Annotated in this window: 38 protein-coding genes and 2 pseudogenes; 22 read left to right on the top strand and 18 right to left on the bottom strand. The window is 69.3% G+C overall.

Going from position 1 to position 56895, the window contains the following annotated elements; translation table 11 throughout:
• Window positions 1-241: 241 nt before the first annotated feature.
• The gene (locus tag ACZ7GX_RS28770) at window positions 242-847 is read left to right on the top strand and encodes an Rv1733c family protein (RefSeq protein WP_498781115.1); all 606 of its coding nucleotides are present in this window, start codon (window positions 242-244) and stop codon (window positions 845-847) included.
• 517 nt (window positions 848-1364) lie between these two features.
• Window positions 1365-1598, top strand: coding sequence for a DUF1918 domain-containing protein (locus ACZ7GX_RS28765; RefSeq protein WP_498781113.1), 234 nt, complete (start codon window positions 1365-1367; stop codon window positions 1596-1598).
• A 248-nt stretch (window positions 1599-1846) separates the two neighbouring features.
• Here ACZ7GX_RS28765 and ACZ7GX_RS28760 read toward each other — a convergent pair whose 3' ends face one another.
• On the bottom strand, window positions 1847-2218 hold the full coding sequence (locus tag ACZ7GX_RS28760) for a hypothetical protein (protein ID WP_498781111.1): 372 nt from the start codon (window positions 2216-2218) through the stop codon (window positions 1847-1849).
• 779 nt (window positions 2219-2997) lie between these two features.
• Here ACZ7GX_RS28760 and ACZ7GX_RS28755 point away from each other — a divergent pair.
• Window positions 2998-3582: a CBS domain-containing protein gene (locus tag ACZ7GX_RS28755; protein WP_498781110.1), complete on the top strand. Its 585-nt coding sequence runs from the start codon at window positions 2998-3000 to the stop codon at window positions 3580-3582.
• 30 nt (window positions 3583-3612) lie between these two features.
• Here the strand turns inward: ACZ7GX_RS28755 and ACZ7GX_RS28750 are convergent, their stop codons facing one another.
• Complete coding sequence (locus ACZ7GX_RS28750; protein ID WP_498781109.1) at window positions 3613-4032, bottom strand: universal stress protein; 420 nt, start codon at window positions 4030-4032, stop codon at window positions 3613-3615.
• A gap of 266 nt (window positions 4033-4298) precedes the next feature.
• Between ACZ7GX_RS28750 and ACZ7GX_RS28745 the strand changes: the two genes are divergently transcribed.
• From ACZ7GX_RS28745 to ACZ7GX_RS28695, 11 genes are all read left to right on the top strand, one after another.
• Entirely contained in the window at window positions 4299-4748 is a 450-nt protein-coding gene (locus ACZ7GX_RS28745; RefSeq protein ID WP_498781107.1) for a hypothetical protein, read from the top strand.
• Entirely contained in the window at window positions 4745-6121 is a 1377-nt protein-coding gene (locus ACZ7GX_RS28740; protein WP_498781105.1) for a DUF4389 domain-containing protein, read from the top strand. Before ACZ7GX_RS28745 ends, ACZ7GX_RS28740 begins: the two co-directional genes overlap by 4 nt.
• A complete protein-coding gene (locus tag ACZ7GX_RS28735) occupies window positions 6114-6794 on the top strand; it encodes a CBS domain-containing protein (RefSeq protein WP_498781104.1) in 681 nt (226 codons plus the stop codon). The genes ACZ7GX_RS28740 and ACZ7GX_RS28735 overlap by 8 nt, the downstream gene beginning before the upstream one ends.
• The gene (locus tag ACZ7GX_RS28730) at window positions 6791-9331 is read left to right on the top strand and encodes a cation-translocating P-type ATPase (protein ID WP_498781102.1); all 2541 of its coding nucleotides are present in this window, start codon (window positions 6791-6793) and stop codon (window positions 9329-9331) included. Before ACZ7GX_RS28735 ends, ACZ7GX_RS28730 begins: the two co-directional genes overlap by 4 nt.
• Window positions 9328-10179: a universal stress protein gene (locus tag ACZ7GX_RS28725; RefSeq protein WP_498781101.1), complete on the top strand. Its 852-nt coding sequence runs from the start codon at window positions 9328-9330 to the stop codon at window positions 10177-10179. The genes ACZ7GX_RS28730 and ACZ7GX_RS28725 overlap by 4 nt, the downstream gene beginning before the upstream one ends.
• A gap of 109 nt (window positions 10180-10288) precedes the next feature.
• Window positions 10289-11092, top strand: coding sequence for a polyphosphate kinase 2 (gene ppk2 / locus ACZ7GX_RS28720; RefSeq protein ID WP_498781100.1), 804 nt, complete (start codon window positions 10289-10291; stop codon window positions 11090-11092).
• 112 nt (window positions 11093-11204) lie between these two features.
• Window positions 11205-11423, top strand: coding sequence for a hypothetical protein (locus tag ACZ7GX_RS28715; protein ID WP_498781098.1), 219 nt, complete (start codon window positions 11205-11207; stop codon window positions 11421-11423).
• Between the two features lie 97 nt (window positions 11424-11520).
• A complete protein-coding gene (locus ACZ7GX_RS28710; RefSeq protein WP_498781096.1) occupies window positions 11521-12918 on the top strand; it encodes an MBL fold metallo-hydrolase RNA specificity domain-containing protein in 1398 nt (465 codons plus the stop codon).
• A 571-nt stretch (window positions 12919-13489) separates the two neighbouring features.
• Window positions 13490-13954, top strand: a complete 465-nt coding sequence (locus tag ACZ7GX_RS28705) for a universal stress protein (RefSeq protein WP_498781094.1) — start codon at window positions 13490-13492, stop codon at window positions 13952-13954.
• Window positions 13951-14184: a DUF1918 domain-containing protein gene (locus ACZ7GX_RS28700; protein ID WP_498781093.1), complete on the top strand. Its 234-nt coding sequence runs from the start codon at window positions 13951-13953 to the stop codon at window positions 14182-14184. The genes ACZ7GX_RS28705 and ACZ7GX_RS28700 overlap by 4 nt, the downstream gene beginning before the upstream one ends.
• Window positions 14185-15427: 1243 nt before the next feature.
• Window positions 15428-15643 (top strand): hypothetical protein, encoded by a 216-nt coding sequence (locus ACZ7GX_RS28695; RefSeq protein WP_498781092.1) that lies wholly within the window; start codon window positions 15428-15430, stop codon window positions 15641-15643.
• 657 nt (window positions 15644-16300) lie between these two features.
• On the opposite strand, the gene ACZ7GX_RS28690 is transcribed toward ACZ7GX_RS28695, so the two are convergent.
• The 5 genes from ACZ7GX_RS28690 to ACZ7GX_RS28670 form a co-directional block, all read right to left on the bottom strand.
• Window positions 16301-16606, bottom strand: coding sequence for a hypothetical protein (locus tag ACZ7GX_RS28690; protein ID WP_498781091.1), 306 nt, complete (start codon window positions 16604-16606; stop codon window positions 16301-16303).
• A gap of 809 nt (window positions 16607-17415) precedes the next feature.
• Window positions 17416-17697: an AfsR/SARP family transcriptional regulator gene (locus tag ACZ7GX_RS28685; protein WP_498781090.1), complete on the bottom strand. Its 282-nt coding sequence runs from the start codon at window positions 17695-17697 to the stop codon at window positions 17416-17418.
• A gap of 121 nt (window positions 17698-17818) precedes the next feature.
• On the bottom strand, window positions 17819-20161 hold the full coding sequence (locus ACZ7GX_RS28680; protein WP_498781088.1) for a hypothetical protein: 2343 nt from the start codon (window positions 20159-20161) through the stop codon (window positions 17819-17821).
• A gap of 2 nt (window positions 20162-20163) precedes the next feature.
• Window positions 20164-23064 carry an AfsR/SARP family transcriptional regulator gene (locus ACZ7GX_RS28675; protein ID WP_498781086.1) on the bottom strand — a complete coding sequence of 967 codons (2901 nt, stop codon included), beginning with the start codon at window positions 23062-23064 and terminating at the stop codon, window positions 20164-20166.
• 350 nt (window positions 23065-23414) lie between these two features.
• The gene (locus ACZ7GX_RS28670; RefSeq protein WP_498781085.1) at window positions 23415-24236 is read right to left on the bottom strand and encodes a DUF4231 domain-containing protein; all 822 of its coding nucleotides are present in this window, start codon (window positions 24234-24236) and stop codon (window positions 23415-23417) included.
• A gap of 649 nt (window positions 24237-24885) precedes the next feature.
• On the opposite strand from ACZ7GX_RS28670, the gene ACZ7GX_RS28665 reads away from it, so the two are divergent.
• On the top strand, window positions 24886-25329 hold the full coding sequence (locus ACZ7GX_RS28665) for a DUF488 domain-containing protein (RefSeq protein WP_498781084.1): 444 nt from the start codon (window positions 24886-24888) through the stop codon (window positions 25327-25329).
• Here ACZ7GX_RS28665 and ACZ7GX_RS28660 read toward each other — a convergent pair.
• Window positions 25326-26084: a DUF8757 domain-containing protein gene (locus ACZ7GX_RS28660; RefSeq protein WP_498781083.1), complete on the bottom strand. Its 759-nt coding sequence runs from the start codon at window positions 26082-26084 to the stop codon at window positions 25326-25328. The two genes, ACZ7GX_RS28665 and ACZ7GX_RS28660, sit on opposite strands and share 4 nt — an antisense overlap.
• 492 nt (window positions 26085-26576) lie before the next feature.
• Entirely contained in the window at window positions 26577-28517 is a 1941-nt protein-coding gene (locus ACZ7GX_RS28655) for an ATP-binding protein (protein WP_498781082.1), read from the bottom strand.
• A gap of 9 nt (window positions 28518-28526) precedes the next feature.
• Here ACZ7GX_RS28655 and ACZ7GX_RS28650 point away from each other — a divergent pair, with 9 nt between their 5' ends.
• Window positions 28527-30734 (top strand): ATP-dependent nuclease, encoded by a 2208-nt coding sequence (locus ACZ7GX_RS28650; RefSeq protein WP_498781081.1) that lies wholly within the window; start codon window positions 28527-28529, stop codon window positions 30732-30734.
• Window positions 30735-30795: 61 nt separating this feature from the next.
• Here the strand turns inward: ACZ7GX_RS28650 and ACZ7GX_RS28645 are convergent, their stop codons facing one another.
• Entirely contained in the window at window positions 30796-31098 is a 303-nt protein-coding gene (locus ACZ7GX_RS28645; RefSeq protein WP_498781200.1) for a helix-turn-helix domain-containing protein, read from the bottom strand.
• Between the two features lie 253 nt (window positions 31099-31351).
• Between ACZ7GX_RS28645 and ACZ7GX_RS28640 the strand changes: the two genes are divergently transcribed.
• Together ACZ7GX_RS28640 and ACZ7GX_RS28635 are read left to right on the top strand one after the other, a co-directional pair.
• Window positions 31352-31645 carry an ATP dependent DNA ligase gene (locus tag ACZ7GX_RS28640; RefSeq protein ID WP_498781199.1) on the top strand — a complete coding sequence of 98 codons (294 nt, stop codon included), beginning with the start codon at window positions 31352-31354 and terminating at the stop codon, window positions 31643-31645.
• A 631-nt stretch (window positions 31646-32276) separates the two neighbouring features.
• A complete protein-coding gene (locus ACZ7GX_RS28635; protein WP_498781079.1) occupies window positions 32277-33383 on the top strand; it encodes a HesA/MoeB/ThiF family protein in 1107 nt (368 codons plus the stop codon).
• Here ACZ7GX_RS28635 and ACZ7GX_RS28630 read toward each other — a convergent pair.
• The 8 genes from ACZ7GX_RS28630 to ACZ7GX_RS28595 all read right to left on the bottom strand — a co-directional run bounded on the left by ACZ7GX_RS28630 (window position 33326) and on the right by ACZ7GX_RS28595 (window position 49794).
• Window positions 33326-35296 carry an ATP-binding protein gene (locus tag ACZ7GX_RS28630; protein WP_498781078.1) on the bottom strand — a complete coding sequence of 657 codons (1971 nt, stop codon included), beginning with the start codon at window positions 35294-35296 and terminating at the stop codon, window positions 33326-33328. The two genes, ACZ7GX_RS28635 and ACZ7GX_RS28630, sit on opposite strands and share 58 nt — an antisense overlap.
• 450 nt (window positions 35297-35746) lie before the next feature.
• A complete protein-coding gene (locus ACZ7GX_RS28625) occupies window positions 35747-37297 on the bottom strand; it encodes a TRAFAC clade GTPase domain-containing protein (protein WP_498781077.1) in 1551 nt (516 codons plus the stop codon).
• Window positions 37234-38241 carry a hypothetical protein gene (locus ACZ7GX_RS28620; protein WP_498781075.1) on the bottom strand — a complete coding sequence of 336 codons (1008 nt, stop codon included), beginning with the start codon at window positions 38239-38241 and terminating at the stop codon, window positions 37234-37236. The genes ACZ7GX_RS28625 and ACZ7GX_RS28620 overlap by 64 nt, the downstream gene beginning before the upstream one ends.
• 17 nt (window positions 38242-38258) lie before the next feature.
• Complete coding sequence (locus ACZ7GX_RS28615; protein ID WP_498781073.1) at window positions 38259-40808, bottom strand: hypothetical protein; 2550 nt, start codon at window positions 40806-40808, stop codon at window positions 38259-38261.
• 1 nt (window position 40809) lies between these two features.
• Window positions 40810-42336: an Hsp70 family protein gene (locus ACZ7GX_RS28610; protein WP_498781071.1), complete on the bottom strand. Its 1527-nt coding sequence runs from the start codon at window positions 42334-42336 to the stop codon at window positions 40810-40812.
• Window positions 42320-44137, bottom strand: a complete 1818-nt coding sequence (locus tag ACZ7GX_RS28605) for an SPFH domain-containing protein (RefSeq protein WP_498781069.1) — start codon at window positions 44135-44137, stop codon at window positions 42320-42322. Before ACZ7GX_RS28605 ends, ACZ7GX_RS28610 begins: the two co-directional genes overlap by 17 nt.
• Entirely contained in the window at window positions 44130-45761 is a 1632-nt protein-coding gene (locus tag ACZ7GX_RS28600; RefSeq protein ID WP_498781067.1) for a protein kinase domain-containing protein, read from the bottom strand. The genes ACZ7GX_RS28605 and ACZ7GX_RS28600 overlap by 8 nt, the downstream gene beginning before the upstream one ends.
• Before the next feature lie 421 nt (window positions 45762-46182).
• Window positions 46183-49794: an AfsR/SARP family transcriptional regulator gene (locus ACZ7GX_RS28595; RefSeq protein WP_498781066.1), complete on the bottom strand. Its 3612-nt coding sequence runs from the start codon at window positions 49792-49794 to the stop codon at window positions 46183-46185.
• A 1195-nt stretch (window positions 49795-50989) separates the two neighbouring features.
• Here ACZ7GX_RS28595 and ACZ7GX_RS28590 point away from each other — a divergent pair.
• The 4 genes and pseudogenes from ACZ7GX_RS28590 to ACZ7GX_RS28575 all read left to right on the top strand — a co-directional run.
• Window positions 50990-54226: a hypothetical protein gene (locus ACZ7GX_RS28590; protein WP_498781064.1), complete on the top strand. Its 3237-nt coding sequence runs from the start codon at window positions 50990-50992 to the stop codon at window positions 54224-54226.
• 116 nt (window positions 54227-54342) lie between these two features.
• On the top strand, window positions 54343-55152 hold the full coding sequence (locus ACZ7GX_RS28585; RefSeq protein WP_498781062.1) for a serine peptidase: 810 nt from the start codon (window positions 54343-54345) through the stop codon (window positions 55150-55152).
• An 884-nt stretch (window positions 55153-56036) separates the two neighbouring features.
• A pseudogene (locus ACZ7GX_RS28580) lies at window positions 56037-56429 on the top strand (transposase); the annotation flags it as partial.
• A 25-nt stretch (window positions 56430-56454) separates the two neighbouring features.
• Window positions 56455-56781 (top strand): annotated as a pseudogene (locus ACZ7GX_RS28575) (transposase family protein); the annotation flags it as partial.
• Window positions 56782-56895 lie beyond the last annotated feature (114 nt).

The raw sequence follows: 56895 nt of genomic DNA, 5'->3' as shown, positions 1-56895 counted from the left end.
CCCGCTCCCCCCCCCCCCGCCCTCCCATCCCCCCCCGCTTCTTCCCCCCCCCCCCCCCCCGCCCCTCCCCCCCCCCCCCCCCCCCCCCCCCCCCCCCCCCCCCCGGTGCGTGCTCGGCGAGTCCGAGGCAGAGCCGGAAGTCCCGGCACATCAGGGACTGTCGTGACGACCAAGGACTCTGGGTGCCGCGCCTTGGCCGGACCAGCCTGGAGTGGCCGGATCAGGCCGAGGAGGTCGGGACATGGACATGCGTTCGGGCAGTGCCGTTCGGAGGTTCGCGCGTCAGCTCTTCGCCTGGCGCAACCCGCTCGCCCGTCCCGGGGACCGGTTGGAGAGCGCGGTGGCCGTCGTCTCGGTGACGATGGCGTTGCTGGGGCTGCCCGTCGCGGCGGCGATCGGCTCGGAGGTCCACGCGCGGCAGGCCGTGGTGTCCTCGGAGGAGTTGCGCACCCGCTATGAGGTCGACGCCGTGCTGCTGGCGGACACGCCCAGCTCCGCGGGCGGCAGCGCGCACACCGCGGCGGTGACGAAGTACGACGTTCCCGCGACGTGGACGCTGCCCGATGGCAGGACACGACAGGGCGAGGTCAAGACCACCAGCGACGTGCTCGCCGGGAGCAAGGTCCGGATCTGGGTCGACGACCGGGGTTCCGTGGTGGACGCGCCGCTGACGGCCGAGGGCGCGGTGTTCACCGCGATGGTGGTCGCGATCGGTTCGTGGGTCGCGCTGGGCTGCGCGATGGCGGTGCTCTACGTGGTGGTCCGGTCGACGCACACCCGGCTGCGTCGGCAGCAGTGGGAACTGGAGTGGGCGGCGGTCGAGCCCGGCTGGCGGAAGCTCGCGTGAGGACGCACCCGCCGGCGTCGCGCCACCGGTCCGACCAACGTCGAACAGGTGGGCGCGCTCGCGGGACACCGTTTCGACCGGTGAACAGGCCGTTCTCACCTCCGGCTGATCGCCACCGGCACGACGACGACGGTGATGTGGACCTCGAGGTCGGCGGTGCCGTCCGGTCCGTGCAGGTGAACCTCGCGCGGCGGGCGGGCGCGCCTGCCGGTGGCCGTGAGCGCGGCCCCGCCCTTTGCGCGCCTCGTGTGCCTGCCCCAAGCGGCCGGGGGATATGCGTGAAGCGTGCGGGCGGTTGGGTCCACCCGGCATCAGGATCGTGCCGACATCAGGTCCACCACGCGGGTGCGGCTGCGCCCACGGACGGCGGTGAAGGCGTGGTTTCGGCGAGTGCCACTTGGTACGTCGTGGTTCGAGGGTCACCTCGTCGGGTGAGCGCGGCGCAGCGCCCAACCTCGTCACCGGGTGGGATCTTCGACCTGCGCCCACGCGGGACGGGACGACTGGAGGTGCGGTCGTGAAGGCACAATCGGGGGACTGGGTGGTTGTCGAGGGTGTCACGCTCGGCGTGCCCACTCGGCGCGGCCAGGTGGTGGAGGTGAGCCACCCCGACGGCTCGCCGCCCTACCTCGTGCACTGGCTGGACACCGGCAAGCAGACGCTCGTGTTCCCCGGCCCGGACGCCCACGTGGTGACGGCCCAGGACGAAGCACGGCGCGTCGCGGCGGCGGTCGGTGAGGCGATGCGGTGAGCTGATGAACTGGATGGGCGTTCACTGCTCGGAGTGGCGCCCGTGCTCGGGATGACGGTGGGGCTTCGGCCACGTGGTGGCGCACAGCGGACGGCGGGGGCGCGACCGTACCGAGGACACGGACGCGGCGGTCGGTGTTCGCTGGTCGGACACATCCGTCCCCGGCGTACCCGCTGGGGCGAACGCGGGCGGCACGGAGCGGGTCGGACGATCGGTCCGGCCGATGTGAAACGGGTCGATCGGGTTGATCACCGTCGGCTGTCTTGGGCGGTGGCGATGCTGGCTCGGCAGCAGCGCACGATCTGGCGGGTGGCGGGGCTGTCGGGCGTTCGCAGGCAGCGTTGGCAGTGGACGGTGACCGTGCCGGTGAGTTCGTCGACGCTGACGGAGGCGGGGCACTCGCAGTCCCGGCACCAGCGGTGGCCGGTCACGGCGATGACGTGTGCCTGGGAGTGCACGCACTGGTGCAGCCAGCGGCGGTGGACGCGACAGGTGATGCGTTCGAGCGGGTCGAACCCGGTCTCCTCGGCGTCGTCCTCGGCGGCGAGCACGGCGGCGAGCTTCGGGTCCCGGACCCCGGCGTAGGTGTCGTGTCGGGCGGTCTGCAGCAGCGTGGACATGGTCGGCTCCGTGGGTTTTCCGTTCAGGAGTCCACTGTCCGTCGCGTCACCGGCTGCCGAACACGGCACGAGGGCATCACCTCGGAAGGTCTTCGGGGCAGCCGTTCGCGCAGGTCGACCCTGCCGCAGACGGGACCAAGGGCCCGTTGGCGCGTCCACTCCGTCCGGCGCGGTTCATTCCGCTCCGGTGTGCCGAACGGCTGCCGCGTCCAAGTCGAAGCGGTCACCGCGCCCGCAGAGCCAAGCGCTGGTGGCGGACCACGCGGCCGACTGCTCGTCGTTCAGCTCCGCGGTTCGACCGCCGTCCACCGCGGCGCTCGGAACACCCCGGACCAAAGTCCCCGTCCAACGGTTCCCGGTGACTCTGTGACCCCGAACGCCGTGGCGGTGGACTGGATCTCGGAGCAAATCCCGGTCAGGAGGGGAGTACCCATGACGACGGTCGAGAGGCGTCATGTCGGCGGACTGATCCCCGAGGTGCTCGGGCTGTTCCAGGGCATCCGTCCGGTGCCGTCGCGCGTCACCCCTGCGGCACGCGGATGACGTCGCACGCCTTCGGCTGCTGCACGTCGATCGGCATGGCCACACCTCTCGTCGTCGGTGTCGGCAGCGCGTGCCTGAGACCTGCGGATGTCCCTCGACCACCGGCAGGTCCCCCGTTCGGGGACATCGCACAGGCGGGGCCGTCCTTGGACCCTCGTCGCAGAGGACCATCGACCGCTGGCGCGGGCGCGACAGCCGCTTAACGTCGGAGTCACCTGCGACGAGGGAGGTGTGCCGTGCGGGCACGAGACATCATGACCAGCCCGGTCATCACCGTGACATCGAACGTGCCGATCCGCGTGGCGGCGGCGCTGATGGTTTCACACGGCTTCACCGCGCTGCCCGTGGTCGACGCCGACCGGCGACTCGTCGGCATCCTCACCGAGGCTGACCTGCTCCGCGGCCGCTACACCGACGGGGAGCCCGGAGACGCGCCGGTGGGTGACGTGCTGACCACACCGGTGTGCGGAGTGGACCCCACCGCACCGGCCGGCCTGCTCGCCAGGGTGATGGTCGACGACGGGATCCGTTGCGTGCCCGTCCTGGACGGCCTGCGGCTGGTCGGCGTGGTGACCAGGCGTGACCTGGTGCGGGCGTTGGCCCGCACCGACCCCTCCATCGAGTCCGACGTGCGGGAACGCCTTGATGCCTACGACCCGAACGGCCGCTGGACGGTGACCGTGCACAACGGGCATGTCGACATCGGGACGACGTTCCCCGACGAACGGTCCTGGAACGTCGCCGTCGCCTTGGCCGAAGCGGTGCCGGGAGTCCTGAGCGCGTACGCGCACCAGACGACAGGCGTGGACGCGCAGCGTTGAGCGGACGTCGGAACAGCCGGCTGCGGCGGCTCAGGAGTCCGCGGTGGGCACGATCACGACTGGGCACGCTGAGAACCGCACGCAGTACGTCGAGACGCTGCCGAGCGCCACGTCGGACAGGCGGCTGTGGCCGTGGCTGCCGATCACGAGCAGGTCGGCTCGTCTCGACTCGAGCGCCAGGGTGGTGCTCGCGTCGCCGACGACGGTGACCTCGGTGACCGGAGGGGCGTTGTCGAGCGTGGCGCGGACCTGCTTGACCGCGTGGTGCAGCCCGTGCCCGAGGTGGAAGTAGCCCGGCGTGTCGGCTTGGGGCTCCCCGCCCGTGGAACGCGCGGGAACCCACTTCACCTCGGAGGGCGTGGCCATGATCGCCCTGACGCTGTTACCGGTGCGCGCCGCGTGCGTCAACGCCCAGCGCAGCGCCTTGCAGCTCGCGGCCGATCCGTTCACACCCACCACCATCATGACGGCCTCCCGATCGCACCTCCGAGCGTCCACCCGTCGTGAGCGTGTCGACAGAGGCTGAAGCCCTGGAGTGAGAGGGCTTCGGCTTCCCTTCGCCTTCGGCTGCGCGTCGTCCACCGACGTTCGCGGCGGCGTTCGCAGGGTCGAAGGTCCCAACCCATCAGGGACCGGCGTGACGACCAACGACTCTGTGGACAGACCTCGGAGCGGACGAGCCTGGGAGGTGCCGGAGCGGACGAGGAGGGCGGGACATGGACACGCGGTCGAGCCCTGCCAGACGGGCGCACCGGGCCCACGCCGGGCGCAACCCGCTCGACGAGCGGCTCGGGGGTGCCGTCGCGGTCGCCTCGGTCGCGGTGACGCTGATCGAGCTGCCGATCGTCGTGGCGATCCGGTCGGAGGACCACGCGCCGCGAGCCGCGCGCTCCGAGGAGCCACTGCGCACCCGCTACTCGGGGGAGGCGGTCCTGCCGGTCGACGCGCCCGGCTCGCCGAGCAGCGGCACGGCGATCGTCGGCTCCGGGGTGGTCGAAGACGCGGTCGTCATGGCGGCGGCCGTCGCGGTGGGCTCCTGGATCGCGCTCGGCGGCGCGATGGCGCTCGGGTACGTGCTGGTCCGATCGGCGCACACCCGGCTCCGGAGCCGCCTGTGGAGGACCGAGTGGGCTGCTGTCGGGCCCGGCTGGAGGGCGTTGTCATGACCACCTACCCCGTTCGCGTGCACGGCCGGTTCGACCCGGCCCTCAACCGCTGGTTGTGGCTGGTCAAGTGGCTGCTGGTGATCCCGCACTACGTCGTCTTGGCCTTCCTGTGGATGGCGTTCGGCGTGGTGGGGTTGGTCGCGTTCGTCGCGATCCTGGTCACCGGTCGCTACCCGCGGCCCCTGTTCGACTTCGCGCTCGGCGTGCTGCGCTGGACGTGGCGCGTGGCGTACTACTCGTTCGGGGCGCTGGCGACCGACCGGTACCCGCCGTTCAGCCTCGGCGAGGAACCCGACTACCCGGCAACGCTGGACATCGCGTACCCCGAACGGCTCTCGCGCGGTCTGGTGCTGGTGAAGTGGCTGCTGGCCCTCCCGCACCTGGTCGTCGTCGGGATCTTCCTCGGCGGTGGCGGCTACCTGGCCTTCCGGGCCGGTGAGTGGGCCTACAGCCCGGCCGGCGGCCTGGTCGGCCTGCTCGTCCTGATCGCCGGTGTGGTCCTGCTGTTCACCGGCCGCTACCCGCGCGGTGTGTTCGACTTCGTGCTGGGCATGGACCGCTGGGCGCTGCGCGTCGCGGCGTACGTCGGCCTCATGACCGACGCCTACCCGCCGTTCCGGTTCGACACCGGCGGCGACGAACCCGGCGCCGCCACCCTGGACGTGCCACCCCCGCCCGCACCGTCGGGCGGTACCGCGGGCCGTGTCGCCCCGGCGGTGATCGGCGTCCTGCTGCTCCTGACGGGCGCTGGGCTGTCGGCGGCCGGCGCGCTCGGGCTGTGGGCCGACCAGACCCAGCGCGACGCGACCGGCGCGGTCACCGCACCCGCCCAGACCTTGCGCGGCACCGGCTACGCGGTGGAGCTCGGCACCGCCGAGATGAACTGGACCGAGGCGGGCTGGGCGGTCGGCGAGGACTGGCTCGGCGCGATCGGGCTGCGGGTCGACCCGGACGCGTTCGTCGGCATCGGCCCCAGCGCCGACGTCGCCCGCTACCTGGCCGGTGTCGACCGCGACCGCGTGACCGGCTTCGGCGACCAAGCCCTCTACCAGCACAGCACGGGCACCGCGCCCGCCACCCCACCCCACGCCCAGCCGTTCTGGGTGTCGTCGGGCTACGGCTCGCTCACCTGGACCGCGCAGCCCGGCACCTGGACCGCAGTGGTGATGAACGCCGACGGCTCGCGCACGGTCGACACGACCCTCGTGGCCACCGCGACCCTGCCCGCTCTCGCCCCGGCGGCGTGGACGGCGCTCGGCGCCGGCGTGCTGCTGCTGTTCCTCGGCGGCGGTCTGGTGCTCTTCGCCGCGACCCGGCCGACCCGACCCACCGCACCTGTCCAGAACACCGTGGAAGGAGAGACCCATGCGTGAACCCGAGGTTGCCTCGCTGATGACCCGCGAGGTGGTGAAGGTCGACGTCGGCACCCCGTTCAAGGACGTCGCCGCCATTTTGACCGACGGCGCGTTCAGCGCCGTGCCGGTGGTGGACACCGACGACCGGCCGATCGGCGTGGTGTCGGAGGCCGACCTGCTGCCCAAGGAGGAGTACCGGGGCGGCACCGAACCCGGCCCGTCCGTGTTCGCCCGCCGCGACACCAAGCAGCGCTGGCGCCAGGCGAGCGGTACCACCGCGGGTGACGTGATGACCACCCCGGTCGTCACCATCGGCCCGGACGCGCCCGCGAGCGCCGCCGCGCACGAGCTGGCGGTGGAAGGTGTGCGCCGGCTGTTCGTCGTGGACGTCGACGGCAGGCTGCTCGGTGTGCTGTCCCGTCGGGACCTGCTGAAGGTGTTCCTGCGCAGCGACGAGGACCTGCGCCGCACGGTCGTGCACGAGGTCCTGCAACGGACGCTGTGGGTGGAGCCCACCGCGGTCGAGGTCCAGGTGGTCGACGGTGTGGTCACGTTGCGCGGCTCCATCGAGCGTCGCAGTGAAGCCGACATCGCGTACCGCCTCACCCTGGCGACGCCCGGTGTGGTCGATGTCCACAACCACCTGTCCCACGGCTGGGACGACACCGACACCAGTCACCGGATCGGGTGACGACGGTGCTGGACGCGGCGGAGCGCACCACGGGTGGCCTGACCTCGGCCGAGGCCGCCCGGAGGCTGCGCGAGGACGGCCCTAACGTGCTTCCCACCGGCGGCGGGGCGCACCCGGTCGTGCTGCTGCTCAAGCAGTTCGCGCACTTCTTCGCGATCCTGCTGTGGGTGGCCGCCGCACTGGCCTACGTCGCGGGCATGCCCGCGCTGTCGGTCGCGATCGCGCTGGTCGTCGTGCTCAACGGGGTATTCGCGTTCGCCCAGGAGTACCGGGCCGACCGCGCGGCGCAACGGCTGCGCGACCTGCTGCCCACCCGCGCCACCGTCCGCCGCGACGGCAAGCCGAAGGTGGTGGACGCGGCCGAGCTGGTCGTCGGCGACGAGGTCCTGCTCCAGGGCGGCGACCGCGTCTGCGCCGACACCCGCGTGGCGCAGGTCGCCGCGCTGGCGGTGGACGAGTCGATGCTCAGTGGCGAGAGCGTGCCAGTGCACCCGGCCGCGGACGACGTCGTGCGGGCCGGCACCTACGTCACGGAGGGTGAGGCGACCGTCGTGGTGACGGCCACCGGCTCCCACACCCAGCTCGCCGGCATCGCCTCGCTCACGCGCCACGCGGTCCGGCCGAAGAGCCCTCTCGCCCTGCGGCTGCACCGCGTGGTGACCGTGGTCGGCCTCATCGCGGTCGCTGTGGGCGTGGCGTTCTACGGGGTCGCGATGCTGCTGGGTCTCGATCCGACGGAGGGCTTCCTGTTCGCGGTCGGCGTCACCGTCGCGCTGGTCCCGGAAGGCCTGCTGCCCACCGTGACGCTGTCGCTGGCGCGAGCCGCCCAGACGATGGCGCACCGCAACGCGCTCGTGCGGCGGTTGGACGCGGTGGAGACGCTGGGCGCGACCACCTTCATCTGCACGGACAAGACCGGGACGCTGACCCGCAACGAGATGTCTGCGGTGCGGGTGTGGACTCCGGCCGGCGAGGTCGCGGTGGACGGGCAGGGCTACGCCCCGACCGCCCGCGTGACCGGTGAATCCGACGCCCTCGCCGCCGTGAGGACCCTCGCGGTCAGCGCCCTTCGCTGCTCGCCCACCGCGCACGTCGAGCACCGGGAACACCGGTGGCTGCCGGTTGGCGACCCGATGGAGGTCGCCCTCCACGTCCTGGCGGCACGCGTCGGCGCGGACACCACGACCCCGGCGGCGACCCGCTTCCCGTTCGACCCGCGTCGCCGCCGCTCGTCCGCCGTCGACGGTGACGGCGTGCACGTGACCGGTGCTCCCGATGCGGTGCTGCCGCTGTGCGCGCCGGCGCCGGGCGCGCACGAGGCGATCGACGCCCTCGGCGCGCGGGGGCTGCGCGTGCTCGCGGTGGCGTGGCGACCCGGCGCGGCCACCGGCTGGGAGGACGCCGAACGCGACCTGGTCCTGCTCGGCCTGGTCGCGTTGCAGGACCCACCACGCGACGACGTCACCGACTCCATCGCCCTGTGCCGCAAGGCCGGCATCAAACTCGCCATGATCACCGGCGACCACCCGGCCACCGCCCGCGCGATCGCCGCCCAGGTCGGCCTTCTCGGACCCGACCGGCTGGTGGTCGAGGGCAAGGACCTGCCCGCCGACGACGCCGCCCTCGGCGAACTGCTGGACCGCGACGGCGTCGTCGTCGCCCGCGTCACCCCGGAGGACAAGCTCCGCATCGCCCACGCCCTGCAACACCGCGGTCACGTCGTCGCCATGACCGGTGACGGGGTCAACGACGGGCCGGCGCTGCGGGCGGCCGACATCGGCGTGGCCATGGGCGCCTCCGGCACCGACGTGGCCCGCGAAGCCGCCGACCTCGTGCTGCTCGACGACCACTTCGGCACCATCGTCGGCGCGGTGGAGCTGGGCCGGGCGACGTTCGCGAACATCCGCCGGTTCCTGACCTACCACCTGACCGACAACGTCGCCGAGTTGACGCCGTTCGTGTTCTGGGCGCTGTCCGGCGGCTCGTACCCGCTCGCCCTGAGCGTCCTGCAGGTCCTCGCGCTCGACATCGGCACCGACCTGCTGCCGGCCTTGGCGTTGGGCGCGGAGAAGCCGAACCCGCGCACCATGACCGGCCCCGCGCGGACCGGTTCCCTGATCGACCGCTCGGTGCTGGTCCGCGCCTTCGGCGTGCTGGGCCCGGCCGAGGCGTTGGCGGCGATGGCGGCGTTCACGCTCGTGCTGCTCGCGGGCGGCTGGAACCTGGGCGACCCGGTGCTGCTGGCCACCGCCTCGGGGACCGCGTTCACCGCGATCGTGCTCGGGCAGCTGGCGAACGCGTTCGCGTGCCGCAGCGCCACCAAGCCGGTGAGGAGCCTGCTGGGCAACCGGCTGCTGATCGGCGCGGTGCTCTTCGAGCTGGCCGTGCTGGCCGTGTTCCTGTTCGTGCCGCCGCTGCCGGACCTGCTGGGCGGCAGCGCGCCGACCCCGCTGGGCTGGGCGCTCGCGGCGATGACCATCCCGGTCGTCCTGCTGGTGGACGCCGGGCACAAGTGGATGAGGAGGCGTTTCACATGAGCAAGCCCGTGGTCGTCGGCGTCGATGGTTCTGGGCCCGCGTTCGACGCGGTGCGGTGGGCGGCGCGGGAGGCGAGGACGCGGGACGTGCCGCTGCGGCTGGTGCACGCCGAGCTGCGCCTGCCGGGTGACGTGCTCGACGCCGACGGGCGCACCCGCAAGGCGCTGCACGAGCAGGCGTGGCAGTGGCTGCACGAGGCCGCGGACATCGCCCGTGACGTCGATCCCGACGTGCGGCTGGATGTGCACATCGAGGTCGCCGACCCGGCCCCGCTGCTGGTGGCCGAGTCGGTCGACGCGGAACTGGTCGTGCTGGCCTCGCGAGGGTTGGGCGGGTTCACCTCGATGCTGCTGGGCTCCACGGCCATCGCCGTGACCAGCCGCGGCGCCTGCCCAGTGGTCGTCGTACGCGGTGAAACGCGGCCCGGTCCCGTCGTGTGCGGGGTGGAGGGCGACAGCCCGGCCGTGCTGGCCCAGGCGTTCGACCAGGCCTCGACACGCGGCGTGCCGCTGGTGCTGGTGCACACCTGGCACGCGCCGCCCGAGCCGCTGGCCGACATGGTGGGGATCGAGCTGGCCGAGTACGACGCCGCGCAGGGCGGGGACCTCTCCGCGCTGGTGGCGCCGTGGCGGGAGAAGTACCCCGACGTCCGGCTGGAACTGGTCGTCGCCCGCGGCAACCCGGCACGAGCGCTGATCGACCGCGCCCGGGACGCCGCACTTCTGGTCGTGGGCTGCCGGGGCCGCGGCGCGCTCACCGGGCTGCTGCTGGGCTCCACCAGCCACGCCCTGCTGCACCACGCGCCGTGCCCGGTGCTCGTGGTGCGCGCGACCGTGCAGGACCTGTGATGCCCTTCTCGTTGCGCACCGACGCAACCGACCTGCACGACGACGTCCTTCTCCACGTCGAACCACGGGACCAGGGCATCACTGGGATCGTGCGACCGACCAGGAGCCGATGATGGGTGCGAAGTCCAGGCTGCGTCGCGCGGCCTACGAGGCCGAGTTGCGGCAGTTGCAGGCCGAGTTGGTGAAGGTGCAGGAGTGGGTGCGCGTCGAACGGGCGCGGGTCGTGATCGTGTTCGAGGGGCGTGACGCGGCGGGCAAGGGCAGCACCATCAAGCGGATCACCGAGTACCTCAACCCGCGCATCGCCCGCATCGTGGCGCTGCCGGCGCCCACCGAACGCGAGCGCACGCAGTGGTACTTCCAGCGCTACACCTCCCACCTGCCCGCCGCCGGGGAGATCGTGCTGCTCGACCGCAGCTGGTACAACCGCGCCGGCGTCGAACGGGTCATGGGGTTCTGCACGCCCGAGGAGCACCGCAGGTTCCTGCAGCAGTGCCCGGTGTTCGAGCGGATGCTCGTCGACGACGGGATCCTGCTGCGCAAGTACTGGTTCTCGGTCAGCGACGCCGAGCAGGAGAAGCGGTTCCGACGCCGGTTGGACGACCCGATGCGGCGCTGGAAGCTCTCGCCGGTCGACGTCGACTCGATCGCCAGGTGGGAGGACTACTCCCGCGCCAAGGACGAGATGTTCGTCCACACCGACACCGCCGAGTGCCCCTGGTACGTGGTGGACAGCGACGACAAGCGGCGAGCCCGCGTCAACATGATCGCCCACCTGCTGTCCACCCTGCCGTACTACGAGGTGGAGCCGCCCGCCTTCCGGCTACCACCACGTCCCGCGTCCACCGGCTACCACCGCACCGACCGGCGCCTGCAGACCTACGTCCCCGACCACGCGGCATCGCTGCGCTGAGCCCCGGGTCCCGCGCCACCGCGTCCGAACGTCCCGTCCGGTCGACCTCCTTCGAACCTGCCAGTGCGCCCGCGGAACGCGGAACCTGGACAGCAGAGAGGAGCTGAGTGACGTGGATTACACATCGAGGCACAAGGCGATGCTGAGGGCGGTCGCGCAGGGCAGGGGGCAACTGGTCGGAATCGGGCGTCCGAGCCTGGCGGTCGACGGGCTGTGGTGCGACTTCACCGCCACCAACGACCTCGTGCTCGGCGGCCTCGTCCGGTCGGCGGGCTCGATGGCGGTGCTCACCACCACCGGCGCGGCCGTCCTTGACCGGCTGACGAGGTAGGGACCGAAGACCCCGCGGGACCGGGCCGACCGCCGCTGTGGGCCGTCACGAAGACGCGGGACCGTGGTATCCCGCGACAGACCAGCCAGGAGTTGTGATGGGCAAGCGCGCTGCCGAGCCGACCTCGCTGACCTTCCTCGGTGCCACCGGCACCGTGACCGGCAGCAAGTTCCTGTTCGACACCGGGTCGTCCGGAGTTCTGGTCGACTGTGGCCTGTTCCAGGGACTCGCCCCGTTGCGCCGGCGCAACTGGCAGCCGCCCCGACTCGACCTCGACCGCCTCGACGCGGTCGTCCTGACCCACGCCCACCTCGATCACTGCGGCTACCTGCCGGTCCTCGTGCGCAACGGCTGGCGCGGACCCGTCTACACCACGGAGGGCACCGCCGACCTCGCCGCGATCGTGCTCGCCGACAGCGCCCACCTCATGGTCGAGGACGCACGGCAGGCCAACGAGGGCGGCTGGACCAGGCACAACCCGGCGTTGCCGCTCTACGACACCGACGACGCCGCCGCGGCCGTCCGGCTGTTCCAGACCATGGACTTCGACGTGCCCTGGCGCATCGCCCGCGGCGTCGACCTGGAGTTCGGCCGCAGCGGGCACATCCTCGGCTCAGCGTGGGCCAACCTCGACCTCGGCGGCCGCACCGCGGTCGTCAGCGGCGACCTCGGCAGGCAGCACCACCGCATCCTGCTGCCGCCCCGGCCACGTCCCGAGTGCGACGCGTTGCTGGTCGAGTCCACCTACGGCGACCGCGCGCACGACGACGAGCGCGCCACCGCGTTGCTGGCCGACACGATCCGCAGCACCGCCGCGCGCGGCGGCAGCGTGCTCATCCCCGCCTTCGCCGTCGACCGCACCGAGGTCGTCCTCATCGAGCTGGCCAAGCTCACGCGCGCCGGCGCCATCCCCGACCTGCCCGTGTTCGTGGACAGCCCGATGGCGCTCGCCTCGCTGCGCGTCTACCGCCAAGCCGTCGCCAAGGCCTGGCCAGAGGTCCGACCCGAACTGCTGCACACCCACGAGGACCCGTTCGACCCCGGCAGGCTGGCCGAGCTGCACACCGCCACGCAATCCATGACCGTCAACAACCCCGCGCAGCCCTCGATCATCATCTCCGCGTCCGGCATGGCCACCGGTGGGCGCGTGCTGCACCACCTCAAGCAGATGCTGCCCGACCCCCGCCACACCGTCCTCGTCGTCGGCTATGCCGCCGCGGGCACCCGGTCCCGGCAACTGGCCACCGGCGCCCGCGAGATCAAGATCCACGGCCGTTACGTGCCGGTCAAGGCCGAGGTCCAGGTCCTCGACGCGTTCAGCGCCCACGCCGACGCCGACGAACTGCTCGCCTGGACGACCGACGGACCAGAACCCGGCACCACTTACCTCGTGCACGGCGAACCCGAGGCGTCGACGGCCCTGGCTGCCCGACTGTCCGCTGAACACGGCTGGAACGCGGTCGTGCCCCGTGACGGCGAGCGGGTCCTGATCTGATCACGCCATAGCGGGCACCACGCAGGGTGACGTTGGCGCGTGCACCATGGGGCGCGGACGAGCAGATAGCCGTCGCGTGCGTCGCGTCGAACTGGCTGAGCGCCCCCTCCGGCCGTCTCCGCCCCGACTTCGCGGCGACCGTGGTCGAGGGCGGTGGTCACTACCTCGACACCTCGCTCCGCCGCACGGCGAGTCGCGGCGGGGGCAAGTCCGTCCTCCGCGAATGCCCGGATGCCGAGCGCTCGTCGGGAAACGCCTCGACGGTGGGAGTGCGTCATCGTCCCGGTCACCGACAAGCCGTAGCGGCGCGCCGCCGTGGAGCTCGTGCCGTCGAACCCCAACGCCGGCCGATGTCCGTGCGACCGCTTCCGCAGCATCCAAGGCGGGCCGACTTCGACGCTGCCGCACTCGGCAGCCGAACAGCGTTCGTCGGAGGGCGGCACGGCATCCGACTCGGACTCCGACAGGGCCCCGGTCGGAGGACTCTTCCCTGGCGGTACCAACGGCCGCGTTGAGCGGTTCGGGGCCCGCCTAGCGTTGGGAAGGGGCATGAGGAGCTTGGAGGTGCAGTATGGACGGACCGGTGGTGGTCCGGCACACCGGAACCTCGGACGGGCCGGTCGTCGTGGGAATCGATGGTTCTCCGGTCGGTCACCGCGCCACCGCTTCCGCGTTCGAGGAGTCCGCACCACTGACCACCGTGATCCCTCGCGACGAATTCGTGCAGGACACTGCTGACGGCTCACTTCGACTCGTGGCGGGCTGGGGCGGGGGCCAGGCGGAGGGGCGTCCGGCGCCTGCGGAGCGGCCGGTCGGGTGGCGGGAGACGCACCCGGATGTCGCCGTCGAGCGTGAAGCGGGGCGGGGGCGTCCGACGCGGGCATTGCCAGACGTGGCGCGGCACCGGCTGCTCGTCCTGGGCAGTCGTGGGTACGGCGGCTCCGCCGGAATGCTGCCCGACTCCACCAGCCAGGCGCGGGTCCAGCACGCGCGCTGCCCGCTCGCCGTGGTGTGGCGGACGGAGGCGGAGCGGTGAAAGCCGAGGTCGGGGACTGGGTGGTGATCGAAGGCGTCACGCTGGGCGTGCCGACTCGGCGTGGACAGGTGGTGGAACTGCGCCATCCCGACGGGTCGCCGCCGTACCTCGTGCACTGGCTCGACACGGGCAAGCGGACACTGGTGTTCCCAGGGCCGGACGGCCGTGTCGTGACCGCCGAGGAGGAGGCGCGGCGTGTCGCCGCGGCGACGGAGGCGTTCGTGCCGTGAGAAGCCTGTCCGGGCTCGTCTTCCCTGTCGTGGTCTTGCCGCCGCCAGCGTGAGCGGGGTGCTGTGGTGGCCGGATCGGACTGCCGCCTCCCCGGTCCACCGCGCCGATCCGGTCGCGGGCCGGTCCGCCGGTACGGGTGTGCGTCGTTCACGTCGTGCGTGCTGTTCGTTGGTGCTGGCGGGGTGCGGACCGTCCGGTGGACCGCCTGCCGGCACCACCTCGTCCGCTCCGACGTCCGCTCCGGTGTCGCGTCCGCTCACGGTGGTGTCCGGCACGGTGAGGGCCAGGGCGAGGCGCGGTGTCTGCTGTTGGACGCGAACGGGAGTCAGTACCTGCTCCTGGCGGCGGCGATAGCCCCTGACGCTGCACGGACCCGGACCACCGGAATCGGCGACGCCCCGGATCGTGGCCCGGTCGAGGGTGGCCGTGCCCGGCGATCAGGCCTGCTCACCGGCTCCACCAGGTCGGCCACGAGGGGCGCGCCGGGAACCCGGCACGGCGTGGGAAGCCACCACCGATGACCTCCGGCCGGTGAAGCGCACCGGATGTCCGCCGTCGCCGGCCGCCCTGACCTAAGTCCCTCGCACCGGGCCCTTCCGGCCCTGAACTCCGTCGCGTCGCCCGCGTCCGCGGCGCCGGTCATCGATGCCGCTTCCGAGATCGGGTCCCAGGACCCGGTCGATTCGGCTTTCCTGGTCGTGCCGAAGTCGAAGGCCGTCCGCAGCGGGAGTTCGGCGTTCGGATGGTTCCCACACCTGGGAGCCGTGGTGGCGGGGCTGAGGTCGGGCGGAGTTTCGACGCTCGGCTCCGGATTCGCTCCATTGATCTTGCCTGGCATGCAAGAAGCCCGGCCTCAAGATCGAGGACCGGGCTTCTGAGCTGCGTTTATAGATGGTGGACGATACTGGGATTGAACCAGTGACCCCTACCGTGTCAAAGACGAGGGGATCTGGCTCTGACCTGCGCTTTTCCGGCTCGCGCAGGTCAGAGCCGGTCGTTCCTCACGGTCAAACCGAGTTCCGACGCATTCCACCGCGTTCACGTCGCCGCCAGATCGCCGTTTGATCTTTGTACTGTGTCTCTCTGCGGGCCGAAATCATCGGAGCGCATGACCGCCTGCTTCGCCTCGTCGGTAACGACTGGGCCGGAGACGTCTACAAGAGGTGGAGGCTCGATCGGCCGCCGCATCAGGACTCCAGTGATCTGCACCCGCTCCTGCGGGAAGACTGTTGTGGTCGCAGTGTGGTCGCGTCCCGCGGGTCAGGCGACGTCGGCCTCGTTCAGGGCGTGGGCGATGACGTCGATGGCGTCGTGGGCGACCTGTCGTATCAGGTGGCCTTCGACTCCGTGGTGGTGGACAGGGTCGAGTGGCGCATCGCGCGGAAGATCACGGCGGACGGCACGCGTGAGTTGAGCACGGTGGTGGCGGCGAAGTGCCGTAGGTCGCGGCGGAGTTGAGGGCGTTGCGCAGGGCGGCCGATGGTCCGTCGTACCGGGAGATGGCGCGGCGGGCGCACTACTCGTCGTCGGCGTTGGCCGACGCCGGATCCGGTGCTCGATAGCCGCGAGTACGTAGAGGCGGGTGCCGTTGAGGGTGCAGGTCTCGAAGAAGTCGCAGGCCAGGAGTGCGTTGGCGGCCTGGGAGCGGAGGAAGCTGACCAGGTAGTGGCGATGCGCTGGGGCGCCGGGTTGAATCCGGCATCCTTGAGGATCTGCCATACCGTGGAGGCTGTGACCTTGATGCCGAGGACGAGAAGTTCGCCGTAGATCCGGCGGTGGTCTTGCTCGTTGATCAAGCATCAAGGAAGGTTTGGCGCTGCACCGGCCTTGTTCAACCGCGCATCGGGTGCAGTTCGCACCCTCAAGGGTACATGGGAGTGGAATGTGGGAGTAAATGAGAGCCGTTGGGCACGTTAACGGCATTGAACCGCATTAAACGGTATCCCAAGGTCACGTTTTTCCTGCGGTGATTCTGTTTCGGCTGGCGGGGGTTCGTCCTGGCTCCATTTACATCGGAGTGCTTTCCAACCGCGCTCAATTGTGCTGAACGACGCGAAACTACAGGTCAACGGCGGGCCTCAGGCCCTGTGCTTGCCAAGATGTGGTCTCTGCGGCTTAGCGCTCAGGTGCAGTGTTCTGGGATCCTGCAGGTGTCCGTCGGTAGAGGCACACGATGGCGACACGCGCGCTGTTGCCTAGCGCGCCGACGACGTTGCTTTCGCAGGCGGACATCTTGTCCAGTTGCCAGCCGAGCGATTCGATGGCCTCCACCTGGTCGTTTATTCCGGTCATGGCGCCGGTTGCGGAACTGTTGGTGTGCGCCTCGATGAACTTGAACACCAGGATGTGTCTGCCCGCTTCGATCGCGTGCTTGGCCTGGTCGAGAGCACTCTGCTCCTTGGCCCTGTTCAGGAGTCCCATCACTGATCATCTTCTTACGTCTGGGTCCCGTCTTGCCTCGCTTGCACCATACGCGCAGGTGGGCCGGGCGGCCTGTGGGCGCCAACGTTGGCCACATGGTCTGACCTGTAGTTGAAGTGCTGCGAGTCGTACTCGTCGATGAACCCGCCAGGCCGTGGTCGAGCTGATCCGGTTGGTGGGTGCTGCGGGTGGTCGGATTGAGCCGGATCGGCGTGCGGTGTGGGGGGTGTGCAAGGTCGAAGTCCACCACCCGCTCCAGCGCGGTCTGCCGCACCGGTTCCGGCAGGTTGCCGTCGGCGGTGGCGTAGGCGCGGACCAAATCCTGCATGGCGTAGCGGCCGCCGGGTGTGCGGGTGATCAGGGATGCGTCGGCCAGGGCGCGCAGCGCGGCGCGTGTGTCGTGTGCGGGCAGCCCGGTGAGGCTGGTGGCGGCGGGCAGGCTGGCGTCGGGGTCGTCGGAGTGCAAGGCGCCCAGGCCGTGGTCTCGCAGTTCGACAGCCACGTCGTGCAGGAGTCCCGGGGGTGCGGACGCGGGAGGCGATCAGACCCAGCGCCAGCGGGAATCCGTCGCACAGTCCGATCAGTTCGGTGACCGCCCGCTGCGCGGTGGCGGTCTGGCGTGAGTGCCCCTGAGCGCGGCATGCAGCAGTCGGTGACGCCGCGGACAGCCCGGCCACCAGGTCCGTGCCGTGTCCCAGTCGCAGCCTGACGTCGGTGAGGTCGGACTCGACGTCCAGGCGTTCCTGGTGCAACCGGTCGCGTTCGGCCTCGGCTCACTCGCCGTCCAAGCCGGTCAACGCGTCCCCAGGTCACAGCCTCAGGGCTTCCTCCGACAGCGCCGCGGCGCGGCGACCGTCCTCGGCGAGGGCGCGGGAGCGCAGGTCGGAAAAGCGGTGCAGGTCGATCGTCGACGGCCGGACCGCCAAGGAGTGACCGCCCGAGCGCCGCACGATGGTCGCGGTGCCCGCGGCCGGCACTGGGTGCAGTCCGGACACGTAGTTCACCAACGTCTGCCGAGCCCGCAGCGGCGGACGTTCACCCCACACCCGCTGGATGAGCCGGTCGACCGAGACCACGTGGTTGGCGTCCACCGCCCCAGTGCCAGCTTGTTCTCCACAAGGTCACCCGCGCGGGTGGGGCGAGCCACAGGGCGTTCCGAGAGGATGAATCCAGCCGCTCGGGCTCCGACTGTTTGGCGGGAAGTCGCAGGTGTCAGTCGACGGAAGCGCGCCAGTAGTCGAGGGCGAGCTGGGTCATCTTCGTGATCTCGTGCGTCATGCCCAGCACGCGCGTGCAGTCGGTTGCCAAACCGGCGAGCGAGCGGATCGCCTTGGCCTTGTGGCCGGACGCGCCCAAGTGGACGCCGTGTTGGTAGCGAGCGGCCAACGTCTCCACGTGGTCCTTGCCGTAGATGGCCTGGTAGTCGGCTGTCAGCGCGGCGAAGAGCTTGGTCGCCTCGGCGCTGCCGCCGCTCTGGCCGAGGTAGGTCGCGTGCTGGTGGCGGCTCAGGAGGGTGTCGAGGTGTCCGGCGCCGAGGACACGGGCCCGGTCGCGGACGACGGCCGCGAACAGGTCCACCGCCTCGCGGTACCGACCGGCGCGGCCCAGGAACGTGGCGTGCTGGTGGCGGGCGAGCAGTACGTCGGGGTTGTCCGCGTCGTCCAAGACCTCGGTGCGGTGGCGGATCAGGTCTTCCAGCAGGACAGCGGCCCGGATGTACCGTCCCGCGGCGCCGAGGGAGTTCGCGTACTGGTATCGCACCTTCAAGGTGGTCGTGTCGTCGATGCCCAGCGCTCGGGTGCAGTCCCGGATCAGGCGGGCGAGTAGCTGGGTAGAGGTGGCGAGGTCGCCGCCGGTGCCGACCAGCACGGCGTGGTCGTACCGGGCTATGAGGGTTTCCGGGTGTTCCTCGCCCAACCAGCCCGTGGCGTCCCCGATCAATTCGGTGAGCAGGTCCACGGCGACGGCCGACCCGCTCTCCCGCCCGACGTAGACGGCGTGCTGGCGGCGTGCGCTCAACGTCGGCGTGGCGCCGGGGCCGAGCGTGTCGGCGCGGTGTCGCGCCAGCGACTCGAACCTCCGCGCCGCCTCGGCGGGACGGCCGGCATCGCCGATGCACCGCGCCAGCGCCTCCTCCGCCTCCGCGACCCCGCCGGCCGCCGCAAGGCCCAGCCCCGCCTCCGCGTGGTCGTAGAGCCGCTGCTGGTAGGCGGTCAGGCCGATGTCGTAGCTGTCCTGCGGGTCCGCGTCATCCAACAGGGTCGTCCAGGTTCGGGAGTGCACCGGGGCGTCCACCGTGTCGATCAGGTAGTCGAACGCGCGGTAGCCCCGGTCGTCCGGGATGAGCAGGCTGCTGGTGGTCTCCGGGACCGGTTCGACCGCCCACGCCAGCGCTCGGTCGAACGACTCCGGCCGCAGGCCGCTGCCGCCGTCGCGGTCGTCGAGGTAGTGCACGTGCAGCCGGCGCAGGGTCTCCTCGCCGACAGGGCCGTTGAGCCCGGCCCGTCGGCAGTCCACCGCCGCTGCGACGATCGCCGCACCACGTGGGTGCCGTCCCGGCGTCCAGGCGTTGCGCCAGTCCGCGAGCAGCTGAGGACCGGCGGCGAGCAACTCACCCACGCCGAACTCGTGGACGTGCTCCAGCGCCTTGCGGATGCGCGGGTCCTCCCGGAGCTCCCGCGCTCGCCGGATCTCCGCGTCGCTCCACCTGCGCGGCAGGTCGAACTGGTGTGCCATGCGCAGTACGTCGCGTCCCTGCCGGAGGAGCTCGCGCGAGCTGCCATCGGCTTTCGCCTCCTCCCTCGGGCTGTAGCGGTCGTACAGGGCGGTGCGGATCGTCGCCACGACGACGGTGTGCCTGCTGCCGTCGCCGAGGATGCGGTTGAGGGTGGTGACGGTGAGCCCGTCGGGGCCGAGGAACTGGTCGAGTTCGTCCAGCCACACGACGCTCTTGCGGTGCTCAAGGACCGTGGCGACGATCTGCTCGATTTCCTTGCGTCCTCTCGGTGCCACGAAAACGTGGTCAGCCAGGGTGCGCCGAACCGCTTCGTAGGCGGTGCGTGTTTTTCCGGCGGTCGATTCGCCGACCAGCAACACGAACCCGGTGCCCGTGAGCGCCTTCTCCAGCCGGATGTCGATGTCTCGGGGAACGTATGGCGGGACTCGGCTCAACCGTCCGTCGGGGTCTTCGACCGTGGCCGCGGGGTGGACGCGAAACGACACCGCGTCGGGGAGGTCACGGACCCGACGCAGCCCGCCGCTCTCCGAGCTGATCACGACCTGCGAGGCCAACGCGCGCCGCCGCGCGCCGCGCGCCTCGACGTAGGTCTTCCCGCGCGCGCCGACCTGGGCGACGACCACGCCCACCAGCGCCGCGCTGCCCGCCGTTGCCCAGCCCGCCAGCCAATCCTTCGCCACGAGTCCCACGGCGGCGCCGAGGAGAGCGGACGTGATCAGCAGCCACCACCCGCGCGAGCGGTGCCACCAGGTCAGCCGGCGACGCCACAGGGCACGGAGCCAGTGTCCCGGTGAACGGTTGTTCGGTCGCGGCGTCACGGTCACAGCTCACGGCGCCAGTACGACGGCCCGGTGAAGTCCCGGCCCTGTCCGGCCGATCCGGTCGAGGAGCCGGACACGATGTTGACCACCCCGGACTGCGACGCCTTGTGCGCGGCGGTGAGCCAGTCGTCGAGTGCGATGGCCAGGTCGTCGTCGTCCTCCGCCGCCTCCTGCAGTCGGTAGAGCAACTCGATCACCGTCTCCCGGCCACCGGAGCCGGGATCGCGCAGCCGCGCGGCGGGAAGCTCCAGGTGCACCGCCATCGCCGCGACCGCCTGCCAGCCGCGACGCCCCGACGGCGTGTCGAGATGAGCGATTGCTTGGTCCACCACCGCGGCGTCGAGGTCGCGGCGGACGTCCCGAAGGACGTCTCGATGCACCTCCAAGGCGACCCGGTAGGTCGAGAAGGCGTCCTCGTCGGCGGCCATCAGCCTCAAGGTCGCGCCCAGGTCATCCAGCGTCCCGGCCTCCGCAGCCGTGTCCCCGGCCTGCCGGTAGAGGCCCAAGGCCCGTCGATAGGCCGCGGCTGCCTCGTCCAGGCGACCGGTGTCGCGGTAGGCGGCGCCCAGGTTGGTCAACACCGCCGCCTCTCCCACCCGGTCACCGACCTCGCGTTGGACGGCGAGCGCTTGCCGGAGCAGTTCCACCGCCTCGGTGGACCGGTCGAGTGCGCGGTAGGTCGCGCCCAGGTTGGTCAACACCGCGGCCTCTCCCACCCGATCGCCGACCTCTCTGAAGAGAGACAGCGCCTGCTGGTGGCTCTTCACCGCCTGCCCGTACTCGCCGCTCTCGTGCCACGCGCGGCCGAGGTTGCCCAGCACGGTCCCTTCCCCGTGCCGGTCGCCGATCTCGCGTTGCAGGCGCAATGCCGCCTGGTAACCGCGCACCGCTTCGGGCAGTCGTGACTGTTCCAGGTTGGCGTTGGCCAGGTTGCCCAACACCATCGCCTCCGCGGTCCGGTCACCGACGCGTCGGGCCGAGCGCAGTGCCGACTGATAGATCGTCACCAGGTCGTCCCACCGGCCCAAGACGGCCAGCGGCCGGTAGACGGCGCGCGCCAGGTCCCGCGCCCGATCCGGCAGGCCGTGCTCGTCGGCGAGTGCGACCAGCACGGGCAGGTTCATCCGCTCGGTTTCGGCCCAGCGCAGGGGTTCCGCTCCGGACGGCAGGGGCACCTGCCCGGGACTCACCGCCAGGTCGGTGCGCCGGGCCTGCCGGAGGTAGTGGTCGAGCAGGTTTCGCACGGCGGCTGTGCGCGCGCCCTCGTCGTCCTGTTCGAGACACAGCTGTCGACCGTAGCCTCGGATCAGGTCGTGCATCGAGCAGCGGTCGGTTCCGTGGTCGAACTCCACGAGGTTGCGTCGTGCGAGGTCGATCAACGTGCGGCGCGCCTCCGGGATGGGCTGGTCGACGAGCGCCCCGACGGCCTCGACCGAGGTCGTCGGCGGCGACGCGAGGGCCAGAAGGCGGAGTAGCCGCGCCGATTCAGGGGCGAGGTCGTCATAAGCGAAGGCGAAGACCTTCGGGAGGGACGGATCACCGACGGGCCCGGGGATCGACAACCGCCGCGCCAGCTCCTGCGGCGAGACGCCGCTCCTGCGGAGGTGTGCGGCGACGACCGCCAACGCGAGCGGCAGCCGACCGGCGAGGTCGGCCAACAGCGCCATGTCCTCGTCGTTCGAGCCGGCGGGCAGGTGCGCGGCGAGCAACTCCACCGCCTCGGCCCGGTTCAGCGGCTCCACCACGAAGCGCTGGGCGAAGTCCAGCTCCGTCAACCTGTGCCGGCTGATCAGCAGCACGGTGCACGTCGGTGAGGAGGGCAGCAGCGGGCGTACCAGATCGACCGACTCGACGTCGTCCAACACGACCAGGACGGGCCTGCCATCGCTGCGGGCCAGCAGCGAGCGGTACAAGGCGGCCCGCGCGGTGTCGTCCTCCGGGACGGCTTCGTCCGGTACGCCGAGTGCGCGGATGAAGGAATGCAGCACCGCGCCGGTCGCGGACCCGGTGCCGAACGAGTGGTAGAGCGTGCCGCCGGTGAACCAACCGCGCCGCTGAGCCATGTGCGCCACGTGCAGGGCGAGCGCGGTCTTACCTACGCCGGCCGGGCCCGTCAGCACGGTGATCGGCGTCCCGCTCCCGGGCCACAACCGGTCCAGCAGCTCTCGGGATTCCTGCGCGCGCGCCACGAACGTGGCCGGTGCGTTGGGGAGTTGGGCCGGCGTGGACGGGGAGGGGTTCGCGATGATGTGGAGATCACCGGTGATCACTCCGGCCTGGACGACGGTGGAAACCGTGCCGCGGACGTTCACGACACGTGCCCGGGTTCGGGAATCGCTTTCGCCGGCTTCCCGCTCTTCGCCGACCTGGGTGCTGTGCTGTCCGGCCGTGTGGTCCTCGCGTCGACCCGATCGCCGCTCAGCCTCGGCCAGCAGCTCCTGCGCCCGGACCCGTTCCTCGTCCAACTGGGCGGCGGCGTCCATCGCCCAGGCACCGACCACGTCGGCGAGCGCCGGTCCACGCCACAGGGCGAGGGCCTCGGTCAACAGGCGTGTGGCCTCACCATCCGGTTCCGCCGCCGCCGCTTCGACCAGTCGGCGAAAACGCGTCAGGTCGACCTGTTCGGGGTCGTACCCGGTCAGCCGGAAGCCGGTCGGACTACTCTCGATCTGCAACGGCAGCACCGTTCGCCGCAGTCGGGACACCGTCGCGTACAGCACGTTCGAACTGGACGGGCCGCCGTCCCACACTTCTCCGGCGATCCGGTCCCTGGACACCGGCTGCCCAGCGGCCATGAGGAGCAACGCGAACAGCGCCCGCTGGCGGGGCGTACCCAACTCGACCTGCCGACCGTCCCGAACCAGCGTCACCGGCCCCAAGACGCCGAGTTCCACCGACACGCACCCCACCTCCTCGCACCAGCGCCGATCAACGGTAGCGGCTACTCCCGCAGGGTGGACCGCAGTCGTGGTGGTGGAAGCCTCCGGTGTCGTCGACCGCACGCCTGTCCAACGACACGGACGTATCTCACGTCCGGTGAGCTTCAGCGCCGATCCAGCCGCAGCGCGGAGTGCCTCCATCCGTTCGCCGATGACGTCCGCTGGAGCCTCCAGTCCTCCGCCAGCGATAACGGCCTCACGAACACGTTCAGACGACGAGCCACGACCACTTCCCGCACTCGACATGCTGGACCAGTCTCGCCGCCTAGTTCAAAGTCTCAATTACCTGGTAAACCATCTGAGGCGCGTCACTAGTTCGAGCTGTGATCCGTGGAGGCGGAACTTTGTTCGAGTTGGAGCTCGCGCTTGCGCTGCTCCTCCTTGAGATCTTCAACCTTCTTGGCGAACGCCTTGAGTGCCTTCGTTTCATCGGTGTCGTAGTCGCCGATCATCAGCTCGACAGCCCTGTACTCCTTTTCGATAGCGTCGGCAGTTTGCTGCTGATTGAAGCTGCGTTCACGGTACTTGAAGTAGCCGGTTAGGCCAGCTGACACGCTGACCAGAGCAGCGGTAACTACGCCGACCCAACTATACCACTTGTCTTCAATGCTGGCGCTGGTAATACTTGTAACCGTAATGGAACCAACGATGATGATCCACTGGAAGAAGTTGTGTACTCGCCGGTTGCGTGCAGCTAGCCTGCGGTATTCCTCGATGTCGGTTCGTGAGCCAGCTCGATAGACGCGCAGCGCACCCTGTGCATCGAGTTCGGCCTCTGCCACCAGGTGAAGGTATTTGGTCTCCTCGACCCCGAGCTGATGCTCCATCTGGCCGAGATCGGGTCGGCTTCTGAGGATCAACCACACTGCGGCGCTGGTAGAGGCAAGGCCTACGAAGAGTCCGATGTAGCTGAAGGGCATGGGGTATGAGCGCCAGAGACCGACCAACGTCGCCCATCCAAGTAGTGCAGCGACGGCGATGCTGGACGCAAGCCAGACATACCGAAGTCGTTGTGCAACCTTGAACTCGCGGATGGCGATCTGCTTCTCTACCACCAGCCTCGCTTGATCGCGACGCTGCTTTTCCTTCTCCATTCGTTCCTGATCATTCGTACTCTGCGCCGGATTCGTCACTAGTACCTCGCTAGCCGCGTCGCTGATTGGGTGTAAGGTCCCCCCACGTCGATGAGACGTTGAGACACAAGCAGATACACCAGAGGGGCATGATCACCCATATGGGGGATCGTGTGTCTGCTGCTGCGACTTGCTAGTCCGATGAGGCGAACACCCGAGTTTCGCGGGCGGGGTCAACGCCGATAGCTTGTCGTTCGAGTGAAATTCAACGGACATGCAGACTTCGGTGAGGCGAGGTTACGGCGGTGAAGTCTTTTTCGTAGGGTGCGGTCCGCGGGTGACGGACAGGAGTGCCAGTCAGAAGTCGAGCCCCGGATTCCGTCCACTGCTGAGCCAACAGGTACTCCGCCTGCTCCCGAGCCACGCGCAGAGCTCGGTAAACACCACCACCCCATGCTGGCGGTATGTCCGGGGCGGTTGGTCCGACCGCGGGTAGAACGGCTGCTGAATACCCAGGACGGCCGCGTCTGGCAAGTGATCGACCACACCGCCCGATACGTCTCGTCTTGGGAACCAGGTCGGCGGCTCACGCCCTACCGCCCACATCGACCTCGCCGCCATCCAGACTTCGTCTTGCGGAGCGTGTCCGGAGGCTGCGCAGGGACCAGTCGGTGTTTCGCGGTTACGGAGCGTGTGGCAGAGTCGGCCCGTGCACGAGGTTTCGGGTGTTGTGGGTGTCGGGTACGAGGGCCTGGATGTGGAAGCCTTCGTGTCCTGGCTGACGGACCTCGACGTGCGGGTCTTGGCCGATGTTCGGCTGACGCCGATCTCGCGCAAGCGGGGTTTCAGCAAGCGTGCGTTGGCAGCGTCGCTGTCCGGGGCCGGGGTGGAGTACCTGCACCTGCGCGAATTGGGCAACCCGAAGGACAACCGGCCAGGGTTCGCCGGTGATGAGGTGGCGTTGTCCCAGGCTCGCGGACGCTACGCGGAACTCCTTGACGTAGAGGCCGCTGACGGTGCCCTGGACCGGTTGGCAACGTTGGCGGGGCAGCACAGGGTAGCGGTGATGTGCTTCGAGGCCGACGAGGAGCGCTGTCACCGGCACGTGGTGCTGCAGGCTGTCCGCAGGCGCTTGGAGCCGGTTTCGGTCTAGCGCGTGGGCCAGTAGACGCCCAGGACGCCGAAGGTGCGTGGACTCTTGGCCTGGTTACCGACGTAGAAGACGGTGTCCCGGTCGGGCGCGCACATCTGGTTGAGGTACTTGGCTCGTAGTTCGTCGACGAGGTCGTCGTCGGTGTGGTGTTTCAGCCTGCGTTGCAGGGCGACGAACTCCCAGTCGAGAATGCCTTGGCGATGGCCGGTGCAGGGCGGGCTGCAGCGGTAGCGGTACCACCCTTGGAACCGCGGTGCTTCCAGCGCTGTGCGGTCACCACCAGTGAGGTCGAGTTGGCCGACGTAGCGATCGATCTTGCGCTGGTCCTCAACGGTCCATCCGGGGTGACGTTTGATGTCGACACCAAGGATCTGATGGGGGCGGATGGCGGCCAGGGACGGCGCGGCGGGATCAGCGTGAACCGCCTTGCGGACTTCGCACATGGATGCGTCGACATAGGGCTCGATCTCGACGCGCCGTCGTGTCCACGGTGTGAGGTGGTCCACAGTGCGCACGCTGGTGATGTCCGGGCGCCAACTCTCGGTTCGGAAGTCGCCTCGGGCAGGTTTGGCCCGCAGGGACACGATGTCGTACTTCTTGAAGGTGTGCGTGCTGTCGAGTTCGCGGAAGTTGATCGGGTAGAGGCGGATCCAGCCGGGCGCGTCGAGGTCGAGTCTTATACCGGCTACGCACACCGTCTCGCCGTAGGTCTCCGACGGGTTCGGTGCGGCCTTGACCGTGATGAGCACCCGCATCGGCTGCCATCTGTCGCCAACAGGCTTGGGGAGTGTGTCACTCGGTCCGAAGAGCAGCCCTTGACCCATAGCACCCCCGTGTTGTGACGATCAGCTACCACGATCGAGTGTGAACTGGCCAAAGGCTTGGCGTCATTCCTCCAGTCGTGTACACACAGTGAGAGGCGACTGGGATGATCTGGGCTTCGCGGTAGGCCGAGGCAGGTGCAGTACTCGATCGGGTGAACATGCTCGTGTGGCGTAGCGAAGATCGCCGCGGCGTCGATGTGATCCACAACATCGGTGACATGATCGGGATCGTCGGCGGGCGGTACTGTCGAGAGTTGGGTGCACCCACGATGAGAATCGGCAGAGTTCGGATCTGACAGACGACGTAGCGCGCCGAGGCGCTCATGCTGCTGGCACCCACACCCCGAGTGGATCGGTGGCCACGCCAGAGACGGCGGGTCTGACCTGAGTCCGCTGCCACTGCGGCCGAGAAGATCGATCGAGTCAGCCGGCCAGTGCGTCGCCGGGCGAACCGTCCTCATCTTCGGTCGGGATGAGGGCGGAGTGGCGGCGGCGAACCCGTTCGACCGCTTGCTCCTGACTCATGTCGTATTGGAGTTGATCCTTGTAGAAATCGAGGCGCATCTCGGCTTGATCGAGGAGTTCAGCCCAGGTGGCCACCCGGACCTCGTACTGGTCGTTCTGCACGGCGACACCCCGCTCGCGTTCCCCCTGGTAGATCGAGTCGCCGATCTCCTCTTCGTCGATTGCGCTGCCGACGAGGAGGAACAGCCACTTGCTCTCGCCCGAGTGCTTGCTCAAGGCTTTGGCGTACTTGCGGATCTGCGTGAGTTCCCGGTCACCGATGATCACGCTCGGTCGTTTGAGTTCGACCACGAGTCGCGCTCGCTGGCGCAGGTGGCGGATCGTCCGCACGAGCACGAGGTCGACGCGACCTGATCGGCCGTCGTTGAGCAGGACCCTGCCACCGGCCTCGGCGAGCTGTGATTCGAGTACGGCGTCGTCGGCGATCGTGTCGCGCAGGACGGTCGTGAGGCCGGCCTCGCTCCTGCTGAGGTTCCACTCCTCGCCGAAGATCCAGCAGTTGTCCTTGACCAACGGGTGCAGCTGGTCGACTTCTCGCATCCGGGCGGCCACTCCTCGGCCGTAGACGCAATGGCGTAGCGTCGACAGGAGGTCCAGCCTGCGGGTGACCTCGCTAGCGGCGCCGACGATGTGGCCAAGGGAGGAGTGGCTGAGCATGTCGGACAGCTGGTCGCGATCCTCGACTGACAAGTCCAGGGTGTCGGCGAGGATCCGGTCCAGGCTCTCCGGACGTTCCTCCAACGCGAGCTTGAGCAGGCGTACGCTCATTGCCCGCTGCTGGCGCGTCCCTGTGGTCAACGCCGAGCGCGCGGTGACGGCCACGAGGTCGAACATCTCGCGTTCGGTCTGCTTGATCGGATCGTTGAGAGTGACTCCCGTGTAGGGGTAGATGCCCTCGTCCACCAACTTGGCGACCACACCCGCCTTGACCACACCGAGGCGCGTCTTGACGTGATGCTCGTAGAGCTTGGTTGCTTCCTCGATGACGTCCGAGTGGCGCAAGCCCGCCAGCGTCAGGTCGGCACCTGACTCGCTGAAACCCGACCACTTTAGGTAGCCGGTCGACTTCACCCCGGTGTGTGCCGTGGGTTTGTCGAGCTGAACCAGTGCCATGCCGCTCTCGTTGCACAGCACCAGGCCCGGAGGACGCCTCATCTCGTCCTTCCAGTCGACGACGGTCAGCACGGGCCGTTCCCGTCCACCCAACCGCTCTTCGGCGAGCACGTCGAGCGGGATGTCGGTCGGCGGGCCGTCGATCAAGGGGCGCGGGTCGAGAGCCAGGCCGTTGACCTTGACGACGATGTCCTCGTTCGCCAGCAGGTGGCCGGCGAGTCGGGCGGTGAGCTGCAGGGGCAGGTCGTCGCGGACCAGGGACGGGAGCGAACGTCCCTGCTCGACGTCGATCGTCACGGTCGTTCCGGGATCTTCCCCGGGTGCGGGTACCGGGTCTTCCACCGCGAAGCCGTTCAGCCTGTCCTGGTGCACGGTGACCACGACGCGAACAGGACCGTCGTCGGACTTGCTCACGCTCGACCAGCGCGCACGATGTCCGATCGCGTGAACGCCGAACCGGCCCTGTCCCTGGCTTCCGTGCAACGCACGCTTGCCGTTGACGGTGCGACCATTGAGGGACTTCTTCCACGAGTCGCCCAGCGACTCGAAGTCGGCGTCGGCGCGCTCGTAACTCATGCCGTGGCCGTTGTCCTTCACGGTTACGCGCTCGACGTAGGCGAGGGCGTCGTCACCGAAGGATGCGGTTTCGACGACCACGTCGACCACATCGGCCTCGGCATCGAGCCCGTTCCAGATCAGCTCGGCGAGCGCGTCGACAGGGGTCACCCTGGAGAGTTGACCGAGAAGGTGATCACGTCCTGCCCGCACCGACTTCCACACCATCCGGCCATTGTGCTCGACGCACCTCGAACTGCAACGCCTACTGGCGCGGTCAGGCGCGACCTCCACCTACTACTTGCGGATCATCGCGGCTTCCTCGTCCCGGCCGACGCCACCTCTCCGTCGGTGCCGCAGTGTTCGCCCTTTCGGGTGAAGGGCTGGCGATCGTGTAGCGACGAGTGCGCATCCGTCGATGTGATCCACAACGTGCCGGGCGTGATCATGAGCCTGGTTGTCTGCTGTGATGAGAGTTGGGAATCGCCCGCGGTGAGGATCGCCAGAGTTCGGATCAAGAACTTCCGCTGCCTGGAGGATGTTGAGGTCCACTTCGACGACGTGACGACGTTGATCGGTCCGAACGGCGTGGGCAAGTCGACTGTTCTGCGCGCGCTGGACTGGTTCTTCAACGGTGCCAAGGCATCCGAGCTTGTCGACGACGACCGCACCCACGGCACCGAGGGCAAGGTGTCGGTGGAGGTGGAGTTCGACCGTCTCACCGAGACTGATCGGGACAGGCTGGGCAAGCACGTCACGGTGGAGTCCGACCGGTGCGTGATCTGGAAGATCCGGGACGTGGACGGCTCGGAGATGATGAGCGGCAACGCGCGGACCTTTCCTGGGTTCGATGCCGTCCGCAAGGCGCCGAGTGCCACCGAGATGAAGCGGCTCTACCAGGAGCTCCGCGCCGCCGACCCGGCTTTGGAGCTGCCTGCGTGGAGGAGTAAGGACGCCTGTGAGCAGGCGCTGAAGACGTGGGAGCTGGAGAACTCGAACAGGTTGGAGGACTCGGCGGTGACCGTGACCAACCTGTTCGGCTTCGCTGGGCAGGCGGTGATGTCGGGTCTGTTCGACTACGTGTTCGTGAGTGCCGACATGCGTGCGAGCGAGGAGTCGCGGGACGGTCGCACGGCCCTGATCGGCAGGATCTTGGAACGGACTGTGGACCGGTCCGCGGCCGACGAGGACATCCGCGAACTGACGGCGTCGGTGGAGGCGCGCCAGGAGGAGATCTTCGACCGCAACTTCAAACAGCAGCTGCAGGACCTGTCCACCGCACTGTCCACGTCGGTGAGCCAGTTCACGGTGGGCAGGACCGTGGTGGTGCAGGCGGCCAAGCAGGAGATCAAACCGCCGCGCACGCAGTTCACCCTGTCGGTGATGGACTCCAAGATCGGTACTCCGGTGGAGAAGCAGGGGCATGGCTTTCAGCGCACGTTGCTGGTCTCCGCACTGCACCTGCTTGCCGATCGCGGCATGGCGAGCAGGGGGGAGGGCGCCATCTGCCTGGCCATCGAGGAACCCGAGCTGTTCCAGCACCCCGTGCAGGCCCGTGCGTTCGCTTCAGTGCTGCGCAAGCTCGCCGAGGACCCGAGTCAGAACATCCAGATCGCGTACGCCACCCACAGCCCATACTTCGTCGACGCGGGCAACTTTGACCAGGTGCGGCGCATCACCCGGGAGGCGCGAGCCGCGGACGGACACGCGCCCAAGGTGTCGGTGCGGTCCACGTCGATCGCGGAGGTGGAGAAGCGGCTGTCCGGCTACCACCACAACGTCAGATCCCAACTCGACGCCGTCGCCGCCACCAAGCTCTCCGAGGCCTTGTTCTCCAACGCCGCCGTGCTGGTCGAAGGCACCAGCGACAAGGCCGTGTTGGAAGGCCTGGCAGAGAAGTCGACCGTGACCTCCCTGCTCGGCAGCGGTATCACCGTCGTGGACATGGGCGGCAAGTACGGCGTCATGCTCGGGCACGCCGTCCTGGCCGAGCTGGGCGTCCCGTGCTACGCCATGTTCGACGGCGACAAGGACAACAGCGCACGAATGCACCGTAACGGGCGCTCGGAGCAGGACGTCACCACGCAGGCCCGCAAGGACGCGGCCGACAACCGCAAGATGCTGGCGTACCTGGAGGCCGACGAGGAAGAGGACTTCCCCGAGACCGCCGCGCACGCGCGCTACGCCGTGCTCGAAGACACCCTCGAACCCCTGCTCGAAGAGCAATGGACCGGCTGGGTGGACCAGCTCGACCAGGTCGTCGAAGCCGGACTGGCGACGGGCAACAAGAAGAACGCCCTGCTCTACCTCATCGCCGCCCGTCGCATCGAGTCACCAGCCCCGATATTCCTCGAGGAGGTTCTGCACCGCGTACACCGGCTGGTCTAACGACGCTGGCCCTACGGATGATCACCACCGTCCTCCGGGCTGGTACAGGCCCGGTGAGTCCTCACGACTTCGAAGTGACCATCAGTGGGCACCCGGCGACCTGCGGGCACTTGACCAGCTGTCGGCAGTCGCACGCGAGTGTCGAGTTCAGCGTCTCCAACCAAGCTTGGCGTTCTTCGATTTCGCGCTTGATGCAGGCTCGGCGCTGGTCGGCGATCTCCTGCCAGGAGCCGCCGGACTCCTCGGCTTCGTCCAGCAGCGAGGAGATCTCCGTGAGGGTGAACCCGATGTTCTGACACGTACGGATCATGGACAAGCGGTCGAGCGCGTCGCGCGGGTAATGCCTTTGCCCCCGATCTTGCAGCCTTCTCCGATCAGGCCCACCCGCTCGTATAGCGCAAGGCCGACGACGCGATGCCTGTTGCTTTGACCACGTGATCGATCGGTAGAACGTCTCCTGTCAGGACCGCCACCAGGTCAGTAGCCGGCAGCCCTGTCTCGCCGCGCGAGGAAGACTTGCCGAACTCGCGCGTGCTCGCACGCTGCCGATGTCTCCTGTCGTCGGTGGGTGGAAACGGGGTCAGGGACGGCGCTCGGGCACGGTGGGGTCGCTGTAGCTGGGCGCGTACGACGAGACCAGCCTGGTATATGTCGGACACGTCGGCACGGGCGTCACCGACAAAGCCTTGGTCGACATGCAGCGGCGGTTGGAAGTGCTGTGGTGCTCCACCAGCCCGTTCGGTACGCCGGTTCCGCGCGAGTTCGCCCGTGACGCGCGGTGGGTCGAGCCGGTGCTCGTCGGTAAGGTGGAGTTCCGCCGCTGGACCACTGACCACCGGCTCCGCCACCCGTCCTGGCGTGGCCTGCGCGACGACCGGGACCCGGCGGACGTGTGCCACCCTGGCCGCTGACCACGTCGGCGGTGAATCGGTGGTCCCGGTGGTGCGATACGTCTCGACGTGGAATCGAACCATCGTGCGATGGTCATGTCGCGGTTCTTCCCCGGCCGCCATGTGCCTGCCTGTGAGGTGTGGGCGGGTGGTCGGTGATCGAGGGAGTGGTCGCGTGGAGCCGCGCGAGTATGGGGTGCTCGGTTGCTGCGCCAACGCGGCGAGCAGGCAACGTTAAGTGACCGTGGACAGCTTGTGTTCGCCTTGGGGGGCGTAACCGAGCTGCTGGACCGGTCCGCGGCACGGTGGATACGAGATCACCCGTTCAGACGAGCCGTTGTCCCGGACTTGTCCCGCCGGCTGTCCCCGGTTCTGTCCCGGGGTGCGTCGCATCCTCTTCTCGGCCGGCCATCCGCCGGCCGCTACAGGAGAGGAGGACCAGGGATGAGCCCGTTCAGGTCCCACGTCCCACCGCCGGACGAGGCGCAGCCGCCGCGTCCGTGTTTGCCCTTCCCCGCCCTGTTCCGCCTCGACCGGCAGAGAAGGGGGTGAGGACATGATCATCACGTTCATCGCGGTCACGGTGGATCGAATCCCGTGCGACCCGAAGACGTCGGCCGACGCGTAATACGATGTGGACAGGAGAAGTGTGATGCACCGCCCACGTATCAAGTACGAGCACCTACCCGTCCGCCACGGCGACGACTCGGTGCAGATCGGTGGCTCCCTGCCGGGAATCGCCGCGACGATCCCTGACCCGGACGGCACGGTGTGGACGCTGCTCACACTTCTCGACGGGACGCGCACGGTGGACCAGGTGGTCGCCGACCTGGTCCACCGCCACCCCGACGAGCCGCCCGACACGATTCGCGCGGCTATCGGCACGCTGGCCTCCGCCGGCTATCTGGAGGATGCCGACGAACCACCACCGGAGGCGCTCTCCGAGGCTCAACGGGAGCGGTTCGCGCGGAGTCGGGCGTTGTGGCGGTGGATGGACACCGCCCCGCGCACCACCGGTTGGCACGCGCAGCTGGCGCTGCGGCAAGCGCGGGTCACGGTCGTCGGTGTCGGTGGGGTCGGCAGCACCGCGGCCCTCGCGCTGGTCCAGTCGGGTGTGGGGCGGTTGCATCTGGTCGAACCGGATCTGGTGGAGCTGTCCAACCTCAACCGGCAGGTCCTCTTCACCGAGCACGACCTCGGTCGCGCCAAGGTCGATGTCGCGGTCGAGGTGCTGCGCCGGCACAACGGCGAGGTCGAGGTCACCGGCGAGCAGACCACCGTCGATGGCGTCGGGATGCTGCGGCGGTTGGCGGCCGGGTGCGACGTGCTGCTGATGGCCGCCGACACCCCGCACGAGATCCGGTCGTGGACCAACCGGGCATGCCTGGACACCGGCACAGCCTGGGTCCACGGCGGCTATCAGGGGCCCAGAGCAAGCGTCGGGCTGTTCGTGCCCGGCGACGGACCCTGCTACGACTGTGCACGCACCGCCGACGCGCGCGAAGAACTCGCAGCACCGCCGTCAATCCAGTGGCCGGGCGCGAGCGGGACGACGAGGACGCACGCGGTCAACGCCGTGTCAGCCGGGATCGCGGGGCACCTGGCCGGTCATGCCGTGATGAGTCTGATCACCGGGATCCCCCACCTGCGGACGAACCGCCAGATCGGGTACAACCTCGTCACGCTGCAGCACAGCACTTTCTACGAATCGTCGGAGCCTGAGCCGGACTGCCCCGCGTGCGGGCGGTCCGCCGGCTGACCGGGCCCGTCTGCGCGTGCCGAGGCGAGCTCCTCGGCACGTCGCCGAACCAGTTCGGCGCGCGGGTCGTCCAGGTCCGTCAGGATCGCGGCGGCCCGCCGCAGGCCGTGCACGGCCCGGTCGTCCCGGCCGGTGGCGACCAGCGAGACAGCCATCGCCTCCAGCGCTGTAGCCAGATGCGATTCCGCGCCGCTGTGCCGCGCGTAGACGTCCACGACCTTCTCCCACAATCCGATGGCGGTGTCGTGCTCGCGCAACCCCTGTCGCGCGAGCGCCAAGTCGTCCTCGGCATAGGCGATGATCAACGGGTTACCGGTGCGGCTGCGCAACTCCCAAGCGCGTTGCGCGTAGTCCAACGCCTCGTCGAACCGCCCACGCCTCGCGTTCACCAGGCACAGGTTTCCCAACGTGATGGCTTCGGCCGCAGAGTCGCCCTCCTGCCTCGCCGCCTCCCACACCGCCAGGTGGTACTCCGCCGCTTCGTCGTAACGCTCCTGTGCCTCGCGCAGGCTCGCCAGGCCCGCCAACGCCCGCCGTCGCAGGACTTGATCGCCGGACCGTTCCGCCGACTCCGCCACGTCCTGGAAGTCGGCCTCCGCAGCCGCCTGGTCACCCGCACTCCGGTGACTGTGCCCACGCAGGACCCGGAGGAACGCCTCAGCCTCCCGGACTCCCGACACTCGTGCCGCCTCGATCCCGCGTGACTTCGCCTCCAACTCCTCCGGCCACCACGACCGCGGCCCCAACCCCAGATGACGCGACGACAACGCCAACGCGATCGCCACGTCGTACATGCCCTGGGTCAGAGCCATGCGTTGCACCGCGGACAACACTGCCCGCTCCGAACGCAACCACCCCAACGCCTCCTCCCGGTCGCGCACCGGCACCTGCACGACGGGAAGTTCCACGGGTATTCGGGCCGACACCGGGTAAACGAGACGATCCGCGGCGTCCGCCACTGCGGCGTACCAACCCAGCAGGCGCGCCACCGCCTCCTCCCGCCCCACCGGTGTCTCGTCCAGGTCGGCGCGGTAGGCGGCGTAGTCGTGCAACAGGTCGTGCATCCGATACCGCCGACGGGCCACCGGCTCGACCAGGTGCTGCTCCGCCAACTCCTCCAGGACATGCGTCACGGAGCGCAGGTCGAGCGCGGCCAGGGCGGCTACGGCAGGCGCTCCGAACTCCGGCATCGGGTGCAACCCCAGCAACCTGAACACCCGCGCGTGCACCGGGTCGAGTCGGGCATAGGACCAGTCGAACACCGCCCGGACCCCACCCAATCCACGCCACGGCCCGTCCATGCCGATGAGGCCGCGCTGTTCTTCCCGGATCTCCTCCACCACGTCGGCCACCGACAGGAACGGGCGCGACGCCACCCGCGTCGCCGCCACTCGCACCGCCAACGGCAACCGCGCGCACACACCTACCAGTTCCTCCACCGCATCGGGCTCCGCAGCGGTTCTGGCCTCACCCACGACACTTTCCACCAGGCGCACGGCGTCCACGGCGTCGAAGACGTCCACCGCGACCCGCCGGACCGCCTCCGACACCAACAACTCCGACAGTGCGCCCCGGCTGGTCACCAATGCCAGCGACCCCGCCGCGCCGGGCAACAACGGACGCACCTGCTCGGCGGACCCGGCGTTGTCCAACACCACCAGTGCCCGCCGTACCGTCACCAGCGACCGGAACAACGCGCCCTGCGCCTCCACGCCCTCGGGAATCCGCCGCTCCGCGACACCGAGCGCGGTGAGGAAGTCCGTCAGCACGACCTGCGGGGGCAACGGGGCGCTCGGGCCGAAACCCCGGAGGTTCACGAACAACGTGCCACCCGGGAACCGGTCCTGGACGCGGTGCGCCCACCACACCGCCAAGGTCGACTTGCCTGCTCCCGCCGATCCGTCCAACGCCACGACCGTCGCCCCACCACCGGCATTCCGCTCCGACTCCGCCAGGAAGGCATCGAGAGCGGCGACGTGGGTGAGACGTCCGCAGAAATCGGGGACCGCGGCGGGTAGCTGTCGCGGCACCACTACGCTTTCCGGAGCAGGCAGTACCACCTGCTCGATGCGGCCTGCTTGCACCACCACGCCCTGGACCGTGCCGCCTATGTCATTGCTGACGCCACCATCGGCCATGGGTTCTGAGTATGGCTGCATTTTCGCGAAGCGGCGCCCGCTAAACCGGTACATCACCCAACCCAGTTAGAGCACCCCCCGCTGGGGAGAGCCGGGCGGTGTCTGGACGTCGGTCTCGTCGTCAGACGATAGCCGTGCCCGCGAGGGCTAACAAGCCGATCGCAACAACGGCGGACAGGAGCAGGAGTACGCGGGCCACAGCGCGGCCACGGTCGGTCGATGAGGTCATGGGGTGGTTCCTGTCAGCAGCCAGTGGATGGGCGCGGCCGGGTCGTCGTGGGGGTTGGTGGAGGTGGTGAGGTAGGTGACCACGAAGTAGTGAACGTGGGAGAAGTGGTGCTCGGCGGAGTGGACGAGGTCGGCATGGCCATGGGCGATGAGCCACGTGCGTACTGCGGCGGGGCGGTCCAAGGGATGAGTGGCGTAGGGATGGATGGGGTCGGGTAGGGCGTCGCCCTTGGTGACGACGATGGCGATACGGCGCGGTGTGGCGCTGTCGTGCTCGGTGAGAGTCTCGGTGAGCAGGTCGAGGACGGTCTTGGGGTCGGTGCCGGAGGAGCGGGAGGCGGCGAGCACGTCAGTGTCGGCGCGGGCGCGAACGGTGGGGAGGGCGAACGGGTCGACGACGAGGACGACGCCATCGCTGAGGGCGAGGAAGGCGGAGTCGGCGATGCGGTCGGCGTCCTGCACGATCTCGCCGGCCGCGTCGTACAGGTGCAGGAGCCGGTTGCGCACCTGCAGGGTGTGCGAGACCGGTTGGCTCACCGGTGTGCGCGGTGGGAACCGGCAGTCGGCGAGGAGTGCGTCGGTTTCGGCCAGCCTGCTGTCGGTGAACGGATCCGCGGGGACGGCGTCGTGATCGGATCGCATACGGGCGACCGCGGTGTGCAGGAACACCGACTTGCCGGCGCCGGTGCCGCCGACCACCGGGACGTGGCGCGTGGGCATCATCTGGGTCGCGGAGGGCAGGGAGGCGTCGCAGCCGCCGCAGCGCGGTGAGAGACCGTTTTTGCCGGCGATCAGCAGTGTGGGCAGTCTCTGGCCGCAGCGGCAGGTGCGGAGGAACGCGCCCTGCGCGCCCGGGATGAGCGCGTGGTGCTCGCGACCGCAGGGGCAGACGAACACCGGGCGCGCGAGGTGGGCGTGGCAGCGTGGGCACTCCGTCGTGATTCCCCTCAGCGCCAGAGACAAAGACTCGAAGAGCCACAAGGCGCCGGCGAGGAGTCGGAAACCCGCTACCACGGCGGTGAGGAACACCAGCTGCACAGACCACGTGGTGGCCAGCAGGACGAGCGCGAGGGTGTAGCCCATGGCGAACCCGGTGCGCGCGGCGATCGCGAGGAACGGCACCGCGGGCGAGCGCGTGATGACCTGTGACTCGCGGATCGGGCGTACCCGCCGCAGCCTGTTGCCCGCGAAGCTCTCGTCGAGCTGGGTCGACATGCGCTGGTGCAGCGCCACGAAGCAGGCGACGCCGAGGCGCCGGTGATCGCGCAGGGCCGGGCCGGACAGGTACCGCCGGTCGGCGGGATCGGGCAAGGTGTCCAGTGCCAGGTGCTCGGTGCTCGCCCGAACGGCGAGGCAGTCGAGCGCTTCCCGGGTGACGGCGACCAACGCCAACGTCAGGCTGAGCGCGATCGCGGCGGCGACGACCGGCCCGCTGATCACGAGCACGATCGCGCCCAGCAGCAGGTAGAGGAAGAGTTGGGCGATCACGACCTGGTCCTCTCCGCGCCCCGGAAGGTCGGTATCGCGCCGAACTCGGCGAGCAGCCACAGCAGCGGGTCCTCCACCCGGTAGGGCACTGGATCGCGCCTGCCGTCCGCCCGGTCGCCGAGCGCTGTCGCGGCGAAGCAGCGGTGGCGACGGAAGGCGGCGTCGGCACCAAGGATGAGGTCCGCCTTGTCCCAGTGGCCGAGCCAGGCGGTGATCTCGTGGTGGACGTCCACACCGTCGGACACCGCGTAGCCGGCTGTCCGGGGCACGGGACGCAGCAGCGGCGACCCGGGGTCGACCATGTCCCACACAGTGTCCAGTTTGGTCAGTACCACGGCCAGGGGAAGGCTGATCCGGTGGTCAGGGCGCAAACCGTGCGCTGCGCGCACGGCGTCGGCAAGCCGGGTGATCCCCGCGTCGCCGGCGGCCCAGGGATCGACGGTCAGGACGAGGCAGTCGGCGTGCGCCAGGCTCTCCGCGGTCCCGTCTGCGCTGTCGTGGAACGCGATCACCACCGCCCGCGCCCGCGGCCGGACGCGCAGGCTGACCAGCAACGGTTCAGGCCCTGTGGTGCGGTGCAGGACGGTTTCGGCGACCAGCACACGGTCTCGCTCGTGCCGCAGCCTGCTCTTCTCACCGAGCACGTCGAGTGACATGCCGGGGAATCGGTCGTCCAGATGCCCTTTCGCGACCCGCCGGATGACCGACGCCAACCAGGTGCTCTTTCCGGATCCCGCCGCCCCGACCACGGCGACCACCTTCGGGTGGCCCTCGACGTACTCGCGCGGCACGGCCTGCCCACAGGCGGGGCACACCCGGCGGGCCATCGGAGCACGCCCGTGCGGGCACTCGCCCTTGCGCGCGGCGGACACCGGAAATTCGATCGCGGCCTCGCCGCAGCGCGAGGCGCACTGCCTCAGGTACGCCTCGCCCGGCGTCCGGGTGTGGCAGTAGGGGCAGGCCGTGACGCGCCGGGTCGGGACGCTCCAGGTCGGGGCACGCACAGCGGTCTCCTCTCGGGTCAGGGCAAGACCAGGAGGTGCGGGGCGGGGTGGGCGAGCGCGACGGTCTCGTCGAGGGAGAACGCGCGCAGGAACACCGGCCGTCGCAGGTGGCGCGGCACCCGGAGCCGGACGGGCTCGGACGGGCCGGCGGCGGGCAGCCTCAGGACTTCGACGCCGTCCTCGGGTGTCAGCGGGCGCGACCCGGACTTGGCGACGACCGCGATGTCGGGGGTGGGCTCCGGACCGTGCACGGTGACCAGCATTTCGCCCCGTCGCCACCAGGCCGCGCGCCGGACGCCGTAGCGCACCTCGCGCAACCGGGTCGAGCACACCGTGACCATGGGCCCGAACCGGCCGGAGTCCACGACCGACACCCCGAACCAGTGCTCGCCGGGCAGGGTCGCGGTGATCCGCGCGCCCCGGCCCGCGTACGCCGACCTGCTGATCTCGAACGCGGTGGCCTGCGGGTCCAGCGGCCCGGTGGGCGGCCCGTCCAGCCGCCAGACCACCCGCACGTCGGTGGCCCACATCGGCCACTGCCACGTCAGCACCACCTGCGGCCCGAATCGCCTGGCGTGCAGGCCGCTGACCGGCTCCAGTGGGGCAGCCACCCGCGTCGCCGGACCGATGGCGGCGAGTGGGCCGGACACCGTGACCGGCACGAGCACCCGTTGCCCTGCCAGGTCCGCCAGAGGGACCGAAGCCCGGCCCGTGTCGCTGACCGCGACCACCCTGCCCGCGACCACGGCGTCGGCGGCACGGAGAACCTGTGGTGGGGGCGCGACCCCGTCGTGCGGGACGCGGATCGCCAGGGGAGTGCCGCTTTGCCTGGTCCACGTCAGCTCCACGGTGTCGCCCGAGAGGTCGGCCTGCAGGTCGTCGACCTGACGCGGGTTCCCCGGGCACTCACCGTGAACCGTCAAGCCCGCGCTGTCCTCGGGTTTGCCTGCCCGGCCTGGATAGCGGGCGCGCACGAGGTAGCGGTACTGCACACCGGGCATCACAGCGGTGTCGTCGAACCCGGTCCCGTTGGTGGGGGTGATCTCCGCGGTGTCGCCCGACGGTGCGACCCTGGTCACCGATGCCCCGACCGCTCCGGGAGGCAACCGCCAGCGGCCGTGCACCGACAGCATCGTCGACTCGACCTCCAGGTCCAATACCTCGGGCGCCAGCATGACCTCTTCGCTGTGCGCCATCCCGCCAGGGACGTTGTTCCTCAGGGTTTGCACCGTGTACGACGTCGGCACACCGAAGGGCGGCACGTCCGACAGTGCCAGGGCGTCGGTGTCGTCGGCGATCACCGATCCGCCTCGGCTGACCCGATAGGTCAGGCGGCCCGCGGTCGAGGTCGACTCCTGCCACGTGATGACGACGGCGTCGTGGTGCACCCGCGCGGACACCTCGGCGGGAGCTATGGCCGGACAACGGCGCAGGCCCGACGTGATCGCGGGGTCGGTCAGTTCCCGTCCCGCCGCCAGGTAGCGGGCAGCCGCGTCCTCCGGCGCGGTGTCCTCCAGTTCGCGGGCAGCCGCGAGATCGGCGGCCAACCGGTCCACGGTCGCGGCCAGCGCATCCCGGACACACTCCCAGTCCCCGGTCAGCTGCCTGCTCGACAGCACCCCGAGCGCGGCGTGCAGCCTGCCATCGGCGACGGCTTGCCGGTAGTCGGACTCCCAGTCGGATCGGTGCGTTCGTCGGCACCAGACGGCGTAGGCGAGCGTGTCGGGGTCGCGGGGGAGTCCGCTCGTGACACAGCGCTGCGGCTCGGCGGCCGCGAGGAAGCTGACCTCCTGGTAGCCCAGCAGCACGGCTACCGACAGCTCGGTGAGGAACTCGTGGCGCAGCAGCCGGCTCAGTCCTTCCGGCTCCTCCAGCGCCTGCTCGACGATCTTGAGCACGGTCAGCTCAGCCTCGACACCTGGTCCTCGTCGGGTCCGCAGATGTGCGCGCCTGCGCCGAAGCGCGTCGGCCTGGACGTCCGGGCCCCCGGACGACAGGTTCCTGGTCAGGTACTCCCACAGGCTGGGGATCCCAAGGTCGGCCAGTGCGTCGGTGACCCGGCGAGACCGGGGCGTGTCCGGCGGGATGCTGAGGCTCGCGGGCTCGCGCTCGACCGCCCGGTGCTGTTCGAGCGCGGCCAGGACGTCCGGGCGGCTCCAGCGGCCCGCGGACTGCCGGACGAGGGCCGCGACGGCGGCGGCGGGCATGCCCGGCGCGGATCGCAGGAACTGGTCGACCACCTTGGCCAAGGCGGTGCGTTCCGCTGCTACGGCGGTCCGGTGCACCGAGCGCCCGCGCGGATCTCCCAGCATCCGCGCGGCGGTCGGGTGCCCGCGCCGCAGCCGTTCCACGGCCCGGGTGTGCTCGCGCAGTTCGGGCGTGCCCCACAGCGTCGGGATGGAGGTCAGCGCCGAGTCGACCTCGTCGGCGGTGCAGTCGGCGGGCAGCCGGTACACCCGGAACAGGTTCCGGTGGGGCGACCACCCCGTCTCGACCGGCGTGATGACGTCGTCGAGGTAGGCGCGGATGTCGGCCTCGCGGAGTCCGGGAAGGTCCGTCTCGGCCATGTCACCGCCGCAGACCGGGCAGTGGTGCGTCGGTGTCGGTGTCGCGGCCGCGGACCTGGGTCTCGATTTCCAGCCGCGCGCCGTTGGCCGCGCGGGCGTCGATCCGCAGCACCCCGTCGGCGCCGAGTGAGAAGTCGAGCTCGACCGGGTCGCCGCGTCTGCCGTCCCTCGGCAGCCTTTCCATGGTGCGCTCGTCGAGCCGGAGGTGATCGGCCTCGTCGTCGGACAGCACATCCGTCATGGATTCGTACACGGCGATCCGCATCGTGGTCTGCCTGTCGCGCACGGTGCACAAGGTGTGTCGTCCGCTGGTGGGCAGCGGGGTGTTCGGGGCGATGATCCAGTGCACCGCGCTGCCGAGTGAGGGGCGAGCGGCGTCGCGCGTGATCAGCACGCCATACCCCTTGGACGTCACGTCCACGACCTTGCGCGACTCCCCGGCAGCGACCTGGGCGGCGCCCTTGGCGACCACCAGTTCAGCGTCGGCCGCGAGCCGAGGCGCGGGTAGGCGCGGGAACGCCTCGTCGAGCCTCCTGGCCACGGCGGGCGTCCGTGACATCCCGCCGACCAGCAGGACGTCGTCGATCGTCGACACCCCGGCGGCGCGGGCCTGCTCGATGAGGTCGGCGGTGAAGTCGATGGTGCGGTCGAGCAGGTCGGAGGTGGCCTTCTCGTAGTCGCTGCGGGAGATCACCATGCGGTGCACGCGGCCCTGCGTGGTCCGCAAGGTCAGCATCTGCTCGGTGGAGGTCGACAGCGCGACCTTCACCGCCTGCGCCCGTCCGAGCAGAGCCGCCATCAGTCGCGGCGACGTCCGGGGATCCTCCTCGTCGGAGATGTCGCCCAGCTGGTCGAGGACGAGGTCGACGAGCACCCGGTCCCAGTCGGCGCCGCCGAGACGGGCGTCCCCGCCGGTCGCCACGACGCGGACCTCGTCGGGGAACATGAGCACGACGGTGACGTCGAAGGTACCGCCGCCGAGGTCGTAGACGAGGACCGCCCGACCGGCGGACGTGCCGCGCAGGCCGCTGGCCAACACCGCCGCGGTCGGTTCGTTGACCAGGTCGATCACGTCCAGTCCGGCGATGCGGGCAGCTTCGCGGGTGCGCGCCCGCTCCGCCGTCCCGAAGTAGGCGGGGACCGTGACGACGGTGCTGGCGAGCGGACCGTCGGCGGGCACTTCGGTGCCGAGCGTCTCGAGTGCGTCCTCGACGGCCTGCCGCAGGATGAGGGCCGAAATTTGTTCGGGCCGCAGGTGCCCGCCAGGGACCGCGACGGTGTAGTCGCCGCCGATTTCGCGCTTGATCTCGGTGATCACCCGTCCCGGCTCTTGCGCGCGCTGGTCGAGCGCGAAGTCACCCACCGCCGCCGTGCCGTCCGAATCGAGGTAGACCGCCGACGGGGTGGTTGCGCGGCCCTCCCGGTTGGTCAGCACTCTGGCCTCCCCGGTGCTGTCGACCACGCAGACGCACGTGGCGGTCGTGCCGAGGTCGATTCCCAAGCGGGGACGGTCAGCGCGGGTCGTCATGCTCGTCCTCCTCCCGGTCGTAGGCTTCGGTGATCTGCGCCGGTTGCGGCCGCACGTCCTCGGTGTCCAGCACCCACACGGGAAGCTGTCCGTCGCGCCGCGAGACGCCACGGACCCGCCTGGGGAGGTCGAGGACCCCGGGGTCGTTCGACGAGACGAGGACCTGGGGGACCTGGCGGCTCGCGTCGATCCGGGCCATCCGCTCCGCCGCGACCTGGTCACGGCCCAGGATGCGGACGTCCTCCTCCAGCTCCGCCGACCGCTTCAGCTTCTCCTGCTTGATGCTCTCCCTCTTCAGGTCCGTCTCCACCGCCGCGTTGATCAACTGCTGGCCGAGTTGCCTGCTCTGCTGCCGCAGCTTCGCGATGTGCCGGAACTCCTCGTTCATCTCGTCGGACTGGAACTTGATCGCCCCGATGGTGGTCAACCTGGGGGACACGTTCTGCTCCCGCAGCGCCTGTTCGACCAGGGTCTTCAGCTCGGCGCGGACCTGGTTCTGATCGCTGATGAACTCCTCGATGAGGTGGCTGTTCGACACCTCGTTGAAGTAGCCCTTGACCACCACACCGAGCAGGCGGGTGACCAACCGCTGCACCGCGGCCGACTTGCGCACGCCCGCGGTGCCGTGTTCCTCGTCGTCCTCGCCGAACCGCTTGACCAGGTGCGGCGCGGTCTCCGGCGGGATGACGAAGGTCTGGGTCAGCTCGACCGACACGTGGAACCCGTCCAGGGTCACCTCGATGAGATCCAGCTCGGAGTCGTAGCGGTCGGCGCTGACGTCCTTGCGCCCCCAGGAGAGGATCAGTTCCCGTGAGGGAATCCGCACCACGCGGGCGAAGAACGGGTTGATCGCGTAGGTCGAGCCGCCCGGGAGCACCTCCGACTGCGGACCGAACTGCCCACCGTTGGCCAGGAAGATCCAGGGGAACTGGAAGCTCTCGTGGCCCTCGACCTTCGGCGCGGGTTCGGCGGCGTCGACCGGGTGCGCCCCTTCGGTGACGATGACGACACCGGTCTCCTCGCTCTCCACCGACACCAGCCGCAGGTCCTCCGGCTCCAGGTAGTGGTGCGACAGCGGGACCATCTCGAGGTCCAGGTGGTTCTCGGTGAGCACGTTGAACATGTCGGTGTTGATGGCGTAGTTGCCCCCACCGGGGAGCAGCGCCTGCTGCGGTCCCTGCTGCCCACCGTCGTCGAGGAACTTCACCCCGTCCTGGAAGTAGTGGCACTCGACGTGCCGGGCGAGAGTGTGGCCGTACGGCATGATCTCGCCCACCTTGGCCACCACGACGCCGATGGTCCTCAGCGGGACGTAGGTGCGTTTCACGATCTTCACGTCGAAGACGGTCGGGTGGATGGCGTACTGGCCACCGCTGTTCAGGACCTCGATCTGCGGTCCCTGCTGTCCGTCCTTGTCGAGGAAGGTCTTGAAGTCCTGGAAGTAGTCGCACGGCACGTGCCGTGCGATGGGCTGTCCGTGCTCGAGCGAGCCGCCCATCTTGGCGTGCACGATCCCGATCGAGTCCATCGGAATGCTGATCATGTCGTGAAAGACCACCTGGTAGAGCCAGCGTGGCCGGAAGTAGATGCGACCGCCGATCAGCAGCTTGCTCTGCCGGTCCACCGCCTTGGCGAGCGAATCGGCCTGCCGGAACGAGCTGTACCTGCGGGTCACGACGACGAACTGCCCCAGCGGAACGTTCACAGCCGATCGCTTGACCTGTTGCACGACCAGCACGAGGAAGCCCAGCCCGGCCAGCACCCAGAGCCCCGACACCACGAACCCGATGACGTCATCCACTGCGTCGCTCCTCGCTGATCCGGTCGTGCACCGCGGTGACCGTCATGCCCCAGCTGTCGTACCAGCCGGATGGTCGGTTGGGTGAGCGCAGCGTCGGGAAGAACCCGGGGACGTCCCCGCCGTCGGCGGCCCACGTTTCGTAGTCGTCCGGTACGAAGCCCTGACTGCTCCACCCGAAGGTGAGGGCCAGGGTGTACATCCTGTTCCGCGAGTTCTCCGGCAGCAGCGCTCGCTGGGCGTGGAAACCGTGACTGCCGCCGGTTTCTTCCTGCCACACCTGGGCGAGGTCGCGCAGGAAGGCCGTTCCGATGTGGTTGACGTGGGAGCGGGTCATCCATCCCTCCTCTGACCGCCCGGCTGCCGCGAGCAGCATGTCGGTGGTCAGCCGGTCGGCCGTGACGAGGTCACCTGCTCGCAACGCGGTCCGCACCGCCGTGATGAGCGCCGCCGTGCGGTCTACCGGACTGGTGGCGTCGTGCGTCTGCGGCTTCGTGCGCACTAGGGCGCGTAGCTGCACGAGATGGGCCGGACCGGGTAATGCGCTGGCACGCGCGTCGAGGAAGGCGTCGGGCTGCCGCGGGCCGGCCAGGATGATCCGCCGGACGGGGATGCTGCGCCGTTCCGCGGCCTGTCTCATGTCGACGGTCGCCGGGGAGGGTCGGTCGGAGTCCAGGATCAGCAGCACGCCCGCACCGTTGAGAGTGTCCGGAATGGTCGATATCCGCACGGTGAAGCCGTTGTCCACCAAGAGTTTCCGAAGCCGGACCGCGTAAGCGTCCTGAGGTGAACCGCAGACCACCACCGACGCGTACCTCGATTCCAGTTCTGCGGCCACCTCGTCGGAGTCCGGCCGATCCCGTGCCCGTTTGGACAGTGCCAGTCCGACCATCTCGCGGACCTCTCCCGGCACCGCGCGCAGGTCCGGATCCGCGCCGAGGATGGCCGGGATCACCTCGCCCGCCGCGCCGTCGCCGAACGGCCCCCGTCCGGTCGCGGCGTAGAAGACCACGCAGCCCCACGCGAAGATGTCGGACTTCACCGACGCGGTGCTGCCTCCCTTGACGAGTTCCGGAGCCTGGTAGGGCAGGGTTCCCATCACCTTCCCGGTGCTCGTCAGGCGACCGATGTCGGCGACGGTGGTCGCGATGCCGAAGTCGATCAGCACGGCGCGGGTCGGGCCGACCATCACGTTGGAGGGCTTGAGGTCCCGGTGGATCAGCCCTTCACGGTGGATGTCGCGCAGCGCCCGTGCGGTGTCGCGGGCGAGCGAGACGACCCGCTCGGCGGGCAAACCCCTTCCGTTCGCCAAACGGTCCAGCGCCTGTCCCTGAACCACCTCCGTGGCCACGTAGAGCGGGTCGCCCACCGCTTGCGAGTCGACCACCGTGGCGGTGTACTCCGAGCGCACCGCCCGCGCCGCCTCGATCTCCTGGGTGAACCGCTTGCGGTACACAGGATCTGCCGCGTGCGACGAGTGGATCACCTTGACGGCCACCTGTTCTCCGGACGACTCCGCCAGGTACACCGTTCCCATCCCGCCTGATCCCAGTCTGCCCAAAACCCGGTAGGGCCCCAGGCGTCTCGGATCACCGGGTCTCAATACCTCGACCTGCGCAATGACCATTCGTCACCTTCCGGCACACGAACGTCCCCCGACGCGTGCCACGCGCGGACCCCGCTTGTCCGCCGTGCGTCGCAAAGACGATTCTAGACCGGTTCACAACAGAATTGTCCGGCTATCACGCTTTTGCCCTACGGTAGTCGCTTCGTTGCGTTCCCCGGTCCTGAAACTTTCATGATCAGGTGACCAGTCCGGTGTCCTGAACGGGAACGGGCCGTCCTTGCCGTAAATTTGCGGAATTCGGATCCGGAAAAGTGATCTTGGAATAAGGTCGCCGGTCGCCCGGTGATGACCTCCAGCGCTGATTCCGCCGCCCACGGATCCGATGGGGATTCGCGACGACATCCACGAGGTATTACTGAGGCAGGCTCGCATCACCGTCTCTGCCCGCGTGACCTCTGGTCGAGTCAGGAGTTCTGCTCTCTCACGGCCACCAACGCCGTGCGTCGTCGACCGCCGCGGCCAGACTGGCGCGAAACCCGGGACCGGCGAGCTCCGCCAGCCTCGGGGCGGCCAGGTCCAGAAGCGTGAGACAAGTCGTCCGACTGACCGACCGCGTCGTACGGCGAAGCAGGACGACCAGCTCCGGGCCTTGCAGGACCGTCGCGGCGCGAGTGACCACCGCGACCAGCAGCCCACGGTCCCGGCTCGGTGCCGCCGCCGCTGCCCGTGTGAGGTGAGAGGCGGAGTCGAGGACGGGCACCAAGCCGGTGAGCGCCCGGGTCCGGGCTTCCTCGGGGAGGAGTTCCGCGGCGGAAAGCGCTACATCCACCTCGGCGGTGGTCAGGCCCGGTGCGGCCGAAGCCAACGCGCGAGCTCTGCGGAACGGGTCGTCCATCGTCAGGATCTCGGGCAGCGTGCGGACGAGCGGCGGGGGAGGCCTGTGTCCCACGGCGGTGGTGTGCTCGTCGGGCAACGCGTATCCGGCCAGCACACCGGCGCGGGTCCGGTGGTTGGCCACTGCCAAGGCGTCACCGAGGTCGGAGTCGGCGGCGGTGGTGATGGTGCGGGCCGCAGTCAGCGCGGCGGCGAGCACCGGTGGCCGTTCGCCGACGGGCAGCCGGGCCGCGACCGCCGTCAGCAGGACGGCTCGGGCGTCGAGGTCGGAGACCCCCGCCGCGGCGGCCAGCACCTCTGCGAGATCGTCCTCGGAACTCGTGGGGATGAGGGCGACGATTTCGTCAACCTGGGCGAGTTCGCTGCCGGCCGCGGTGGTGCTCTTCAGCAGCGCACCGATCCGCGTCTGCGGCGCCTCGCGCGGCGGGGCGGTTCCGGCTGCGGCGGACACCGCGTCATCGACCAGGTCATCGGGCAGATCCGGCAGGATCCGCCGGACGGCCTCCGCGCGATCGTGCTCACCGGCGACGGACATTGCCGAGTTCAGCGCGTCCCGGAGCAGGTTTCGCCTGGACTGTCCGTCCAGGCGTCGCGCGATCGCCGCCTGCGCCGCGGCGCGCCACCCGCCGTGCCGCACCCGGGACGCAATCGACACCGCGTCGTCCACGTCCGTCAGGTGCGGCGCGATCCGGGTCAGCACGTCGCCGGTGATGTGGATGACGGGATCACGGGCAGCGGCCAGCGCCCACGCCACCGCCGGAGGACGAAGGTGATCCGGTAGGAGCGGGACCAGCGCGGCGAGCAACAGCGCCCTGGCAGGCGGGGCGTGCAGCCTGCGGGCGTGCGCGACCGCCCGCTGCGGCGTCCACATCCCGGCCTTCACCAAGGCGACCACCAGGTCGGCTGGGATGTTCGAGGTGAGGCTGGTGATCGAGGAGGCCGCGAGCGCGCACCGTGCCTCGTCCACCAGCGTCGGCGCGGGTCTGCCCGCCGCCAGCGCCTCGTCGGTTCGGTGTGCGAGGTGCGCCCACAGAGTGAAGATGTCGGCGAGGTAGTCGTCGACAGCGTCGGCGTGCTCGTGGGCGGCGAACCACAGATTGCCCGTCCGGCCCTCGGCGATGACGAGCCGGCAGAGATCCTCGATCCGCCCGGCGTCGAGCAGGTGCCCCGCCAGGTGTCGCACCGCGTACCCCGACCCCGCGGTCAGCAGGTCGAGGTCGGCGGCCAGCCGCGGCAACCCGGCGTCGAGTCCGCCGAACCTGGCGAGGTGGTGGTCGACGATCCGGTGACGTGCGGCCGCCGCCGCCGCACCCAGCGTCTCGCTCCAGTGCCAGTCCTCCTCGGACCCGAGGTCGTCCAGGGGGCGGCCGTTCAGGAACTCCCGCAGGCTGGTGTGGTGAACGGCGAACCTGCGAGCCGTCGGCCCTGCGCGCTCTACGGTGAGGAACGGCCGAAGAGTGCCGTGGCACCAGCGCCGGACCGCGGTCTCGTCGGCGTCGGCCGCCAACGCGAGGTCGGCGGCGTCGAGCGGCTCTCCGATCACGGCGACGACACCCAAGAGCCGTAGCAGCCCTACGTCCCAGTCCGGGCTCCGGCTCCAGCGGTCCACGGTGTCGGTGTAGTAGCGGGACAGGCCCGAAGGCAGAGAGGTGAGGTCTCGCACGTCGCGAACCCCGTTCCGCAGCTCCTCGACGGCGTAGCGCAAGTACACCCAGACGCCCTGGCACCGGTCCGACAGCGCGGCGATGACGTCCTCGCGGGCCAACTCCGGCGGCAACACCGCGCGTAGGTGCGCCTCGACGTCGAGGCGGTTGCGCCGATCGTCGGCCGCCAGCCGCACCACAGCCTGGCCGCCGCCGGCGCGTGGCGGCGGGTGACCGGTCCGGTAGGTGCCCACCACGAACACCCCGTCCGGCAGCACGAACGGCAGTCCCCACGGCTGCCCGTCGACCTCGGCCTCGTCCGCCCCGTCGACGACCAGGACCAGTGGGCTCCCCGCGACCCGCGCCCGCTTGGCCGCCGCGTGGAGCACCACGTCGAACCCTTCCGGCGTGAACGCCCACTCCGGCACCATCGCGCCCGGCGCGATGTCCGCCAGTGCCCACCGCCGCACCAACTGGCCGACCAGGTTCTGCAACCCGACACGCACCGTCGCGCCCCTGCTCACCCCGGCGAAGTGCCCCACCCAGCCCCGCTCCTGCACCAAGAATGCCGCCAACGCCGTCTTCCCCACTCCGGCGTCGCCTTCGACCCAGACGTAGCCGCCGGACATCCCGGCCAGACGTCCATCGATCTCCGCAAGCACCCATTCCCGCCCGGTGAACCCCTCGCTCAACACTCGATCCGTCACCTGCCGGTGCTCCCGCACGGCGTTCTCCACCGGCACCGCGGCCGAGCCCGCCGGCACAGGGACAACGGTGTGGCCCTGCACCGCGATCGCCGGACTGGGAGTGGTGGGGGGCAAAGGCCCGGCAGCCGCGCGTTGGGCGTGCGCAAGCGTGCCCGGAAGGGGTTCGGCGCCATAGATCTGGCGCATCAGGGCAGTAAGGCGGTCGATCCAGGCGCGGACGTCGACGTGGCGTCCGAGCATGGAGAGGGCGCGGACGCCGATGAGCAGGAACTCGTCGGTCGGATGGTGCTCGACGAGGACGTGCAACTCCTGCAGCACCCGGTCGGCGTGACCGCTGTCCAGCAGAGCTCGCAGGTGGTGCTCTTTGAGCGTCCGATACCGGGCGGCCATGTCCTCTCGGCGGCGGTCGGCCCAGTCACCGCCGAGTCCGGCCAGCGGGGCACCTCGCCACAGAGCGAACGCCTCCTCGAACCGATCCAAGTCACTGGCCTGTTGGGCCGCCTCGGCCAAGATCAGGAACCGTTGGTAGTCCACCAGCATCGGATCGATCGCGAGCAGGTAGAACCCGGGACGTGACCTGCCATCCAGCCAGGCACCATCGCCGCCCGCGCGAGTGAGGGCGGCGCGTATGTGCTTGGCATAGGTCTGGATGGTGGAGGCAGGTTTCTTGGCCTGTCTGCGTTCCGGGTTGTCGGGCGACCACAGGCAATCGATCAGCATCCCGACGCTGACCGGTTTGCGCGGAGGCAGGGCCAACACGGCCAACATGCACTCCTGCGTCCTTGTTTTCAGCTTGTGTTCGCCCAGGTCACCGCGAATCCCGACACCGTCCAACAGCCGGATCTCCACCTGCCCTCCCGGAAGGCTCGGCCTATCCGGAGTGTGACAGGAGGTCGGTCGGGCGAATCCGCAACCGTGCGGATCCTCACCGCCGAGACGTGCTTCGTCCCGATGGTCGCGTCCCGGTACTTCCGACCGGTCTCCGGGTCGTGTCACGGGTTCGCCGTCGGTCAGATGTTCGAGGATGTGGTCCCACGCGAGCCTGCGGGCGACCGAGAGGTACCTGCATCCTTCTGCCGAGTCCGACGAGGCGGCTTTGGTGACCTTCGAGCGCATCCGTCACCCGTCCTGTGAGGGTGGCGGGTATCACGGTCGGGTGGCGGTCGGGTGATCAAGACACGAGCAGGGCGAGCAACCCGAAGTTGTCCTGGTCCCGTGCCGGAGGACCTGGCGTAGAGGGTCGCAGCATCAGCGGGGTCGCGAGACCCACGGTCAGATGACGGTCGGACCTCAAGGGTCCGTCGGCGGTGATCACCGACAGGCCCTCTGAGCTGCACTTCTCTGTGGACGATACTGGGATTGAACCAGTGACCCCTACCGTGTCAAAAAAAGGACATGAGGGTCCGGCTCTGACCTGCGCTTTTCCGGCTCGCGCAGGTCAGAGCCGGTCGTTCCCTACGGTCAAGCCGAGTTCCGGCGCGTTCCACCGCGTTCCCGTCGCTGTCACATCGTCGTTTTATCTTGGGTCGTCGAGTTCGGTGTTGGAGCAGCGCCTCCGATGTCAGGCCATGCCTGCTCGCGAAGTCGAGGCTGATCGACAGAGGTCAGGGACAACCCGAGTCCGGGCCATGCACGCGCTTCACTACTGGTGCGGGCTGTTTTGGAAGTTGTCCCGCAGGGCTATCCGCGTGGTGCGCTAGCATTCCGGAAAGATAACTTCTCCGCATAAATGCGGATCGGTAAGCCTGCATCGATTCTGAGCTCGATATGGGACCGCCTGGCAAACCGCGCATGCCGCGCCGGACGTGGTCTGTTCGGGCAGTTGCAGGCTTTAGGTCTCGCGCCGTACCCCGAACGAGCAACAGACGGATGAACCTGCGGCATGCCGTACTGGGTGTGGATTACCCTCGCTGTCCTGGTCTGTGTCGCCGCGTGGCGACCTGCGGTGACGCGACCTCATCAAGGGAGGACAGTGCGGAACAAGGCGCTTCTCGTCGGAGTGGAGCAGTTCGCGGCTCTTCACGCGGACGCTGAGGAGCTGTCGTTGACCGACATCGTCCGGCAACCGCTGGCCTTCGTGGGCGAGGTGGTCCTTGAAGTCGAGCGGGCCTTCGCCGACTTGAGGTACGACACGACGGTTCTACGCGAACCGGAGCGCCCCGAACTTGTTCATGCCGTCAGTGGAATACTCGACAGTGACGACTCTGGCATTATCGTGCATATCGTCTCGCACGGTGAAGTGGGTGATGACGACACTCGCCTCGACGTGGTTCCGGCATGTGGCCGTATTGGGCTCGGCACGAACGTCAGCGAGTGGGTGTCGACCGCTCAGCAGCGGAGTAACCCGGCGTTGTTCCTGCTTGACCTTTGTCGATCGGGAAAGGCTGCCCGCCTACCTTGGCTCACCGGTCTCGGCAACCATGATGCGCGAGTGTGGGTGATCGCTGCGGCGGGCCCGGATGAGGACGCCTTCGACGGTCGGTTCAGTATGGCAGTGGCGGCCGTGCTGGCCCAACTCGCGAAGGATGGTCTGGGGACCGATCCCAGTCGCAGGTACGTGTCGTTCCAAACCGTCGCACGGCGGATCGCCGAACGGGTCGAAGCGATGCCAGGTCTGCCGCAAAGGGTTCACGCGACACCGATCGATCCGGCGCAGAAGGTAGCCGAGCTACCGTTCTTCCCGAATCCGCGCTACAGCGACGACCCGCAGCGTAAGGCGCGGCAGGCCATCGAGTCGCCGCTGCGAAGTTTCCTCGACGAACTCGACGACGTGCTCGACTCCGAGCACTTCCTCGGCAGGGTCGGTCTGCATTTCGCGGGGCGCCGCAAGCAGTTGCGTTCGCTTGCTCGATGGATGGACGGTGGCCTCCCGACCTCCGGCCTGCGGGTCGTCGTCGGTAGCCCGGGAGTAGGCAAATCGGCATTGCTTGGCGCGCTGGTGTGCTCCGCGCACCCGGTCCTCGCAGAGGCGGTACCGCATGTGCGCGCACGACTGGAAGCTTCCGGCTGTCCCTCGCGCAACGAGTACCTCGGCGCCGTGCACGCTCGTCAGCGTCGAGCCGAGGAGTTGATCGCCTCGCTCGCCCGGCAGTTCGACTTCTCCGAGACCGGCGACGGTTGGACGGCGTTCGACTTGATCCGCGAGTTCAAGACGCTGCCGACCACGCCGGTCGTCGTGGTTGACGCGGTCGACGAGGCGCTACACCCCCGCCAGGTCGTGTCCGAACTGCTGTTCCCGCTGGCTGCCGCCATGCGCATGGACAACGCGCCCGTGTGCCGACTGTTGGTCGGACTCCGGCCGTGGCATCATTCCGCGAGTGCGAACGAGCTCGCCGTACGGGCTGGTGAGTTGCTGGATCTCGACAAGGTGACGCCTGCCGAGCTTCGTGTGGACATCGAGGAGTACCTGACCGCCCGGCTCGCTGACCTTCCCCGCTATGCCGCAGCCGTGCGGCGGCCGGTGAGGGACCGGCTCGCCGCGACGATCGCCGAACGCCTGGTGAGGAAGAACTCTCATCCGTCCGGGCCGCAATGGGGAGCCTTCCTGGTCGCCGGGCTGTTCGCTGGCTACCTCAACGGCATCGCTCCCGCGATGACCGTGGAGGAGGCCGAACAGCTGGGCGCGACAGTGCCGAGGAACCTTCCGGAGGTCTTGGAGCTCGACCTGGGCGTGCACCTGCTCGGCGCGAAACTTCGAGCGACCTTGGCCGCGTTGGCCTACGCCAAGGGCGAAGGCATGCCGGCCGAGGTCGCGGGCTTGGTGGCAGCCGGGTTCGCGGACGACATGCGTGCCGAGGACGTCATCAACTGCCTCGACGCTGGCCGCTTCTACCTGCGCACGACAGTGGAAAGGGACGGCACCACCCTCTACCGGCTCCTCCACCAGAGCCTCGCCGACTACCTGCGCCGCTTCCCCACAGTCAGACCTGCGCACGACGTCGACGCTTCCTACTCCTCTGTCCCGGTGCAGGCGAGCTTGGTCCTCGACCGCATCTTGAGCGCCGTTCGCGGCGGCGAGTGGGGGCGGTGGTCCTCGGTGCCGCCGTACCTGGTGCGACACACGATCCACCACGCTGTCGAGGCCGACCGGGTCGACGAGCTGCTGGCCGACGTCGAGTTCCTGGTGCATGCGGACATCGCAAGCCTACGTCCCGAACTACGGCGGGCGACGACGTCCGCTGCCAAGTTGAACGCGGAAGTCTACGAACGGGCCTGTGAAGCCAGACTGCACGGCGGACAGTACTCGGAGCTCGCGGACTGGCGCTGGGTGCTCGCCTTGGAAGCGGCCCGGCACGGCGAGCCGGACTTGGCCGAGCGCTTCGTAGCGGACACCGGTACCGAGGGTTGGGTGCCACGTTGGGCGGACACCGTGCCCCTCGACGAGGGTTGGGCCACTGCGGTGGCCTGTGGCGTGGTGAACGACCGGCACTTCATCGCGGTCGCCGGCTCGACAGGTGCGGTCTGGATCCGGGATGCGGTGTCCGGTGGTCCGATCAGCGCGCCGTTGACCGGCCATCGAGGTCATGTGTCCGCCCTCTCCACCACTGACCTCGCAGGCCGGCAAGTCCTCGTGACCGGCGGAGCTGATTCCACCCTGAGGGTGAGCGATGTGGTTACCGGTGACCTGGTCACCGCGTTCGAAGCCGGGTGCGGCTGGGTCAACGCCATCGCGTGCGTCCGGCTCCACGGTCGCACGGTCGCCGTGGTGTGCGGCGACGAGTCGGTGCGGTTGTGGGACCTTGCTTCCAAGGAGCCGATCGGCGGTCCGCAGGACGCGCATCGGTGGGCACGAGCCGTGGCCTGTGTCGATCCCGACGACCACCCGCTTGTCGTCACCGGCAGCAATGACCACGGTGTCCGCATCTGGGACCCGGACGGTGGCATGCTGCTCCACCCGCCGATGCGCGGGCATCGCGACCGTGTCTACACCGCGAGTTGCGGGGTGCTTACTGGCCGTCACGTCGTGGTCACCGGAGGTGACGACGATGCGGTGCATGTGTGGGACATCGGGACTGGTCGGGCGGTCTATCAGCCGCTCATGGGACACATGAGCTGGGTCTCGGCGGTGGTTTGCACCGTGGTCGACGGTCGGCCAGTGGCCTTCAGCGGTGGGGCCGACCGCACGGTCAGGATGTGGGACCTCACCACGGCAACGTGCAGGGCGATCCTGGTCATGCCCGTCGAGGTGCATGCTTTGAGCATTTCGTCCGACGGCGGCCTGGTGGTGTGCAGCGGGTCGGATGTCCTGGTGTTCGATCAACTCGCCGGGCGAGAACGGTGAAGCGGACGGTCGGTGGGCGCGCCTGCCTCGTGCACCCAACCGTAACTGCGCCGGGAAGCGAGCGCGGTGTGTGACGAGGACGCGAAATGGCACTTCGGGACCGAAGGAATGATCACGTGCTGCGAGTCGTCGGTGTCCATGGCATCGGTAACCACCGTCCGTCCGTGCGTCCGGATCAGGCGCGTGACCAGTTGGCCGCGATTTGGCGCCGTGCCTTGGCTCGAGGTTGCCCGACGCCGGTGGACCTGACCGTGGCGTACTACGCCGACCACCTGGACATCCCTGGTCGACAGGGTGAACAGGACGGCCTGACCCCCGAGGCGTTGGACGTGCTGTTCGCGCTGGTGGACCAGTTCGACGTGCCGCCGTCCGTCGCGCAGGGCTGGGGCACTCTCCCCGTCCGACAGGTCCTGGCTTGGATCGCGGAGCGCCGCAAGCTCGCGCCGCGTCTGGTGGAGCTGTTCATCAGGAAGTTCTGCCGTGAGGTAGCCCACTACCTGCACACCCCGGACGCCCGCAAAGCCAGCCGCGAGGCAGTTGCCACAACGATCCGGGAACACCGACCGTCCGTCGTGCTGGCGCACTCGTTGGGAAGCGTCGTAGCCTATGAAACCCTATGGCAGCAGGAAGACCTGGAGATCGACCTCCTCGTCACTCTCGGATCCCCTTTGGCGCTCCCTCACGCCGTCTTCCCCCGCCTCGCGCCCGCTCCGGTCGACGGTCTGGGCTCACGTCCCCCGAACGTGCGACGCTGGGTGAACATCGCCGACCCAGGCGACCTGGTCGCGATTCCGTCCGGTGGAGTCTCGTCGCGGTTCGCGGGCGTGACCGTCGACCACACCTCGGTGATCCACGCGTTCGATTTCCACATGGTGGCCAACTACCTCGCCTGCGGGCCGCTGGCCGCTGAACTGGAGGTGCGCTGACACGTGGTCGGTTCCGTCGGTCGAGCGTGCCTTCGCGGTCTGTCACCGTGGTCGCGGAGGAGTTCGTGATCCGCGTTGCACGGTGGCCGCCGGTGTGCACGATGAGGCGCCGGGTTCCCGGCTGATCGCCGCGACGGTTCCGTGGCTGAGCAGGTGGTCGCGCAGCTGCGACAGCGACCACGTCAAGAAAGCGGTGATGCCTCAGGGGACGGGGGACCTCCGGGCGATCAGGAAGATCCGTTGTCCTGACCATTAGGTGGTTAACTGGTTCACTTCGAACGGATGTTCGTTACCGGTTCGCCGACTTCCCTCAATCGTGTGCGTTCAGTGTTATTCATTTTGTCGATAGTCGTGTGCCGAAACTCGTGCATGGGTCTCGCGCGCGAATCTCGCGAAGCGTGGGAAATCGGACGCTGAACCGAACAAGGCGTGTCGAAGGATTAGCGGCTGATCCACATCGCCCCGCAGTGGTAATTGGGGCAACCTTTGCCCGTGAGCATGCTGCCAATCGCCCGCAAACCTGTGTCCGCACTGGGCGAACGTGCAGTCTCGATCTTCAAGGCCTGGCGACTCCTGTGAGGACTCGGCTGCTCCATCGACCGCACGGTCGACCGGATCCCCAACCGCTCTCCTGTTAGTGCCTGTATCCGAGCTTGATCGGGCGGAGGGACTTTGGTGCGCGGACGGGGAACTCCTGGTAGATCGGACGGTGTCTATGCGCCGTTCCACCAGGAGTTCCGTTGTTATCGTGCCCGATCCCCGCGGGCGGTTCGACCGCGGGTACCCCATGCTGCCGCCTGGCCGCCTCCCGCCAGCCCACTCGACGGGCAAGGCGATATCCCACCGACGTCACCGACGCCCAGTAGGCCGAGCTGGACCCGCTGTTGCCCGATCCGGCGTGCCTGGCCGGTCGGAGCGGGCGGTGGGAGAGGCACTGCCGTCGGGTGATCGTGGACGCGATCCTCTACGTGGTGGACAACGGCATCAAGCGGCGTGCCCTGCCCGCGGACTTTCCGCCCTGGCCTACGGTCCATAAGCGCTTCGCCGCGTGGGAAAGGGTCGGCGCGTCGCAGCGACTGCTCGACGCGTTGCGCGATCGCGTCCGGCTGGCGGAGGACCGAGTGGCGGGGCCGTCGGCGGCGGTGATGGACTCGCAATCGGTGCGCGCCGCGGAGACCGTCGGCAGGGCGACACGGGGTTGGGACGGCGGCAAGAAGGTCGCGGGACGCAAACGCCACATCGCCGTGGACACCATGGGACTGCTGTTGGCCGTGCTGGTGACCCCCGGCCTCGACGCAGGACCGCGTCGCCGCCCGCAGCCTGCTGGGCCGGATGCGCGCCACCGCAGGCGGGCGAGTCCGCCTCGTGTGGGCCGACGGCGGCTACACCGGCCCTCTTCTGGACTGGGGCCGCAAGCCACTCCGCTTGGTGGTGGAGATCGTCCAATGCCCGCAAGTGCCGTACTTCACCGTGTTGCCACGAAGGTGGATGGTGGAGCGGACGTTGGCGTGGATCACCGGGCACCGCCGCTGCGTCCGCGACTACGAACGACTCCGTCACCACCACGAAGCCATGGTCCGCTGGTTCATGATCCGCATTACCAGCCCCCAACTCACACAACCCAGGTAGCTCGGAAACAGCTACTTAGCTTGTCTTTTTAGGTCCCGGTCGGTGATGTCCACCCCGATTGATCATGGAAGCAGCCCTTGGTTGATCATCACTCTTGCGACAGAAGGATGATCG

The organism is Actinosynnema sp. NPDC037264 (assembly GCF_055603705.1).
Note: the sequence above shows the minus strand (reverse complement) of the source record. Positions and strands in the feature narration are given on the sequence as shown.

What these genes read in the sequence shown, in the direction of transcription:
- ACZ7GX_RS28745 (WP_498781107.1), top strand. Translation starts at nt 4,299, where the DNA reads ATGGACACGCGGTCGAGCCCTGCCAGACGGGCGCACCGGGCCCACGCC.
- ACZ7GX_RS28600 (WP_498781067.1), bottom strand. Translation starts at nt 45,761, where the DNA reads ATGGTCATTGCGCAGGTCGAGGTATTGAGACCCGGTGATCCGAGACGC.
- ACZ7GX_RS28690 (WP_498781091.1), bottom strand. Translation starts at nt 16,606, where the DNA reads ATGGGACTCCTGAACAGGGCCAAGGAGCAGAGTGCTCTCGACCAGGCC.
- ACZ7GX_RS28760 (WP_498781111.1), bottom strand. Translation starts at nt 2,218, where the DNA reads ATGTCCACGCTGCTGCAGACCGCCCGACACGACACCTACGCCGGGGTC.
- ACZ7GX_RS28770 (WP_498781115.1), top strand. Translation starts at nt 242, where the DNA reads ATGGACATGCGTTCGGGCAGTGCCGTTCGGAGGTTCGCGCGTCAGCTC.
- ACZ7GX_RS28705 (WP_498781094.1), top strand. Translation starts at nt 13,490, where the DNA reads ATGGACGGACCGGTGGTGGTCCGGCACACCGGAACCTCGGACGGGCCG.
- ACZ7GX_RS28710 (WP_498781096.1), top strand. Translation starts at nt 11,521, where the DNA reads ATGGGCAAGCGCGCTGCCGAGCCGACCTCGCTGACCTTCCTCGGTGCC.
- ACZ7GX_RS28735 (WP_498781104.1), top strand. Translation starts at nt 6,114, where the DNA reads ATGCGTGAACCCGAGGTTGCCTCGCTGATGACCCGCGAGGTGGTGAAG.
- ppk2 (WP_498781100.1), top strand. Translation starts at nt 10,289, where the DNA reads ATGATGGGTGCGAAGTCCAGGCTGCGTCGCGCGGCCTACGAGGCCGAG.
- ACZ7GX_RS28635 (WP_498781079.1), top strand. Translation starts at nt 32,277, where the DNA reads ATGCACCGCCCACGTATCAAGTACGAGCACCTACCCGTCCGCCACGGC.
- ACZ7GX_RS28740 (WP_498781105.1), top strand. Translation starts at nt 4,745, where the DNA reads ATGACCACCTACCCCGTTCGCGTGCACGGCCGGTTCGACCCGGCCCTC.
- ACZ7GX_RS28725 (WP_498781101.1), top strand. Translation starts at nt 9,328, where the DNA reads ATGAGCAAGCCCGTGGTCGTCGGCGTCGATGGTTCTGGGCCCGCGTTC.
- ACZ7GX_RS28610 (WP_498781071.1), bottom strand. Translation starts at nt 42,336, where the DNA reads ATGACGACCCGCGCTGACCGTCCCCGCTTGGGAATCGACCTCGGCACG.
- ACZ7GX_RS28615 (WP_498781073.1), bottom strand. Translation starts at nt 40,808, where the DNA reads ATGGCCGAGACGGACCTTCCCGGACTCCGCGAGGCCGACATCCGCGCC.
- ACZ7GX_RS28660 (WP_498781083.1), bottom strand. Translation starts at nt 26,084, where the DNA reads ATGCGGGTGCTCATCACGGTCAAGGCCGCACCGAACCCGTCGGAGACC.